Source organism: Paraburkholderia denitrificans (assembly GCF_042655705.1).
Lineage (GTDB): Bacteria > Pseudomonadota > Gammaproteobacteria > Burkholderiales > Burkholderiaceae > Paraburkholderia > Paraburkholderia denitrificans.
This window is the reverse complement of record NZ_JBHSMP010000030.1, coordinates 57672-114612: the sequence shown is the minus strand read 5'-3', so window position 1 is coordinate 114612 and position 56941 is coordinate 57672. Positions and strand designations below refer to the sequence as shown.

The 56941-nt window shown below is 63.6% G+C and carries 51 protein-coding genes, 1 tRNA gene, 2 pseudogenes and 1 riboswitch (1 of these 55 running past the window's edge); of the genes and pseudogenes, 39 read left to right on the top strand and 15 right to left on the bottom strand.

The features are described 5' to 3' along the window. Together ACFPTO_RS20955 and ACFPTO_RS20950 are read left to right on the top strand one after the other, a co-directional pair. Nucleotides 1-838, top strand: an 838-nt coding sequence (locus ACFPTO_RS20955; RefSeq protein ID WP_377714379.1) for an ABC transporter permease subunit, incomplete at its 5' end; no start/stop codon positions are given. Nucleotides 839-850: 12 nt separating this feature from the next. After that, complete coding sequence (locus ACFPTO_RS20950; RefSeq protein WP_377714377.1) at nucleotides 851-2197, top strand: ABC transporter ATP-binding protein; 1347 nt, start codon at nucleotides 851-853, stop codon at nucleotides 2195-2197. Nucleotides 2198-2590: 393 nt separating this feature from the next. Here ACFPTO_RS20950 and ACFPTO_RS20945 read toward each other — a convergent pair whose 3' ends face one another. From ACFPTO_RS20945 to ACFPTO_RS20930, 4 genes are all read right to left on the bottom strand, one after another. Further along, nucleotides 2591-5263, bottom strand: a complete 2673-nt coding sequence (locus ACFPTO_RS20945; protein WP_377714375.1) for a mechanosensitive ion channel family protein — start codon at nucleotides 5261-5263, stop codon at nucleotides 2591-2593. Nucleotides 5264-5691: 428 nt separating this feature from the next. Beyond that, the gene (locus ACFPTO_RS20940; RefSeq protein ID WP_377714373.1) at nucleotides 5692-6699 is read right to left on the bottom strand and encodes a 2-dehydropantoate 2-reductase; all 1008 of its coding nucleotides are present in this window, start codon (nucleotides 6697-6699) and stop codon (nucleotides 5692-5694) included. Nucleotides 6700-6842: 143 nt separating this feature from the next. Beyond that, complete coding sequence (locus ACFPTO_RS20935) at nucleotides 6843-7154, bottom strand: thioredoxin family protein (protein WP_377714371.1); 312 nt, start codon at nucleotides 7152-7154, stop codon at nucleotides 6843-6845. A 52-nt stretch (nucleotides 7155-7206) separates the two neighbouring features. After that, complete coding sequence (locus ACFPTO_RS20930) at nucleotides 7207-8007, bottom strand: class I SAM-dependent methyltransferase (protein WP_377714369.1); 801 nt, start codon at nucleotides 8005-8007, stop codon at nucleotides 7207-7209. Nucleotides 8008-8639: 632 nt separating this feature from the next. On the opposite strand from ACFPTO_RS20930, the gene ACFPTO_RS20925 reads away from it, so the two are divergent. Beyond that, nucleotides 8640-8900 (top strand): hypothetical protein, encoded by a 261-nt coding sequence (locus ACFPTO_RS20925; RefSeq protein WP_377714367.1) that lies wholly within the window; start codon nucleotides 8640-8642, stop codon nucleotides 8898-8900. A 280-nt stretch (nucleotides 8901-9180) separates the two neighbouring features. Here the strand turns inward: ACFPTO_RS20925 and ACFPTO_RS20920 are convergent, their stop codons facing one another. The 3 genes from ACFPTO_RS20920 to ACFPTO_RS20910 all read right to left on the bottom strand — a co-directional run bounded on the left by ACFPTO_RS20920 (nucleotide 9181) and on the right by ACFPTO_RS20910 (nucleotide 12744). Further along, nucleotides 9181-10884 (bottom strand): FAD-dependent oxidoreductase, encoded by a 1704-nt coding sequence (locus tag ACFPTO_RS20920; protein WP_377714365.1) that lies wholly within the window; start codon nucleotides 10882-10884, stop codon nucleotides 9181-9183. Between the two features lie 133 nt (nucleotides 10885-11017). Further along, a complete protein-coding gene (locus ACFPTO_RS20915) occupies nucleotides 11018-12007 on the bottom strand; it encodes a DedA family protein/thiosulfate sulfurtransferase GlpE (RefSeq protein ID WP_377714363.1) in 990 nt (329 codons plus the stop codon). 491 nt (nucleotides 12008-12498) lie between these two features. Continuing rightward, nucleotides 12499-12744 (bottom strand): hypothetical protein, encoded by a 246-nt coding sequence (locus ACFPTO_RS20910; RefSeq protein ID WP_377714361.1) that lies wholly within the window; start codon nucleotides 12742-12744, stop codon nucleotides 12499-12501. Nucleotides 12745-13878: 1134 nt separating this feature from the next. On the opposite strand from ACFPTO_RS20910, the gene ACFPTO_RS20905 reads away from it, so the two are divergent. Beyond that, the gene (locus ACFPTO_RS20905) at nucleotides 13879-14466 is read left to right on the top strand and encodes a LysE family translocator (protein WP_377714359.1); all 588 of its coding nucleotides are present in this window, start codon (nucleotides 13879-13881) and stop codon (nucleotides 14464-14466) included. A gap of 15 nt (nucleotides 14467-14481) precedes the next feature. On the opposite strand, the gene ACFPTO_RS20900 is transcribed toward ACFPTO_RS20905, so the two are convergent. Further along, nucleotides 14482-15318 (bottom strand): helix-turn-helix transcriptional regulator, encoded by an 837-nt coding sequence (locus tag ACFPTO_RS20900; protein WP_377714357.1) that lies wholly within the window; start codon nucleotides 15316-15318, stop codon nucleotides 14482-14484. 258 nt (nucleotides 15319-15576) lie between these two features. Between ACFPTO_RS20900 and ACFPTO_RS20895 the strand changes: the two genes are divergently transcribed. The 12 genes from ACFPTO_RS20895 (at nucleotide 15577) to ACFPTO_RS20840 (ending at nucleotide 29346) form a co-directional block, all read left to right on the top strand. Further along, a complete protein-coding gene (locus ACFPTO_RS20895; RefSeq protein WP_377714355.1) occupies nucleotides 15577-17937 on the top strand; it encodes an ATP-binding protein in 2361 nt (786 codons plus the stop codon). 36 nt (nucleotides 17938-17973) lie between these two features. Beyond that, nucleotides 17974-18702, top strand: a complete 729-nt coding sequence (locus ACFPTO_RS20890) for a methyl-accepting chemotaxis protein (RefSeq protein WP_377714391.1) — start codon at nucleotides 17974-17976, stop codon at nucleotides 18700-18702. Further along, entirely contained in the window at nucleotides 18699-19229 is a 531-nt protein-coding gene (locus ACFPTO_RS20885) for a hypothetical protein (protein WP_377714353.1), read from the top strand. The genes ACFPTO_RS20890 and ACFPTO_RS20885 overlap by 4 nt, the downstream gene beginning before the upstream one ends. Before the next feature lie 128 nt (nucleotides 19230-19357). After that, nucleotides 19358-20341 (top strand): chemotaxis protein CheX, encoded by a 984-nt coding sequence (locus tag ACFPTO_RS20880; protein WP_377714351.1) that lies wholly within the window; start codon nucleotides 19358-19360, stop codon nucleotides 20339-20341. A 37-nt stretch (nucleotides 20342-20378) separates the two neighbouring features. Continuing rightward, complete coding sequence (locus tag ACFPTO_RS20875) at nucleotides 20379-20744, top strand: response regulator (protein ID WP_293034638.1); 366 nt, start codon at nucleotides 20379-20381, stop codon at nucleotides 20742-20744. 256 nt (nucleotides 20745-21000) lie between these two features. Further along, a complete protein-coding gene (locus ACFPTO_RS20870; RefSeq protein WP_377714349.1) occupies nucleotides 21001-21936 on the top strand; it encodes a LysR family transcriptional regulator in 936 nt (311 codons plus the stop codon). 264 nt (nucleotides 21937-22200) lie between these two features. Beyond that, nucleotides 22201-23301: an HlyD family secretion protein gene (locus ACFPTO_RS20865; protein WP_377714347.1), complete on the top strand. Its 1101-nt coding sequence runs from the start codon at nucleotides 22201-22203 to the stop codon at nucleotides 23299-23301. Between the two features lie 104 nt (nucleotides 23302-23405). Further along, complete coding sequence (locus ACFPTO_RS20860) at nucleotides 23406-24911, top strand: DHA2 family efflux MFS transporter permease subunit (RefSeq protein ID WP_377714389.1); 1506 nt, start codon at nucleotides 23406-23408, stop codon at nucleotides 24909-24911. 16 nt (nucleotides 24912-24927) lie between these two features. Next, nucleotides 24928-26421: an efflux transporter outer membrane subunit gene (locus tag ACFPTO_RS20855; protein WP_377714345.1), complete on the top strand. Its 1494-nt coding sequence runs from the start codon at nucleotides 24928-24930 to the stop codon at nucleotides 26419-26421. Between the two features lie 114 nt (nucleotides 26422-26535). After that, complete coding sequence (locus tag ACFPTO_RS20850; protein WP_377714343.1) at nucleotides 26536-26967, top strand: MarR family winged helix-turn-helix transcriptional regulator; 432 nt, start codon at nucleotides 26536-26538, stop codon at nucleotides 26965-26967. A 121-nt stretch (nucleotides 26968-27088) separates the two neighbouring features. Next, the gene (locus tag ACFPTO_RS20845) at nucleotides 27089-28432 is read left to right on the top strand and encodes a TAXI family TRAP transporter solute-binding subunit (protein WP_377714341.1); all 1344 of its coding nucleotides are present in this window, start codon (nucleotides 27089-27091) and stop codon (nucleotides 28430-28432) included. Between the two features lie 326 nt (nucleotides 28433-28758). Next, nucleotides 28759-29346 (top strand): BPSL1445 family SYLF domain-containing lipoprotein, encoded by a 588-nt coding sequence (locus tag ACFPTO_RS20840; protein WP_377714339.1) that lies wholly within the window; start codon nucleotides 28759-28761, stop codon nucleotides 29344-29346. A 302-nt stretch (nucleotides 29347-29648) separates the two neighbouring features. Here the strand turns inward: ACFPTO_RS20840 and ACFPTO_RS20835 are convergent. Continuing rightward, nucleotides 29649-29725: transfer RNA gene (locus ACFPTO_RS20835), tRNA-Val, on the bottom strand. Between the two features lie 157 nt (nucleotides 29726-29882). Further along, nucleotides 29883-30800 carry an AraC family transcriptional regulator gene (locus tag ACFPTO_RS20830; protein WP_377714337.1) on the bottom strand — a complete coding sequence of 306 codons (918 nt, stop codon included), beginning with the start codon at nucleotides 30798-30800 and terminating at the stop codon, nucleotides 29883-29885. A gap of 160 nt (nucleotides 30801-30960) precedes the next feature. Here ACFPTO_RS20830 and ACFPTO_RS20825 point away from each other — a divergent pair, with 160 nt between their 5' ends. From ACFPTO_RS20825 to ACFPTO_RS20805, 5 genes and pseudogenes are all read left to right on the top strand, one after another. After that, the gene (locus ACFPTO_RS20825; protein ID WP_377714335.1) at nucleotides 30961-31857 is read left to right on the top strand and encodes a DMT family transporter; all 897 of its coding nucleotides are present in this window, start codon (nucleotides 30961-30963) and stop codon (nucleotides 31855-31857) included. A 61-nt stretch (nucleotides 31858-31918) separates the two neighbouring features. Then, a riboswitch (cobalamin riboswitch) is annotated at nucleotides 31919-32094 on the top strand. Beyond that, nucleotides 32053-32898 carry a 5,6-dimethylbenzimidazole synthase gene (bluB, locus tag ACFPTO_RS20820; protein WP_377714333.1) on the top strand — a complete coding sequence of 282 codons (846 nt, stop codon included), beginning with the start codon at nucleotides 32053-32055 and terminating at the stop codon, nucleotides 32896-32898. (Overlaps the previous riboswitch by 42 nt.) A 297-nt stretch (nucleotides 32899-33195) precedes the next feature. Continuing rightward, nucleotides 33196-33867 carry a SagB/ThcOx family dehydrogenase gene (locus ACFPTO_RS20815; RefSeq protein ID WP_377714331.1) on the top strand — a complete coding sequence of 224 codons (672 nt, stop codon included), beginning with the start codon at nucleotides 33196-33198 and terminating at the stop codon, nucleotides 33865-33867. A 2-nt stretch (nucleotides 33868-33869) separates the two neighbouring features. Beyond that, nucleotides 33870-34025: pseudogene (locus ACFPTO_RS20810) on the top strand (transcriptional regulator); the annotation flags it as partial. Further along, complete coding sequence (locus ACFPTO_RS20805) at nucleotides 33997-34482, top strand: SRPBCC family protein (protein WP_377714329.1); 486 nt, start codon at nucleotides 33997-33999, stop codon at nucleotides 34480-34482. The pseudogene ACFPTO_RS20810 and the gene ACFPTO_RS20805, both read left to right, overlap by 29 nt. 57 nt (nucleotides 34483-34539) lie before the next feature. On the opposite strand, the gene ACFPTO_RS20800 is transcribed toward ACFPTO_RS20805, so the two are convergent. The 3 genes from ACFPTO_RS20800 to ACFPTO_RS20790 form a co-directional block, all read right to left on the bottom strand. Continuing rightward, the gene (locus tag ACFPTO_RS20800) at nucleotides 34540-34992 is read right to left on the bottom strand and encodes a hypothetical protein (RefSeq protein WP_377714327.1); all 453 of its coding nucleotides are present in this window, start codon (nucleotides 34990-34992) and stop codon (nucleotides 34540-34542) included. Nucleotides 34993-35022: 30 nt separating this feature from the next. Beyond that, a complete protein-coding gene (locus ACFPTO_RS20795) occupies nucleotides 35023-36495 on the bottom strand; it encodes an alkaline phosphatase family protein (RefSeq protein WP_377714325.1) in 1473 nt (490 codons plus the stop codon). A gap of 313 nt (nucleotides 36496-36808) precedes the next feature. Beyond that, a complete protein-coding gene (locus tag ACFPTO_RS20790; RefSeq protein ID WP_377714323.1) occupies nucleotides 36809-38209 on the bottom strand; it encodes a GntP family permease in 1401 nt (466 codons plus the stop codon). An 87-nt stretch (nucleotides 38210-38296) separates the two neighbouring features. Between ACFPTO_RS20790 and ACFPTO_RS20785 the strand changes: the two genes are divergently transcribed. Together ACFPTO_RS20785 and ACFPTO_RS20780 are read left to right on the top strand one after the other, a co-directional pair. Then, complete coding sequence (locus tag ACFPTO_RS20785) at nucleotides 38297-38956, top strand: BON domain-containing protein (RefSeq protein ID WP_377714321.1); 660 nt, start codon at nucleotides 38297-38299, stop codon at nucleotides 38954-38956. 94 nt (nucleotides 38957-39050) lie between these two features. After that, the gene (locus ACFPTO_RS20780) at nucleotides 39051-39329 is read left to right on the top strand and encodes a hypothetical protein (protein ID WP_377714319.1); all 279 of its coding nucleotides are present in this window, start codon (nucleotides 39051-39053) and stop codon (nucleotides 39327-39329) included. 17 nt (nucleotides 39330-39346) lie between these two features. Here the strand turns inward: ACFPTO_RS20780 and ACFPTO_RS20775 are convergent, their stop codons facing one another. Continuing rightward, on the bottom strand, nucleotides 39347-40420 hold the full coding sequence (locus ACFPTO_RS20775) for a helix-turn-helix transcriptional regulator (RefSeq protein WP_377714317.1): 1074 nt from the start codon (nucleotides 40418-40420) through the stop codon (nucleotides 39347-39349). Between the two features lie 502 nt (nucleotides 40421-40922). Here ACFPTO_RS20775 and ACFPTO_RS20770 point away from each other — a divergent pair. The 3 genes from ACFPTO_RS20770 (at nucleotide 40923) to ACFPTO_RS20760 (ending at nucleotide 43547) form a co-directional block, all read left to right on the top strand. Next, on the top strand, nucleotides 40923-41150 hold the full coding sequence (locus ACFPTO_RS20770) for a hypothetical protein (RefSeq protein WP_377714315.1): 228 nt from the start codon (nucleotides 40923-40925) through the stop codon (nucleotides 41148-41150). A gap of 103 nt (nucleotides 41151-41253) precedes the next feature. Beyond that, nucleotides 41254-41544, top strand: a complete 291-nt coding sequence (locus ACFPTO_RS20765) for an H-NS histone family protein (RefSeq protein WP_377714313.1) — start codon at nucleotides 41254-41256, stop codon at nucleotides 41542-41544. A 401-nt stretch (nucleotides 41545-41945) separates the two neighbouring features. Beyond that, nucleotides 41946-43547, top strand: a complete 1602-nt coding sequence (locus ACFPTO_RS20760; protein WP_377714311.1) for a peptide chain release factor 3 — start codon at nucleotides 41946-41948, stop codon at nucleotides 43545-43547. A 1342-nt stretch (nucleotides 43548-44889) separates the two neighbouring features. Here the strand turns inward: ACFPTO_RS20760 and ACFPTO_RS20755 are convergent. Beyond that, nucleotides 44890-45378 carry an Rrf2 family transcriptional regulator gene (locus ACFPTO_RS20755; protein WP_377714309.1) on the bottom strand — a complete coding sequence of 163 codons (489 nt, stop codon included), beginning with the start codon at nucleotides 45376-45378 and terminating at the stop codon, nucleotides 44890-44892. Between the two features lie 669 nt (nucleotides 45379-46047). On the opposite strand from ACFPTO_RS20755, the gene ACFPTO_RS20750 reads away from it, so the two are divergent. From ACFPTO_RS20750 to ccmA, 13 genes and pseudogenes are all read left to right on the top strand, one after another. Further along, complete coding sequence (locus ACFPTO_RS20750) at nucleotides 46048-46407, top strand: c-type cytochrome (RefSeq protein ID WP_377714307.1); 360 nt, start codon at nucleotides 46048-46050, stop codon at nucleotides 46405-46407. Between the two features lie 131 nt (nucleotides 46408-46538). Next, nucleotides 46539-47516 carry a DmsE family decaheme c-type cytochrome gene (locus tag ACFPTO_RS20745; protein ID WP_377714305.1) on the top strand — a complete coding sequence of 326 codons (978 nt, stop codon included), beginning with the start codon at nucleotides 46539-46541 and terminating at the stop codon, nucleotides 47514-47516. Nucleotides 47517-47792: 276 nt separating this feature from the next. Next, complete coding sequence (locus ACFPTO_RS20740) at nucleotides 47793-50144, top strand: MtrB/PioB family decaheme-associated outer membrane protein (protein ID WP_377714303.1); 2352 nt, start codon at nucleotides 47793-47795, stop codon at nucleotides 50142-50144. Nucleotides 50145-50169: 25 nt separating this feature from the next. Next, entirely contained in the window at nucleotides 50170-50790 is a 621-nt protein-coding gene (locus ACFPTO_RS20735; protein ID WP_377714302.1) for a NapC/NirT family cytochrome c, read from the top strand. Between the two features lie 136 nt (nucleotides 50791-50926). Beyond that, nucleotides 50927-51283, top strand: a pseudogene (locus ACFPTO_RS20730) (helix-turn-helix domain-containing protein); the annotation flags it as partial. Nucleotides 51284-51626: 343 nt separating this feature from the next. Then, nucleotides 51627-52175 (top strand): hypothetical protein, encoded by a 549-nt coding sequence (locus tag ACFPTO_RS20725; protein WP_377714300.1) that lies wholly within the window; start codon nucleotides 51627-51629, stop codon nucleotides 52173-52175. A 165-nt stretch (nucleotides 52176-52340) separates the two neighbouring features. Beyond that, nucleotides 52341-52544 (top strand): heme exporter protein CcmD, encoded by a 204-nt coding sequence (locus ACFPTO_RS20720; protein WP_296650633.1) that lies wholly within the window; start codon nucleotides 52341-52343, stop codon nucleotides 52542-52544. Further along, complete coding sequence (gene ccmE, locus ACFPTO_RS20715; RefSeq protein ID WP_377714298.1) at nucleotides 52541-53011, top strand: cytochrome c maturation protein CcmE; 471 nt, start codon at nucleotides 52541-52543, stop codon at nucleotides 53009-53011. The genes ACFPTO_RS20720 and ccmE overlap by 4 nt, the downstream gene beginning before the upstream one ends. Further along, nucleotides 53008-54984 carry a heme lyase CcmF/NrfE family subunit gene (locus ACFPTO_RS20710; RefSeq protein WP_377714296.1) on the top strand — a complete coding sequence of 659 codons (1977 nt, stop codon included), beginning with the start codon at nucleotides 53008-53010 and terminating at the stop codon, nucleotides 54982-54984. Before ccmE ends, ACFPTO_RS20710 begins: the two co-directional genes overlap by 4 nt. A gap of 10 nt (nucleotides 54985-54994) precedes the next feature. Then, the gene (locus ACFPTO_RS20705) at nucleotides 54995-55567 is read left to right on the top strand and encodes a DsbE family thiol:disulfide interchange protein (protein WP_377714295.1); all 573 of its coding nucleotides are present in this window, start codon (nucleotides 54995-54997) and stop codon (nucleotides 55565-55567) included. After that, nucleotides 55564-56109: a cytochrome c-type biogenesis protein gene (locus ACFPTO_RS20700; protein WP_377714293.1), complete on the top strand. Its 546-nt coding sequence runs from the start codon at nucleotides 55564-55566 to the stop codon at nucleotides 56107-56109. Before ACFPTO_RS20705 ends, ACFPTO_RS20700 begins: the two co-directional genes overlap by 4 nt. Beyond that, the gene (locus tag ACFPTO_RS20695; protein ID WP_377714291.1) at nucleotides 56106-56801 is read left to right on the top strand and encodes a tetratricopeptide repeat protein; all 696 of its coding nucleotides are present in this window, start codon (nucleotides 56106-56108) and stop codon (nucleotides 56799-56801) included. The genes ACFPTO_RS20700 and ACFPTO_RS20695 overlap by 4 nt, the downstream gene beginning before the upstream one ends. A 35-nt stretch (nucleotides 56802-56836) precedes the next feature. Then, nucleotides 56837-56941 carry the 5' end (the start) of a heme ABC exporter ATP-binding protein CcmA gene (gene ccmA, locus ACFPTO_RS20690; RefSeq protein ID WP_377714290.1) on the top strand. 522 nt of this gene lie beyond the right edge of the window, so only the first 105 of its 627 coding nucleotides appear in the window; the start codon lies at nucleotides 56837-56839; the stop codon falls past the right edge of the window.

Here is a 56941-nt window from a genome sequence, read left to right as displayed (position 1 = left end):
GGGCATGCTGCTCGCGGCGCTCGCGCGCATTCCGATCCGCGTGCAGCTGCCGCGGGCGATGCCGGCGGTCAGTGCGGCGCGCAGCCGGCGCTCGCGCGCGGGCGACATCGTGTGGGCCGCGTTCGTGATCGCGCTCACGGTGTACGTGGTGTGGCGCGTGGTGGCCTACGTGCGCACGGGCGTCACGCTCGACGAGGTGGAGCACGTGCTGGTGCTCGGCCTGATCACGCTGCTGCGCGTGCTGGTGCTGATCGTGATCGCCTCGGTGATCTGGGTGCCGATTGGCGTGCTGATCGGCCTGCGCCCGGCGCTCGCGGAGAAGGTGCAGCCGCTCGCGCAGTTTCTCGCGGCGTTCCCGGCGAACCTGCTGTTTCCGGTGTTCGTGATCGTGATCGTGCGCTTTCACCTGAATCCGGACATCTGGCTCTCGCCGCTGATCGTGCTGGGCACGCAGTGGTACATCCTGTTCAATGTGATTGCGGGCGCAAGCGCCTATCCGAACGATTACAAGGAAGCGGCGACGAACTTCCGCATCCGCGGCTGGCAGTGGTGGCGCCAGGCGATGCTGCCGGGCATTTTTCCGTACTACATCACCGGCGCGATCACGGCGTCGGGCGGCGCGTGGAACGCGAGCATCGTCTCGGAGTTCGTGCAGTGGGGCGACACGAAGGTCGCCGCGCACGGGCTGGGCGCGTATATCGCGCAGACGACCGCCGCAGGCGACTTTCCGAAAATCATCCTGGGCATCGCTGTGATGTCCCTGTTCGTCACGCTGTTCAACCGCGTGCTCTGGCGTCCGTTGTACACGTACGCCGAGTCCCGGCTGCGGCTCGATTGAGAGTAGACCGCGATGCTGAATCCTAAATTCGTTTCTCCCGACCTGATCGCACCGACCGCCCCGACGCGTCCCACGAGCGGCGCGGAGGTTCTTTCCGTGCGCAACGTTTCGCGCGGCTTCGCCAAGACCGGAGACGAACGGCTCGTGCTCGAAGACGTGAACCTCTCGCTGCGCGAAGGCGAGATCGTCGGGCTGCTCGGCCGTTCGGGCTCGGGCAAATCGACGCTCCTGCGCATCATCGCCGGTCTCATCAAGGCGGGCAGCGGCGAAGTGGACTGGCTCGGCAAGCCGCTCGACGGCCCGGCCGAAGGCGTGTCGATGGTGTTCCAGACCTTCGCGCTGTTTCCGTGGCTGACCGTGCTGCAAAACGTGGAAGCGGGCCTCGAAGCGCAGGGCGTGGGCGCACGCGAGCGCCGCGAGCGCGCGCTGGCGGCCATCGACCTGATCGGTCTCGACGGCTTCGAGAACGCCTATCCGCGCGAGCTTTCGGGCGGCATGCGCCAGCGCGTGGGTTTTGCGCGCGCGCTCGTTGTCGATCCGATGCTGATGCTGATGGACGAGCCGTTTTCCGCGCTCGACGTGCTGACCGCCGAAACGCTGCGTACCGACCTGCTCGATCTGTGGACACAGGGGCGTCTGCCGATCAAGTCGGTGCTGATCGTCACGCACAACATCGAAGAAGCGGTGTTCATGTGCGACCGCATTCTCGTGCTGTCGTCGAATCCGGGCCGCGTCGTCGCCGAAATCAAGGTGCCGTTCAAGCATCCGCGCAATCGCCTCGATCCGGCGTTCCGCAAGCTCGTCGACGAGATTTACGCGAGGATGACCGCGCGTGAAGCGACTGCCGCGTCGCACGGCGCGCTCGAAGTGGGCAGCCGTTTGCCGAACGTTTCGACCAACCTGATGGCCGGTCTGATCGAAACGCTCGCGGCCGCGCCGTATCACGGCCGCGCCGACATGCCGGAAATCGCGCGCTCGCTGCATCTCGAAGTCGACGATCTGTTCCCGATCGCCGAAATGCTCCAGTTGCTCGGGTTTGCGGACGTGCGCGAAGGCGACCTGCTGCTCACGCCGCCCGCGCGCGTGTTCGTCGAGATGGGCACGCAGGCGCGCAAGATGATGTTCGCGGAGCATCTGCTGCGCAACGTGCCGCTCGCGGCGAACATCAAGAAGGTGCTGAACGAACGTCCCGGACATCGTGCGCCGCGCGTGCGCTTCGAGCAGGAACTCGAAGACTTCCTCTCCGATGTCGCCGCCGAGCAAACGCTCGATACGGTGATCGACTGGGGCCGTTACGGCGAGATTTTTTCGTACAACGACCAGTCGGAAATCTTCAGTCTCGAAGACGTCGAGGCATAAGCGGCAACGTGCCGCCGCCGCTGGTTCGCCAGCGTGTTTTTTCTGAGGCGCCCGCTGGGGCGCCTTTTTATTTGTCGAGCGGCGTTCGACATCGCAGACGCCATGGGTCACGTCGATGAAGGCGCGAAACGGGCTGCGGTGCGTCACGCCGCAAGCTCACGCCCCGGCGCGATGCCAATGGTGAGCTTCTTCGGGAGCGGTCGCGAGGCTTGTGCAGCGCACGGCATTGCTGCGCGTAGGTTGTTGATTGGACGGGAAAGTCCGAAACGCCGAAGGATCGGCGCAGCAGACTTCAGCGGCTTGAGGTGAGTGTTTTCGGGAGTGAAAACGCTCAGCGGAATGCTGCAACAGCGGTTGCAGCGGCAGTCACCGCAGCGGCTTTCACGATGGCTTTCACGACGGCTTGCGGCCCGCACCCGGCGATCCGTGTCCGTCGCCGGAGCGTCCGTTGTGCGGCTTGCTGTCTTGCGCAGTGCGCCGTGTCGTGCGCGCTTCATCGTCGGACGTGCCGTCGTTGTCGGCCTGACCTTCCACATCCGTGGCGCCAGGCAGGCCCACCACGAAATTGCGCTGCGGATTCGCGAGCGCAATGCCGAGCGCCGTGAAGCGCTCGAGCAGCCGCCGGTTGAATTCGCGCTGCACCGGCCAGCGCGATGCATCCGTGCACTGAATCTGCCCGACGAGCGTGACGCTCGCGCCGTCCACCTGATCGATGCCCCAGTACGCGAAATCGCTACGGATGCCGGCCTTGAACTTGTCGTCGGTGCGCAGTTCGGCGCCGATTTCCTTCATCGTATCGATCGCGCGCTGCACATCCGCGCCGTAGGCGATCGCCACTTTCACCGCCGCATTGCCGATGCCGCGATTGGTGTTGTTGACCGTCGTCACCGAACTGAACGGCACCGTATAGAGCGAGCCGTCGCCGCCGCGCAGGCGCACGGTGCGGATCGACAGAAATTCGACCGTGCCCGACACGCCCGCGAGCGTCACCCAGTCGCCCACCTGCATGGCGTTTTCGGTGAGCAGGAAAATTCCAGTAATGAAATCCTGCACGAGCTTTTGCGAGCCGAAGCCGAGCGCCACGCCGAAGATGCTTGCGCCCGCAATGAGCGGCGCCGTGTTGATGCCGAGTTGCGACAGCGCGGTCAGGCCGACGACGACGAAGATCGCGACGGCGAGCGTGGTGCGGAACATCGGCAGCAGCGTGCGCAGGCGTGCTGCGCGCACGTAATCGCCGGCGTTGCTCCAGGCTTCGAGACGCCGTTCGGCGGCTCCGTTTGCGGCCTCCCAGATCGCGACGGCGACGAGGACCGCGACGACGATGGTCGCGAGCGCGGAGCCGAGCAGATGGCCGATCGGCGCGTTCACGAGCATGCGGCCCGGATGCAGGCCCCAGACGTGCAGCAGCACGTCGAGCGTGACGAGCCAGACCGCAGCCGTCGCGACGTGCCGCAGCAACGGGTAGTAGCGGTAGGTGCGGCGCTGCGCGATGGTTGCGTCGTCGCGATTGCCGAGCGGATCGAATACGCGGCCGAGCGCGCCGAGCGCGACGATGGCGACCACACGCGCGAGAAGCAGCACGACGAGCGACACGCCGCCTGCGCGCATCAGCTCACGATAGCCGCCGCGCAGATCGAGTGCCCAGACGAGCCACAGCGCCATTACGGCAAAAATCGCGACACCGGCCCAGATGTCGGCGAACCAGTGCGCGAGGTAAGCAAGCGTGCCGCGGCCGGAGCCCGAGCGGCGCATGGCATCGGCCACCGGACGGCGGCACTGCAGGATCATGACGGCGAGCGCGAGGTGGCCGATCAGCGTGATGACCTTGATGAAGGCGAGATGCGCGTCCTCGGTCATGCCGAGCGGCACCGCCGCGGTCAGCGCGCCGCCTGCGCCGCCGATCGCGACGATGCGCACGGTCCAGCGCTGCGCGAACGCCGCTGCGCCGCCGGAGAGCCGCAGCAGGCGCAGGGCGTCGGCGTCGGGTGCGAAGAGCAGCGCGCCGACAGCGATCACGATGCGGCAGATCACATACGTATCGACAAGCTGGCCGACCGCCGCCGCAAGCGCCGTGTCGTTCGAGCCGAACAGCGAGAGCACGCCCGCGGCGCACAGGCCGAATGCGAGAACCGGCAGGAGTTCGAGCGAGGCGAGCAGCAGCGCGGCGGGCAGGCGTTGCAGCCGCTTCCAGTGGTGCGCGGCGCGCGCGCGCAGGCGTGTCGCGGCACTCGGCGCTTGTTTCGTTGTGGCGGATTCGGCCACGCTCGCTTGCGCGTGGGTGCCGGGTCCGGCATTCGAATTGTCAACAGTAGCGGCGGACGGCTCGGCAGGCTTCATGCCTGCCGCGGCGCGCAGGGCTTCGTCTTGCGCCACGCGCGCGGCGTCGTCTTGCACGGACGGGTTCGCGGCGGGTGTCGTGTCGGCGAGCGTGGCCGTGGCGTACGCAACGATCGCGCGATGCGGCCGGGCGATGAAGCGGCGCGTGAGCGCCTCGGCGATCAGTGCGGGTGCGAGCGTGAGCAGCAGTACACGTAGCAGACCGAGCAGCATCGCATGGCCAGCAGGCGTGTGCAGCCGCTCGGCCCACCAGGCGCGCGCGGACGGCAGATCGAAGAGCGCCGCGCGTGTGTGCAGCAGACGCGCACCGAGGATCCGAGCGCTGTGCGCGGCGTGATCGGCGATCTGCAACACAAGGCCGTTCGAGCGCAATGCCTCCTTGATCGGCGCGGAGGCGGGCGCTGCCGCCGCAGCCTCCGCAGCCGATGCGGCCGCGCTCGCGGCTGAGGGCGTGCTGGCGGGCGTAGAGAGCGCGCCTGCGGCGGCGATGGCGCGCAGCGTGTCTTCGACTCGGCCGCGCTGGACCGGATCGTCGAGCACTTGCAGCGCGGCGTGCGCCTGCGCGGGTGTCAGTACGACCGGAGAGGCGGGATTGGCCGGGGGCGCGGCGTGAGCGCCGACCATGAACAGCGCGCACGCGAAGGCAGTGAGGGTGGCAAGGGCCGCACGGGTTGTGAGATGCGGCGAGCCGTGCGAGCGAAATGCGAAAAAGCGGAAGAACCTTTGCATGAGAACGGGTCGGATATCGATGACTTCAGTGGCGGCGGCATCGGGCGGCATTCGGCGGCATAAGCGCAGCCTGATCCGCGCGGACATTCGGCATGTACTTGCAAATTTCGTGCCCCGTGTTGCGCCTCATTTTGTGCGGACCGGAGCGTAGCTGGTGAAAGACACGCGGGCGGGGACGCAGAACGCGCAGTATGCGCCGCCAGGCACGCAGGCCGTGGTCACGCGGGTTCAGGCAGGTTGGTTGCGGGCGCGCTATCGGGTGCCGGATGAAGCGGCGCGGGCTGCGTCTGCCGCGCGCCATGACAGGCAGTTTTTTCCCGCCTTGTAGAAATGAGGTTCGCCCGTCACTCGCGCCAGCTTGCGGTCATCGCGAGTGCGTTACGCAAATCAGTGGCGCTGAAGATGAATCAAACGCATCACCACAGGATCTAGCCCTTCGTGGCGCGTCGCGCTGCCTCCAGATTCGCGTCGAGCTGACGCGCCATGCCGTAGAGCATGCCGAGCGACGGCGCCGCCACGCCCGTGCGTTGCGCGAGTTCGTAGGGCGCGCCGAGCAGCGCTTCGACTTCGAGCGAGCGTCCTGCTTCCACGTCCTGCAACATCGAGGTCTTGAACGCACCGAGCTTGCGCGTGATGGCGTTGCGCTCTTCGATCGTCATCGCGATGTCGATGCCCAGTGCCTCGCCGATCGCGCGCGCTTCCGCCATGATGGCGGCGACGAGATGCGCCGTGAGCGGATCGTCGAGGATGACGTCGGCGGTCGAGCGCGTGAGCGCGCTGATCGGGTTCATCGTCATGTTGCCCCAGAGCTTTGCCCAGATTTCGCCCTGGATCGATGCGGGCGCAACCACGTCGAAGCCTGCGCGTGCGAGCAGCGCGCGCGCCTCTTCGGCGCGGTCGGCTAGTTGCGGCGCCGATGCGCCGACGATCAGCCGATTGCCGTTTCCCTTGCGGATCTCGCCGGGCGCGGCGATGGATGACGAGAGATGCACGACGCAGCCCGACGCCTGGGCGGGCGGCAGCGCCGCCGAGACGCCGCCGCCAGGATCGACCGCATCGAGGCGTCCATTGGCGTGCGCGCCGCCGAATGCGTTGAGAAACCACCACGGCACGCCGTTCATCGCCGACACGATATGCGTTCGCGGGCCGACGAGCGGCGCGAGCGATGCCGCCGCCTGCACGAGCGCCTGACCCTTCAGGCAGATGAAGAGCAGGTCTTGCGGGCCGAGCGCTGCGGCGTCCGCAGTGGCGTTGACGTGCACCGTGTAGCGCGTGTCGCCTTCGGCGATCGTCAGCCCGTTGCGGCGGATGGCATCGAGCTGCGCGCCGCGTGCGAGCACGTTGACGGGAACGCCAGCGTGCGCAAGTCGCGCCGCGATGAGTCCGCCAATCGCGCCTGCGCCGACGACCGTGATGTCTGGATTCCGGGTAGCCAAGACTTACTCCTGATACAGGGGATCGCGCTGCCCGTCGCCGCGTGCGGGCGAGAGCGGGCGCACGCGATGTATGACGTGCATGTCGTGCATGTCGTGCATGTCGTGCAACGGTGAGGATTTTCGGGAGCCGTGCACGGCGCGTGTCAGCCGAGTGCGGCGAATGCTTCGTCGACTTCGGGCTGCCGCGTTGGCCGCACCACGCGCGCCACTTCCACGCCGTCGCGCAGGAAGATCAGTGTGGGCCACAGCTTGACGCGAAACGACCGGCCGAGCGCGCGGCCGGGGCCATCTTCGACTTTGAAATGCCGCACTTCGGGGTGCCGTGCGAACGCGGCGCCGATCAGCGGTTGCGCGCCCTGGCAATGACTGCACCAGTCGGTGCCGAATTCGAGCACGGCAGGGCCCGTCAACGCGTCGATTTCGTTGCGCGCGGGCGCATTCGTGGCATAGCTCATGGTGTTTTCCGTTGATGGCACGTGCGTACGATACCGCAACGCGCAGCCGTATTCAGGCGAGTGCGCGCGTGGCGATGATCGCCGTCGATTCGATGCGCTCGACGAGCCAGCCGTCGGCGGCGTGCCCGGCGACGAGCGCGTCGATTCCCTCGAGCAGCGTGTCGAGCTTCTCGCCCAGACGCTCGCGCGAAAGGCTCGACATGGAAAGCGGCCGCGCTTTCAGCTGCTCGGCACTCACGCGCCGGTATTCGACGATCGAAACGCGTTCGAGCACCGGAAACGCCGAGCGCGCCAGCACGTCGAGATGGCTTTCCCAGTCGGTCGATTGACGCAGCTTGCGCGTGGGATCGAGGTTCGCGTACTGGTCGAGCAGCCCGCGATACTGCGCGGCCCATGGGCGCAGCGGATCGTCGAGATGCACGGTGTTGAAGAGCGCGAGTGCGCCGCGTTGCGTGAGCAGGGTGTCGAGACGCGCGAGCGTATCGGCGCGATCCATCCAGTGGAAAGCGCGGCCGATCACGGCGAGATCGATCGGGCCGGCACTCGCGTCGAGATCGTACGAACTGCCTTGCCGGTATTCGATGTTCGGCGCGATGCCCGCGCCAAGTTGCGACGCGACGCCGAGCATTGCCGGTTCCGGATCCATCGCGATGGCCTTCGCGACCCAGCTGGCGAACGCGAGCGAAAGCTGGCCGGGGCCGCAGCCGAGGTCGAGCAGGCGCTGCGTGCCGTCGAGCCCGACGATTTGTGCGACACGTCGAATCAGCGCGGGCGAGTACGCGGGGCGGCCAATCAGATAGTGCGGGGCGGCATTGCGGAAACGGTCGGGGACGAAAGGCGTGATTGAACTCATGGCGTATCGGGCTGGCGAATGCGTGTTCGGGAGCATGGCCTGAACAGTCTGGAGATGCCGCGCACTTACGTCAAGGCGCGCCAAGGCACGTCAAGGCACGCCAGGACGCATCAAAACGGCCCGTGCCGGTAAAGGTGAGTCTTTTCGGGAGTGAGCGGGCCGCGCGTGAAAATTGCACCGCTGCGTGCGCAGCAGGCGTTCGGCTACGCACGGCATGCGCAAAAAAGTGCCTTGAAACAAGGACTAAAGCGCGATCGGCTTCGTTTATGGCCGCGCACGGAACGCAAGCGATGCACCGGTTGCGAAGGCGTCAACTAGTCAAAGGTGAGCGTTTGCGGGAGGCGAAGGTGGAGGGCTGCGCAAGACGCCGGTTTGGGCTTGAGAAGGTGTAAGCCGTGTGTCGAAATGTGTGCTTGAGCCTTGTTTTTCAGGGTGATTCGTTGCGCGTGAGCAAGCGCGCGACAAGCGCTCATGCGCATCGCGGTTTCGCGGATGCTCACAAAGGTGAGGAGATTCGGGAGCCGAATGCGTGGCCCGTGGACGGCGACGTGCGATCGGTATATAACAGACACACGAGATTCATTCGATTTCGTGTCATTCAGGAGAAACCGTTCATCATGACGAGCGACGACATGCATAAGCAAGACGCTCAAACGCCAGGCGGCGAACCGGCACAACCCGATCTGGAACATCTGAGCGCGGCGTTCACCCACGTCGACGAGGGCGTGAAGTCCGGCAAGATCGCGGCGGGCGCGGCCAGGGGGCTCGTCTATAGCCTGATCGAAACGCTCGGCGCGCTCGTGGGCGATCCGGATTTGCCCGAGCATGCGCGCTCGGGCTACCAGGGCCTGCTGGAAGCCGCGCGCGAACTGCGCGTCAAGCTGGAACGTTAAGCGCGGCGCGGGCGGCGCGCAGTGCGCCGCCGCCCGCGTTTTCATCGCTCATCGCGAGCCGTGCCGCGTTCAGCCAACAGTGAACCCGCAGTGAACCCGCAGTGAACCCGAAATGCATCTCGCAGTGCACCAGTTCCGCCTCCCCCGCTTCGCCCGTCCAATACACCTTCGCAGTCAATCTCCCGATCGATCGTCGCGGAGTTAAAATTCGCGATCCAAAATAAAAGCTTGCTCGATTTGCGCCGCGCAAACGGCCTTCAATGGCGTTGTCGAAATTAAGCTACGCCGTCGTGCGCACGGGCAGAGCGGCAAGCAGTTGATGGATCTGCGCGACAACCGCCGCCCCCTCGCCCACCGCCGCCGCGACGCGCTTCGTCGATCCTGCGCGCGCATCTCCAATCGCGTACACGCCTTCCACCGAAGTCGCCAGACTGCACGACGCATCGCCGTCGCCGGTCACGACAAAGCCGTGCGCATCGAGCGTCACGCCGCAGGCATGCAGCCATTCGGTGTTGGGGTCCGCGCCGGTGAACAGGAACAGATGGCGCGCGTCGAAATGATCGATGCCGTCCGCGCACGGCGATTTCAGGCCAATCGAAGCGAGCCCGCCATCGTCCTCGTAGAGCGCGCCGATCTCGCTGCCCGGATGCACGTCCACGTTCGGCAGCGACGCGATGCGGTCGATGAGGTAGCGCGACATCGTCGATTCGAAACCGGGCTTGCGAATCAGCACGTCGATGTGATGCGCGTGCGTGGAGAGATAGACGATGGCCTGGCCCGCCGAATTGCCGCCGCCCACGAGCACGACATTCTCGTGCTTGCAGAGCTTTGCCTCGACCGGCGATGCCCAGTAATAGACGCCGTGCCCTTCGAAGCGATCGAGTCCTTCGATGCCGGGCCGCCGGTACACCGCGCCGCTCGCAATCACCACAGTATGCGCGCGCACGTCGCCGCTGCACGTTTCGAGCCGCTTCGGTTGTTCGTCGCAGTGCAGCGTGCGAACTTTCACGGGAATCGCCATGTGCGCGCCGAATTTCTGCGCCTGCACGAACGCGCGCCCGGCCAGCGCCTGGCCCGAAATGCCGGTGGGAAAGCCGAGATAGTTTTCGATGCGTGAACTCGCGCCTGCCTGGCCGCCAGGCGCACGCGCATCGAGCACGATGACCGAGAGCCCTTCGGATGCCGCATAGACAGCCGTTGCGAGCCCCGCGGGACCGGCGCCGACGATTGCCACGTCGTAGACGCGGTTGCCGTCGAGTTCGGGCAACAAGCCGAGGCACGTCGCGAGTTCGGGCGGCGAGGGATGGCGCAGCACCGAGCCGTCGGGGCAAATCACGAGCGGCAGGTCGTCGCTACGCGCCGCGTACTGTTCGATGACGCGCAGCGTGCTCTCGTCGCTTTCATCGAGCAGCTTGTACGGGTGACCGTTGCGCGAGAGGAAGCCCTGCAGCGCGAGCATCGACGGGTCGTTGTGCTTGCCGACGAGTATTGGACCGCCCGCGCCCTTTTCGATGAGCGCGACGCGGCGCAGGATCAGCGCGCGCACGATCCGCTCGCCGAGTTCGGCTTCGGCGATGATCGCCGCGCGCAGGCGCTCCGGCGGAATCAGCAGCGCCTCGACGGGTTCGAGCGCCATGCCGTCGACGAGCGCCCGCCCGCCCGAGAGCTGGCCGACCTCGGCGAGAAACGAACCCTGATGCTGCTCGACGACATGCATCTCGCGTCCGAGCCCGTCGCGCTGATACACCTTCACGGCGCCGCAAAGCAGCACGAACATGCCTGGGCCGGTTTCGCCCGTGTGGAACAGCAACTCGCCCGGCGCCCAGCGACGCACCTCGCCAAAGCGGCGCAGGCGGTCGATTTCTTCGCCGGTCAGTTCGGGGAACATCTGGTGGCGCCGCGTGGCGAGCGTCGAAAACGGCGCATCGGCCGGTTGCGACTGCGAGTCGGCGTGATGAACCTCGGCTTCGATGAGGGTGCCCATCTGGCGGTTCTCCTCGAACGGTGCGCCCGGGTGAGGCCGGGCTCACGGATGCGCATGTCCTGCGGGTCGCGCGGGACGCGTGTCATGGTGCGGCGGCGCGACCTGGCACCACTGGTCGCGCGCGTCGCCCGGATCAGACGGCTTTCGGTGTGATGTGGGGCGGCACCTCGGTGCTGGGCTTAACCGACAGCGATTCCGTCTGGCGGCCCGAGTCGCGCCACGCGTCGAGGCCGCCGAGCAGCGGCAGCACGTCGATGAAGCCGGCCTCGGCGAGCTGCTTCGCCATCCAGGCTGCGGAAATTTCATTGGGGCACGAGCAATAGATCACGAGCTTCTGATCGTGCGGGTATTTCTCGAGAATGTCGCTGAGCTGCCGCTCGTCGGCAAACAGCGCACCCGGGATGATGAACGGATCGAGCTTGCGCTTTTCGTCCGAGCGGATATCGAACACGACGGGCGGCGGCGTGTTGTTCATCGCGCGATGCAGGTCGTCGACGGTAATGCGCGCCTTGGCGAGCTTCTTGATCAGCTGGCGGCGGCGCTGCCAGCGATAGAGCGCGTAGAGCACCAGCAATGTGGCGACGACGACCGCAGAGAGGCGCCCGAGGCGGTTTGCGCCTGCGAACAGCATGTCGATTTGCGGTGCGAACATCACGCCGATCAACAGACCCGTGCCGGACCACAGCGTTGCGCCGATGCCGTCGAAGCTCAGGAACTGGCGGTACGTCGTGCCCATCGCGCCGGCCATCGGCACGGAGACGATCGAAAGACCCGGGATGAACTTCGCGACGGCAAGCACGCGCACGCCCCAACGCCCGAAGAAGCGTTCGGTCTTCTTTACGCAGGTGTCGCGCGAGAGCGACAGCTTGCACAGCGTCTTGAGCGTATTGCCGCCATAGAGCCGCCCGGCGAGGAACCAGGCGCTGTCGCCGATCAGCGTTGCGAACACCGCGAGCACGAGCACGGGTGCGACCTGCGTGCCGATCGAGCCGGGATGCATGGCGGCCATCGCGCCGAACAGCACGAGCGCCGGCATCGCGGGCACCGGCAGGCCCAGCGAGGCGGCGAGCACGTTCACGAACACAAGAGCAGGCCCGTATTGCTCGACGAGATCATGTAGCATCTGCTTACTTCCGTCGCGGTGAGTAGTACAAACAGCAGATCAACCTAACGATTATGGATGCAATTCCCGGGCGTTCAAGTGGGGCGAATATCGACCCAGGCGTGAGTTTTCCGGAAATACATCGCGCCGATTTTATGTACCGGAGAAGATGGTTTTATTGCGTTGCGGCGCAATCAGGCAATGATTCTCGCAGACTTTCCGCGAATTCGCAGGCGCCTGAACACGGGACTGATCAGCGGCGGCGCACGTTCGCAGCGCACTCACAATTGGGTCTGAATGGCGTGCTGAATCGTGCTCTGAATGGTGCAATTACCTGGTTGTTCTGATCGTATTGTTCGCGCACGATTGGCCGGAACGTACGCGTTCGATGCGGACGAGCTTGTCGCGCGCCGGTCGTTGCGTGCGCAATGGCAAGAGAAGGCAATCGAACTGGCGCGCATGCGCAACCCGGCACCGCGCGATTACGGTGCCGGGTCGTACAACCGGGTGTATTACCGGCTGTGCGATTCCCCTGGCAGCTCAACGCCTTGCGCGCGGATAGCCGCAATCAACTCCGCGGGCGTGATTTCATAACGCACTTCGCGGTGGATGCCCGGCTTGCGCTCGTCGACCTCGATCAGCAGCAGACTCTTGCCGTCGGCCGTCGATTCGAGCCGCAGCGAGCGCAGGTCGCGCCCGCTCTCGACGTCATGCTCGGTGAGCAGGGTCATGGTTCCGGAAGACCCAGTCGTGCGCATTGATATTGTCCTTATGCGTTGGTTGTTCGAGCTATTGTACGGGGTCGGTCGCGCGGTGTGTCGGTGCGAGTGCGCGCGGGCGCACATTGCAACACTGGCGCCCATCCCCGGCGAATCAGTTTAACGCGACTCGCCAGATTTTCGCGCCTTTTTTGCGTGCGCTGCGATGGTGCACGCGGCGAATCAAGCTGTCGAATGTAGTTGTCCAACCAAGCTGTCGATTCAAACTGTCATTAGCCTGACGCAATCCGATCGCGGTGTGAAGCGGCCAGGACGCCCAAATGCGTTACCGTCCGCAAAAGAAAAAAGCTCACCCGGCATAGCCGGGTGAGCTGCTTAAACGCCGTTGTTACTCGGGTCAGCAGATCCACGCAGGAGGTGCTGACGAGTGAGATCGTGAACGGGGCGGGTCGCGGCGTCGAGATGGGACTAACGCCGATCTTTCAGACCAATCGGATCCGGTCTGGCGATTGGTGCGGCGCGGGTTTGGCCGGGGTTGGCTCGGGTTTGCCTGGTTGCGCCTCCGTCGCATGCACAGGGTTGCGCCGTTCACGGTGAAGCGCCGCACCGCTTGCGCTCACCCCGGTAAAAGGCGCGGTTGTGGTGGCGATTCTTGAAGCGCGTAGTCGAGCCGTGTCTTTTGACGATCGTGCCCTGCATGCGAAGCGAAGGCAAATTTCCTTCTGGTTCAAGGCGATGGCGTATATCTCCTGAGGATATTCACAGGCTTCTCCACGTTTTCTGTGGACAACCCGGCGCCTGTTGAGCGGATGTTTCCATACGCGGCCCGATTTGCTGGCGACGTGCGGAGTTCTTTTGCGTTCAAGGACTTGGCGTGTTTCCCCGAAAGATACTCACAGGCTTCTCCACGTTTTCTGTGGGTAACTTGAACCGAGGCGACGCGAGCGGCGTGCGAGCGATGCCCGGATGGTGGAAATGCATGAATCAATTTCCCCGTTTTAGCCTCGATTTAATCAGGACCATGAAGCGTATATCAGCGGCTGACGACGGAACTGCAACGCGTACCTGATGGCCCCCGATTCCCGCGCGGGGCAATTTTCTTCAATACATGCCTCGGCGGTCCCCCTATGCTGCGCCGGTGTTTCATCGCCGCCGGGCGTAACGAGGATAACCGTGAGCATTGCGCTTTCCATGGCCGCATTCGCGCTGGCCACGTCGATCACCCCTGGGCCCGTCAACATCGTCGCGCTGAGCGCGGGCGCGCGCTACGGCCTGCGCGCAAGCCTGCGCCACGTGACCGGCGCGACGGTCGGGTTCGCATTGCTGCTCCTGCTGATTGGCCTCGGGCTGCGCGAACTGCTTGTGCAATGGCCCGTGCTCACGCGTGCGATTCGCTGGGCGGGCGTGGCCTTTCTGCTCTATGTCGCCTGGCGGCTCGCCGCCGACGACGGCCATATCGACGACGCAAACAGCGCACGCGGACCATCGCTCATGATCGGTGCGACGATGCAGTGGCTCAATCCGAAGGCATGGCTCGCTTCGGTGGCGGGGATGGGCGTGTATGCGGTGGCGGGCGAGCCGGTGCTCGTGTGGCAATTCGCGGCCATTTATTTTGTCGTCTGCTATTTGTCCATTGCCTGCTGGGCGTGGGCGGGCGCATCGCTGCGCCATGCGTTACGCGAGCGTGCGCGGGTGCGGTTCGTCAACCGCTGCATGGCTGCGCTGCTCGCCGCTTCGGCGCTCTATCTGCTGATGACGTAACGACGTGGGCCGCACTCACGCGTTGCCGCGATATTGCCCCGGCGTCGCGGCGACGAATTGCCGGAATGCGCGCTGCAAATGCGCCTGATCGGCGAAACCGGCTTCGATCGCGACGTCGGCAATCGCATGGCCGCGCCGCAGTTGCGCGCGGCTGAATTCGATGCGCCGGTTCACGACATACGCGTGCGGCGTCATGCCGTACTGCTGCCTGAACGCGCGGATCAGATACGAGGGAGAAAGATCCGCCGCCGCGCAGATCTCTTCGAGCTTGAGCGTGCGCGTGTAGTTGTCTTCGATGAACTCGGCGGCGCGCGCGAGCCGGTGGTTCGGCTCGCGCTGCGCGACGGGCGCGGGATTAAGCGTCTGCTGTAGCGCCGAAAAGTACGCCGTAATCGCGCTTTCCTTGTGCAGCGCATCTTCGTGCACATCGGTGAGCAGATCGTAGAGCCGGTTCAGACCGGCGAAGAGATCGGGCCGCGCGCTCAAGGTTTGCGCGAACTCGCGAAAGCCCTGATTCGCGCCGAAGCCGAGATCCTGCTGAAGCTGCGTGAGCCAGCTCACGTCGACATAGAACATGCGGTAGGCCCACGGCGCGTGCTCGGCCGGATTGCATGCGTGTACAACTTCCGGATTGACGACCACTACCGCACCTGCGCCGATGCGCTCCATCGTGTTCGCGTTCAGATAGGTGCTGTGCCCGCCCGTTACCGCGCCGATCGAAAAGGTGCGGTGCGCGTGCCGGCCGTAGCGCACCTTGCGGCCATCGGCGATTGCGCGCGCTTCGATGAACGGCAGCGCAGGGTCGCGCCAGAACTGCGGCAGGGCGTCGGCGGGAATCGGCGTTGCGGACACGGGGCGTCTCTCGAACAAAGGTTTGCCGATCATGTTATCGCAATGCCCGTGCGCCTGCGCATACCGCTTTTTGCACCCCGCTGTTGCACAACAATCGACGAACCTTGCGCGATCTCAGCAATCGAACGTGCATCATTATGAACGTCACATGCATGTCACATGCTCGCCGCGATAATCCACGCTCGAATGTTTGGCCGCCGTGTCATGAGTTGCGCAACCATAGCGTGACCGATACGGCAACGCCCGGGGATTTCGACCATGACCATACGTCACCGTATCACCCTGCTTATCGTGCTGATGTTCGTTGCGTTGTCCGCTATCGGCGGCTTCGCGGTCTATCAGACACGTCGCAGCGCCGCCGATGTCCGCCAGGTTACGCAAGGCGTCGTGCCGAGCGCACTGGCTTCCTCCGATCTCGTTTCACTCGTGAAAGACGTCCAGCTCGCGACGATGACGCTTGTCTATGCGCCGGACGCGAACATGGTTACGCAGGCGCAAGACGAGCTTAAAACGAAGGAAGCCGCGCTGCGCACCGCACTCGATGTGCAACGCAAGGCCGCGGCGAGCCACGCCCAGGACGGCCTCGTCGCGCAGGGGCAAGAGAGCCTGACGAATTATTTCGGCGCGATCGACGACACCGCAAAGATGAAGGCCGCGGGCAAGAACGAACTCGCGCAGGCGTATCTCTTCGCGAACGTCGCGGAATACCGCGACGAACTGGAGGGCATCGTCACGACGATGCGCGTCGAGAAGAACCGCCAGAAAGACGACGCCATCCGCGCGCTGAACAGCACGCTCGATACGACGACGAGCGCCATTGCCGGCGTGACGGGCGGCGCCGTGCTGCTCCTCACGGTGATTGGCCTCCTGCTGTATCGCCAGATCACGCGCCCGCTCTCGCGCATGCAGGAGATGATGAGCGAGATCGCGTCGAATCAGGACTTCACGCGGCGCGTGCCGGTGGGCCGCATGGATGAAATCGGTCATTCGATCGTCGCGTTTAACGGCATGATCGAAAAGATCCAGCAGAGTTCCGCGCAGCTCAAGCGCAAGACCGCCGACATTCAGGCGATGCTGCAGAACATGCAGCAGGGCATTCTCACCGTTGTGGAAGGCGCAACCATTCACAACGAGTACTCGGCGTATCTGGAAGCGATTTTCGAAACCGACGAGATCGCCGGGCGCGGGCTCATGGATCTCGTGTTCACGCACACGAGTCTCGATGCCGACACGATCGCGCAAGTCAGTGCCGCCGTCGATGCGTGCCTCGGCGAGGACAGCGTGAACTTCGGGTTCAACCAGCATCTGCTCGTGAACGAAATTACGCGCAGCATGCCCGATGGCCGCGAGAAAGTACTCGACCTGAGCTGGTCGGCGATCACGGACGAGAACGACGTGGTCGTGCGCCTGATGCTGTGCGTGCGCGACGTGACCGAACTGCGCGAACTCGCCGCCGAAGCGGGCGAACAGAAGCGCCGCCTGCAGATGATCGGCGAAATTCTCGCGGTGAGCGAAGAGAAGTTCCATCAGTTCGTGCAAAGCTCGAAGGGCTTCATCCACGAAAACGAGCGCATCATTCGCCAGCACGACTGCGCCGACATGGCCGCCATTGCGGCGCTGTTCCGCAACATGCACACGGTGAAGGGCAATGCGCGCACGTACAGCCTGCAGCATCTCACCGGCGTCGTGCACGAGGTCGAACAGCGCTACGACGCGCTGCGCCGCGAAGACACCGATCATGAGTGGGACCAGCAGGCGCTCATCGACGACCTCGAACGCGTGAAGGCATCGCTCGAACACTACGCGACGATCAATGAAGTGAGCCTTGGCCGCGGCACGCGCATCACGGGGGGCGACGGTAACGTGAGCGTGGCGCGCGGGCAGATCGAAACGGCGCTGCGCACGCTCGACGCCGCCAACGAAGACGATCTCGTTTCGCTGCGCGCAATGCGCGAGACGCTGCGCGGCATGCTCGGCAGCATCGGCACCGAGACAATGGCCGATGCGCTCGCGGGCGTGCTCGGCTCGCTGCCGTCGCTGGCAGCGGAACTCGGCAAGGCTGCACCGGTCGTGCGTGTCGACGACAACGGCTTGCGCCTGCGCAGCGAAATTACCTCGACCGTGAAGGACGTGTTCACGCATCTGCTGCGCAACTCGCTCGACCACGGCATTGAAATACCGGCGCAGCGCCGCGAGCAAGGCAAGACCGACGCAGGTCACATCGCCATCGAAGTCGACGTGACGGGCGGCGCGCTGCAGATGACCCTCGCCGACGATGGCCGCGGTCTTGCGCTCGCGCGCATTCGCGGCATCGCGGTGGAGCGCGGCTGGCTGGCCGATGGCGAAGCCGCGACCGACGAGACGATTGCAGGCTTCATCTTCCGCGTGGGCTTTTCGACTGCCCACAGCGTGACTTCCGTGTCGGGGCGCGGCGTGGGCATGGATGCGGTGCGCGCTTTCCTCGAACGTGCGGGCGGGCGCATCGAGTTGCGCTTCACGGATAGCAACGACGGCGCGGACTATCGGCACTTCGAGACGATCGTGTATGTGCCGCAGGAGTGGGCGGTGGCCGCTGCCGGAGCGGATCGGGCAGTGCGCGCGCAGGCGCTGGCGGACTAGCGCATTTCGGGGGTTGCAGTGGTTCTGCCGATTCTGATGGGAGGCGCGGCGCTCGCCGTGCTCATGGCGCTCGCCGTCCTCGGCGTGCACTGGCGCGCGCGCGCACGCTGGCGGCGCGAGGGCGAGGCGCAGGACGCCGCGCACGCGGCCGCGCTCGCCAAGGCCGAGGCGCAAGCGAACGAGCGGCTCGGAGCATGTGCGCACGAAATCGACACGCTTGCGGCGCAGAACGACGCGCTGCGCGCCGAACTGGCGCAGCGCAAGTCGGCGGCAGACGCGCTCGACGCAGCACTTTACGCCGAGCGCGCGCGGTGCGAGGCTGCGCAGCAGCGCGCGGCGGGCATTGCTGACGAAGCCGCGCGTCTGCGGCACATGTCGGCGACATTCGAGCGCTGGCACGAGCAGATGATCTCGCTGATGGCGCAGAACCACGACATGCATCAGAAGAACCAGGAGCTGTCGTCGATCGTGAGCCACGTGCTGATCGTGTCGCTCAACGCATCCATCGAAGCTGCGCGCGCGGGCGCGGCGGGCCGCGGCTTCTCGATCGTCGCGGGCGAGGTGCGCACGCTGGCGACGCGCTCGCAGGAACTCTCCAAGAGCTATCGCGACAGCCTGCACCGCAACGATCTCGTCACGGCCGCGACATTCCAGGACATTCAGGCGGGCGGCAAGATGATCGCGGCGTCGCTCGCGAGCGTCGAATCGCTGTCGACCCAGTTGCGCACGCAACTTGCGCAAGCGCATGCCGAGGCGCTGGCATGATCGGCGAGCGCGCAAAGGACAGCATCGACCGCATTTTTTTCGCGGCGGCGCGCACGCGCCTCGTGGCCGACGCGCAGCACGCCTGCGAGATCGTGCCTCACGCGGGCGAGGCCGTGCGGGGCGAGCAGGTGGTCGCACTGACGATCTCGTCGATGCAGTTTCGTTTGCTGTTGCTGCTGCACTTCAACGACGACGAAGCAACGCGCCGGTACTACGTGGGCGACGCGCAGCGCGCGCTGGCGGAAACGTTCATGGAGTTCGGCAATCTCTGCTGCGGGGCAATGAACCAGCAATTGGTGGAGCATTTTCCGGATCTCGGCATGTCGACGCCCTATGTGCTGAGCGGCGGGTGTCTGCCGTATCTGCAGGAGCTGAAGCCCAACTATCTCTCGTCGCACGCGCTGACGCTCGACGCGAGCGTGCGGCTGGGCGCGACGCTGTGCGTCTGTTCGAAGACGCCGCTCGATTTCGTCGCGGCGGACCAGGAAGCGGCCTGCGAAAGTTCGGGCGAACTCGAAATGTTTTAAAGCCGCGAGCGAATGCGGCCATTACGAAATAGCAACGAAGCAGCAACGAAACGTCATTCAGGCAATCACACGGCAACGGGCAAGGCGCAATACGCAACGCGCAGTTGCAGGACGCGGGAAGAACACGCATGGACTCGAACAAACCGGTCAGCAAGGTGTTGCTGCTGGAAAGCGATACGGATTGCGCGGATGCGCTGGGCCGCTTTTGCGAAGACCACAATCTCGTGGGCGTGCGGGTGCGCCGCGACGCGCTGGCTGGTGCGCTGCGCGCCCACAGCGATCTGGGCGGCGTGCTGCTCAGTGAAGACTTCGGCGGGTCGCTCGAAGCGAGCGCGGCCATAGCCGCGAGCCTCGACGCCGCGCGTCCCGAGCTGCCGATCATCGTGCGCCGGGCGTCGCAGCCGACGCTCGACGGCTTGCCCGACGCGTTGCAGCGCGCATCGCGCGCCGCGTGGGCACACAGCGATCCCGCGTCGCTGCGCGCGGCGCTCGATGCATGCGTATTCACGCAGGACTACCCGGATGCGCTCGTGCGCGGCATCACGGAGATGACGGTGGAGCGCCTGCACCATGTGTTCGGCGATGTCGACGTGAGCTGGGACGCGCCGAGCATCGTGCGCGACCGCATCATCTTCGGCGAGGTGTTCAGCCTGATTCCGCTGGAGACGGCGTGGTGCCGCGGCTATTTGCTGATGCAGGCGGAGGAGGCGCCGCTCCTCGGCTTGCTGCCGCCGCGCGCGGGCCGCGAAGCGGTGACGGATTTTCGCGAGATGAACAGCGTGCTCGGCGAATTGACGAACCTGATCTGGGGCGCGTTTCGCAATCGCTATCTGGGCGACGTGCAGGCGCTCGCCGCCGTGGGGACGCAGGTGCAGGTGCCGCTGCTCATCAATCACCGGCGGCGCTACCTGTCGTTCGGTTCGGATAACCCGCAGCTGTGCATCAAGTACCGGCTCGCCGGGCGTAGCACAGGGCAGGAAGTGACGATCGACCAGCGTTTCGTGTTCAGCCTCGGGTGGTCGCCCGAGGCGTTCGACGAGACGCTTCAAAGGGCAGAGATGGCCAGCGCCGATCCGTGCGCACAGGACGCAGGCGAGCTGGAATTGTTTTGATGAAGGAAGCGTCGGGCACGACGCAGAGGAAAACAAAATGGCGAAAATTCTGGTGGTGGACGATTCGAGCACGGTGCGCGACGAAGTGGCAGGTTTTCTGCGCAAGAACGGACTCGACGTGGACACCGCGGTGGACGGCAAGGACGGCCTCGCGAAGGTGCGCGCAAATCCGGGCGTGAAGCTCGTGGTGAGCGACGTGAACATGCCGAACATGGATGGCCTCACGATGGTCGAGAAAATCCGCAGCGAGCTCGCGAACACGGCGGTCAACGTGGTGATGCTCACGACGGAGAGCAGCCCGGCGATGAAGGAGCGCGGCAAGGCGGCAGGCGTGCGCGGCTGGATCGTGAAGCCGTTCAAGGGCGACGCCGTGCTGGAGACGTTCCGCAAGCTCGCGGGCTGATTTGCGGGCTGTTTCGGGCGGCCGCCCGCGCAGTACAGGCGCGTGGGTGGCCGTGCCGATGAGACGGTTGTGCAGGCAAGGGTAGGAGAATGAGGGCGTGGTTCCCGGCGGCGGTCGACGAGGGCTTTCCCTGGCGTGTTCGCCCCAGGACAAGTGGGCCCGGGTGGGGCTAAGCTAGGGCTTGTTCGCATGTGGACGAGACATGCGGGCGCCCGATTCCGGCTCTTTTGGCCGGATTTCCACTTGCCATCACGCCATGGACTATATCGACAGCCTGCGTATTTTCCGCTCCGTCGTCGAGGCGCGCAGCTTTACGCGTGCCGCCGACATGCACGGGGTCACGACGCCGGTCGTGTCGCGTACGATTGCGCGGCTCGAAAAACGCCTCGGCAGCCGCCTCTTTCACCGCACGACCCGGGCCATCTCGCTTACCGAAGCCGCTGAGCGCTTCTACGACGGCTGCTGCCGCGTGCTGGACGACCTCGATGCGCTGGAGGCGGTCGCCTCCGAGCAGACGCGCGAGGCGGAAGGCGTGCTGCGGCTCGTTGCGCACACCACGGCCATGGTGAGCCGGCTCGTGCCGCTCGTCTCCAGCTTCAAGCGCGCGCATCCGAAGGTGAGTCTCGACGTGACGCTGACCGAACGTCCCGTCGATCTCGTCGCGGACGGCTTCGATCTCGGCCTCGTGCTGCCGTTCATGCTTAACAACGATACGACCGTGACGCGCCTGCTCGAACGCATTCCGCTCGCGCTCGTGACGACGCCCGGCTATCTGGCCACGCGCAAAGTCCCCACGCATCCGTCCGATCTTGAGCAGCACATATTCGTGACGATGCCGCCCTCGCTGCGCAAACCGGCGATCACGTTTCGCGCGGGCAACGAGGATGTGGTCGTGCAGCTCAAGCACGAAGTCGCGTCGAACAACCCGGCGTTCAACCGCGAGATGGTGCTGGAGGGGTTCGGCATCGGCGTGCTGCCGCTCGGGCTCGTCAGCGCCGAGCTTGAATCCGGCCGGCTCGTGACGGTGCTCGACGACTTTCCCATCGTCGACGCGCAGATCGAAATTCGCCTCGCCTACACGACGCGCACGCTGCTGCCTGCGAAGGTGCGCGCGTTCATCGACCACGTCACCGCGTTCTTCGACGATGTCGGGCACGCTGAATCCGCGCCAGTCGAGTTGAAAGACAATTGAAGGCTTGAGGGCCATTATTGCCGGCGCGTTCACACTGTGATGCCGCGCCTGGCGATTGTGGCGGCGCGCCGTGCCCGCTAATCTGTGCGTATGCACACTAGCGCATTTCCACGGCTTCCCGAACACGGTGACTGCTTCGCCGAACGCCCGCGCGACCGCCATCGGAGCCATGCAGTTTCATCGCGCGGCAATGTGCAGCCATCGCGTCCGGTCGTCTAGCGGCGTTTTTTTGTCTCCAGTAGTGCATATACACATGTGAGCGTCATGTCGAGTCCTTCCACTTCCGTTGCAGACCAACCGGTCGCCGTGCGCGTCCAGCCGGGCCGGGTGCCCTGGATGGCGCTGGCGCTCGGCGCGGTTGCGCTGGTGCTCGCGGCAGCGCTTGGCTACTGGTTGTTCGTGCTGCGTTTCGTGCAGACGACCGACGACGCCTACGTCGGCGGCAACGTCACGGTGATGGCGCCGCGCGTGAGCGGCTTCGTGAATGAAATCCTCGTACAGGACAACGAGCGCGTGCACGCGGGCCAGGTGCTGATCCGCCTCGATTCGCGCGACTACGACGCGAAGCTCGCGCAGGCGAACGCAGAAGTGGACAGCGCCCACGCGGCCGTCGCCGAACTGGAGGCGCGCCGCACGCTGCAGGAAGCTGTCATCAACCAGCAGCAGGCGCAAGTGCGCGCATCGAATGCGGAGCTTACGCGCAGTGCGCAGGATGAGACGCGCTATCGCGAACTCGTGAAGGACGACGCCGTGTCGAATCAGCTGGTCGAGCGGGCTAATGCCGATTACGCGAAGGCGCAGGCCTCGGTGGCGAGCAGCGGGGCGGCTGTGCAGGCCGCGCAGCGCCAACTCGATGTGCTGGCCGCGCAGATCACCGACGCGAAGGCGCGCGTCGCGACCGCCGTCGCGGCCCAGCGGCTGGCGGCGCTGAACGTCGGTTACACGACGATTTACGCCCCCGTCGATGGCTATATCGGCAATCGCACGGCGCGCACGGGCATGCTCGCGAACGTCGGCGCGCCGCTCCTGACCGTCGTGCCCGCCGCCGATCTGTGGGTGGACGCGAACTTCAAGGAAGACCAGTTGAAAAAGATGCAGGTGGGCGACCGCGCCGACGTCGAACTCGACGCGGCCAGCGGCACGCTGCACGGCCACGTTGAAAGCCTCGCGCCCGCGACCGGTGCGACCTTCAGCGTGCTGCCGCCGGAGAACGCCACGGGCAACTTCACGAAGATCGTGCAACGCGTTCCCGTGCGTATCCGCCTCGATGTGCCGAAGGGCACGGAACGCGTGCTGCGTCCCGGTCTCTCGGCGACGGTGAAGGTGCATCTGGGCCACGCTGCCCAGAGTGCGTTGGCGCAATGACACGGGCCGCAGACATTACCACGACGCAGACAGCGACCTCGCATGCGGCACCGCTCGCACCGCATCTTCAGCCGCTCGGGCAGCGCGCATTCGCCTTCGCGCTGATGTGCATCGGCTTCTTCATGGCGACACTCGATATCCAGATCGTCGCGTCCTCGCTGCGCGACATCGGCGGCGGGCTTTCCGCGAGCCAGGACGAGCTCTCGTGGGTGCAGACCGCGTATCTGATCGCCGAAATCATGGTGATTCCGATGTCGGGCTGGCTCTCGCGGGTGTTTTCCACGCGCTGGCTGTTTGTCGGCTCGGCGGTGGGTTTCACCATTACGAGCATGCTGTGCGGGCTCGCATGGGATATCGACTCGATGATTCTCTTTCGCGGCCTGCAAGGCGCGCTGGGCGCGGCGATGATTCCGACTGTGTTTACGACCGCATTCATGCTGTTTCCGGGCAAGCAGCGACTCGTTGCGTCCACGACGATCAGCGCGCTCGCCTCGCTTGCGCCGACCATCGGCCCCGTGATCGGCGGCTGGATAACCGGCCAGTGGTCGTGGCACTGGCTCTTCTATCTGAACCTCGTGCCGGGCGTCGCCGTGGCAATGCTGGTGCCGCGCTACGTGCACGTCGACGAACCCGATCTCTCGCTGCTCAAGCGCGGCGATTATGTTGGCATTCTGCTGTTGTGCGGCTTTCTCGGCTGCCTCGAATACATGCTCGAAGAAGGTCCGCGCAAGAACTGGTTCGGCGACGACACGATCATTGCGTGCGCATGGATCGCGGCGATCTGCGGGTTCCTGTTCATCGTGCATGGGCTCACGGCCAAAGACCCCATCGTCGACTTGCGCGCGCTCGCCGTGCGCAATTTCGGCATCGGCAGTCTGCTGTCGTTCGTGACCGGCATCGGCATCTTCGTGGCCGTGTTTCTCACGCCGCTCTTTCTCGCCGAAGTGCGCGGTTTCAGTTCGCTGCAGATCGGCTTCGCGCTGCTCTCGGTCGGTATCTTCCAGTTGCTCGCACTCGGCGTGTATGCGGTCGCCACGCGCTTTTTCAGCATGCGCACGCTCATGGTGTTCGGTCTGCTGCTGTTCGGACTCGGCTGCTATTTCTACGTGCCGCTTACGCACGACTGGGGCTGCGAGCAGTTGCTGCTGCCGCAGGCGTTGCGCGGCATCGGCCAGCAATTTGCGATTCCGCCCATCGTGACGATGGCGCTCGGCTCGCTGCCGCCCGCGCGGCTCAAGTCGGCGAGCGGACTGTTCAACCTGATGCGCAACCTCGGCGGCGCCATCGGTATCGCTGTGAGCGCAACGATGCTCAATGACCGCCTCAATTTCCACTATCTGCGCCTGAACGAGAGCGTGACGCACGGCCAGCCGCAGGTGGAATCGCTGCTCGCGGGGCAGGCGTCGTACTGGTCGTCCGTCGCGGGCAATGTGCTCGACGCGGGCACGGCCGGACTCCTGCGATTGCACGCGCTCGTCATGCGCGAAGCGCTTGTGCTCACGTTCTCAGACACCTTCTTCGTGCTGTCGCTGTGCTTCGTCGTGGCACTGGCGAGCGTGCTGTTTTCGCGGCCGATCACGCCAGGCGGCCCGCCCACCGATGCTCACTGAGCCACCGAGGTCCATCATGCAAGCCTCTTCGCATTTCACGCCGCTGCGCGTTGCGCGCACGTTCGTTGCGTCAGTCGTGACCGCCGTGCTCGCGGCGTGCGCCGTGCAGCCCGCCCAGCACGCCGATTTACCGGCAACGGTTCACGAAACCGCGCCCGCCGCCTGGCGCATCGACGCGCCGCAGGACGCCGTCGATGCGCAAACCTGGTGGGCGCAGTTCGGCGACGCGACGTTGAACGCGCTGCTCGCTACCGTGCTGCAAGGCAATCTCGATCTTCAGGCCGCGGCCGAACGCGTGAAGCAGGCGCAGTCGATCACGACGCAAAAGCACGCGGCGCTGCTGCCGCAACTCGATTTCACGGCGCACGGCGCGTATGCGCGGCAGAACACGCCGCCGCCGCTCGGCTACGTGAAGCAGGCGCGCGCGGGCTTCACGCTGGGCTGGTCGCCGGATGTGTTCGGCGGCGAGCGGCTCGATCTGCTTGCCGCGCAGGCGAATCTCGTTGGCCAGAAGCACGCGCTTGACGCGCTACGGCTCGCGCTGGCGGCCGATACGGCATCGGCCTACGTCGATTTGCGCTGGGCACAGGCCGAACTGAATATTCTCCAGGACAACGTTTCGATCCGGCAGCGCGCGCTCACGCTCACGCAGGACCGGCTGAAATACGGCCTGTCGACACAGCTCGACGTGACGCGCGCACAGTCGCAGTTGAGCGAACTGCAGGCGCGCATTCCACGCGCGCGGGCGAGCGTCGAACATCAATTGAACCTGATCGCGATCTACACGGGCCGCACGCCGGAATCCGTCGCGCAGCTTGCACTGGCGGCGCCCGCGCCTATTCCGGCTGCGCCCGTGGGTGCGCCGCAACTGCTGCCCTCGGAAGCGCTGCTGCGTCGACCGGATGTGCAGGCGGCCTACGCGAGCGTGGAGCAGCGTGCGGCCGAAGTGGGCGTTGCGCGCGCCGAGCGCTATCCGAAGTTTTCGCTGAATCTCACGGACGGCGTGCTGGCTGCGTCGTATCTCGGCCTGCCGACGCTGACCGACAATCTCTTTAGCGCGGCAATTGGCGCGACGAGCCCGATCTTCAACGCGGGCCGCATCACGGCGGAAATCGACCAGAGCGAGAGCCGCATGCGCGAGTCGCAACTGAACCTTCGGCAGACGATGCTGCAGGCGCTGCGCGAAGTGGAGGACAGCCGCACGGACCTCGTGAGCACGGCGGATCAGGCACAGCAGTTGAACGACGCTGTGGCGGCGTCGTCGCAGGCGCTCAAGCTCGCAAATCAGCTTTACAAGGGCGGCGCGGCGGACTTCCTCGACGTGCTCACGGCGCAGCAGAGCTATCTCGCCGATGCCGACTTGTTCAACGAGGCGCAACGGGATCGCGCGCTCGCGGCGGTTGCACTGTACCGTTCGCTCGGCGGCGGCTGGAGCCAGGGCGGCGAGGTGATCGCGCAGGCCGTCGATTTACCTCGCACCGAAACGACGCTCGACGTGCGCGTGAAATAGTGTCGAACGTTGGTCCGTGACGTTTTGCGGCGGCGGTGTCCGGGTATCGCGCTCGTGCCGGGGAAAGTATGATGACCGTGCGCCGTGTGGCGCGGGACTGAAGAGGTGAAGGTCATGACGAAGCAGGTAACTCGCGACGAATGCAACTGTTTTGCGCTGCGGCAGGCCGCGCGTTTCGTCACGCAACTCTACGAGCGTCATCTTTCGCAGGCGGGTGTTACGGCTGCGCAGTTCACGATCCTTTCGCGCCTCGCGAGGCATCCCGACACGACCGCCGCCGAACTATCCGACGACCTCGTCATGGACCGCACGACGCTCGTGCGCGCGCTCAAGCCGTTGCAGCGCGATGCGCTCGTGGTCGCGTCGGCGTCGCAGCAGGATACGCGCATGCTCGTCTATCGCCTTTCGACTGGCGGCCGGCGGCGCTACGAGCGCGCGCGCGTGCTGTGGCAGGACGCGCAGACCGAGTTCGAGCAGCATATGAAGCGCGATCGTGCGAAGGCATTACGCGCCGAACTTTTTGCGCTGACAAAGGCGAGCACCTGAATCGCCGCCCGCGCGCGGCCCCATCAGTGAAGCGCACGCTTCGCGCCGGTAACGATCCGATCTGGCGCGAAAATGGCATCATGAGGTTTCCAGGAGTCTGACGCGTTGCCGCCGGGTTCTCATGAAACGATATCGACCGCCGCTACATTTTCTGCGCGAACACGCTCAGCCCGACTGGCGCGATCTCGCGCTATCCGCGTTGCCCGTTGCAATCATTTGCGGTGTTATCGTCGCGCTCATGGTGTGGCTCGTCGATCCCGCGCCGCCGCGCAGCATCACGATCAGCGCCGGTCCGAAGGACAGCTCGTTCATGCTGTTGGCCGAGTCGTACCGTACGATCCTCGCGCGCAATGGCGTGACGCTCAACGTGCTCGAATCGGATGGCTCGGTGCAGAACCTGGACCGGCTGCTCGACCCGAAATTGCACGTCGATGTCGCGCTCGTGCAGGGCGGCGTGGCCGGCGACCGGGATGTGAGTTCGCTGATGTCGCTCGGCAGCGTCGCGTATCTGCCGATGGTGGTGTTCTATCGCGGCTCGGGTCTCACGCAGCTTTCGCAGCTTGAAGGCAAACGCATTGCCATCGGCCGCGAAGGCAGCGGCACGCGGAAGCTGTCGCTCAAGCTGCTCGACGCGAACGGTATCGATCCTGGCGGCGATACCGCGCTGCTGCCGCTCGACGGCTTGCAGGCCGCCACGCAACTCGTGTCCGGAAACGTCGATGCCGCCATGTTGAGCGGCGACTCCACGACGCGCGAACTGATGCTGCGCGTGCTGACGATTCCAGGCATCTCCGTGATGAGCCTCGACGAAACGGGCGCTTACACGCGGCTCTTTCCGTACCTCGAAAACATCGATTTGCCGCCGGGCGTGCTCGATCTGCGCCACCGCGTTCCGCCCGATACCGTGCACCTGATTGGCCCGACCGTTGAAATCGTCGCGCGCAGCACGCTGCATCCTGCGATTTCCGATCTGCTGATCGAAGCCGCAAGCGAGGTGAACAGCGCACCGGGCCTGTTACAACGCGCGGGCGAGTTTCCCAACACGTCGGTGCACGACTTCCGGATCAGCGAAGACGCGACGCGCTATTACCGCTCGGGCAAGAGCTTTCTCTATCGCACGCTGCCGTTCTGGCTCGCGAGCGTGGCAGACCGGCTCATCGTTCTGCTGCTGCCGCTTGCCGTACTCGTATTCCCGGCCCTGCGCGCCATTCCCGCACTGTATAGCTGGCGCGTGCGCTCGCGCATCTATCGCCATTACGGCGCGCTCATCGCAATCGAGCGCGATGCGCTCAAGCATACGAGCGAAGAAGAGCGGCGCCAGTTGATCGGCGAACTCAACGAAATCGAGCGGTCGCTCAACACGCTGCGCATGCCGCTTGCTTATGCCGATGCGTTTTACGTGCTGCGGGAGCATATCGGCTTCGTGCGCTCGCATCTGGCTGCGAACGAGCCTGTCACACACTGATACACACCAGTAAGCACTGATCTGGCCATGCCGTGTGAGTTGTGCGAACCCTTCGGATCGGCGTACGCCGTTTAAAAATTACCTGGATTCCAGGGCATGTTCCAGGATGCATGGTGAAAAGGGCGCGTGCCCGCAATGGCACAAGATCCGGAAAGAAGCGCGCAACCGGCATGCATCGAAGCGGCAACCGCGCGGCAACCAGGCCATAACGCGGGGCAATTGCGGAGTGATCACTGCGCGGACACCTCTCATCGTTTTCGTGCAAACTGGGGTGGGAACGTGGCTTGCGCTCACGTTTCCACATTCCCATTCGTGTGGAGATAACGATGCAACGACGAAACTTCATCCTCACGGCCGCCGCCGCGCTCGCCTCGGGCGCATTTGCGCTCGAGGGCTGTACCACCACGCCGGGCACGAATCCGAGCGCGGCGGATAACGCCTCGCGGCGCCAGTCGATTGACGCAGGTATCGACGGCGCCTTGAACAAGCTCTTTACGACCGTGCCGGGCTCGCACGAACTCGTCGCGAAGGCACGTGGCGTGCTCGTGTTCCCATCCGTGCTGCAGGCCGGTTTCATCGTCGGCGGGCAGTATGGCGAAGGCGCGCTGCGCGTGGGCGGTGCAACGGTGGGCTACTACAGCACCGTGTCGGGATCGTTTGGCCTGCAGGCGGGCGCGCAGTCGAAGGCGGTCATCTTCTGCTTCATGACCCAGGATTCGCTCAACCGCTTCCGCGCGTCGGAGGGCTGGTCGGCGGGGGCGGATGCGTCGGTGGCGCTCGTGAAGATGGGCGCGAACGGTGCGGTCGATACGACCACCGCGACGGCGCCGGTTCAGGTGTTCATCGTGACGAACGCGGGCCTGATGGGCGATGTGTCGCTCGCGGGCACGAAGGTCACGCGGTTGAAGATCTAGACGCGCAGGAAACAAGGCAAGGCGCAATCGCCTTGCCTTGCTTTCCCTCGATAGCGGACGTGCGGCGCGACGCCGTGGCGTCCGCACAATATGCTTTGGATAACTACGTATCCATGCCGTGGCGCAAACGATCTGCGGTTCAGGCAGCCCGTCGATAAAACGGTTGTGAAGATACGACCCCGGGCGAGATACGAAAGGGAAAAACCAACAGCCTGAAATTAACAGCCAAAAACGAAAATGACGCATTCCCGCGAGGGACTGCGTCATTGCCGGGTGTTGCAACAAGGTACTGCAATATTCGTTGGTAGGCTCGATTGGACTCGAACCAACGACCCCCACCATGTCAAGGTGGTGCTCTAACCAGCTGAGCTACGAGCCTGTCGAGGCGCGAATTATAGAGAGACTCGTGCACGCTTGCAAGCGCTTTTGTTGCGGTTTCTCTTTCCTGATGCGAGATCGTCGCTGCCGCCTACGTGGTCACCGACGTGGTCACCGACGCGGTCACCGACGCGGTCACCGACGCGGTCACCTACCGGCTACTTCTGGACTGCTTGCCGGAATGTATTGGGCGCGGCGCCGAATGCATCGCGGAAGCGATGGCTGAAGTGGCTCGCGTTCGCATAGCCGCACTCGGCTGCAATCTGCACGAGCGGTTGCGCGGTCGAGCGCAACAGGGCGCGGGCCCGTTCAAGACGCTGGGCCGCGATCCATGCGTGCGGCGGCTGACCGAACGACGTGCGGAACATGCGCGCGAGATGGTATTCGGACAGGCACGCGATTTCGGCGAGTGCGCCGAGCGTCAGCGGCTCGCCCAGATGGGCGTCGATATAGTCGCGCAGGCGCCGCCGCGTCGCCACCGAAAGGCCGCCCTTGAGCACCGCGCCCGGGCGGCGCACGCTCTGGCTGCGCAGCAGCAGGCTCAGCGCTTCGTGGGCCGTTTCGTTGCTGCGCAAAAGCCCTTGCGGATCGGTCCAGTCTTCGTGGGCAAGCGTCTGGCAAAGCATCGCGATCCGCTCGTCTTCGAAATACGTGCGGTCTGCCAGCGTGAGTTCGCGCGGCTCCAGATCGAGTTCGCTGACGGCACGTTGCGTAAAGTGCTCCGGCAGGAAATAAAGGTGCATGAAATGCATGTGGCCCCGTACCCACCAGCGCGATTCGTGATCGCCCGGCAGCGCGCAGAGCCGGCTCGGCGCGCCGTAGATCCCCGGCAGCTTTTGCCGCTCCGTCCGGTAGCCGCCGTCGATGTAGCACGACAGCGTGTGATGGCCGGGCCGCTCGTAGACGGTCTCTGTCTCGCGCGTCTCGCGCACCCAGACGGCTGCCGCAAGCCGGTCGCCGAGCCAGGCAAACCGCTCGAGCGTCGCGTCGGCTTCGCTCAGCGTGCGGCACACCGAATGCAGCCCGAATGGGGTGTCGGCGAGATCGGGCACGGAGGGAGTCGGCTGGGCGTTCATGGTTCGCAACAGGCCGCTGCGCGACCGGTGGAGGGATCGTGAAAGTATACGCGCGCCCGGCCCGGAGCAGGCCGCTGCCAAAAAAAGCGCAATCCTGGACAAGTGCGGCTCGCGGCTGCGCGCGATAGTGAGGACTTTCAGTATCGAACTGGTTCCGGCAATGAATCTCTTGCTCTATGCGCTTACCGTCGTGATCTGGGGAACCACCTGGATCGCCATCAAATGGCAGCTTGGCGTCGTGCCGGCGCCGGTTTCCATCGCCTGGCGCTTCGGGCTCGCGGCGCTCGTGATGTTTGCGCTGCTGCGCGTGATGCGCCGCCCGATCTGGCCGCCGCGCGCGGCGTGGCGATATCTGGTGGGCCAGGGGCTGGCGCTCTTCTGCCTTAACTTCCTGTGCTTCTACTATGCCGAGGGCATCGTGCCGAGCGGTCTCGTCGCCGTGGTGTTCTCGACCGCACCGCTGCTCAATTCCATCAACGGCCGTCTGTTCATGGGGCGGCCGCTGCAGCCTTCTGCGGTCGGTGGGGCCGTGCTCGGCCTGATCGGGATTGTTTGCCTGTTCATGCAACAGATGGCGGGCCATATCGACGATCACACCGCCTGGCTCGGGCTCGCCGTCGCGTTTCTCGGCACGCAATGTTTTTCGGCGGGCAATCTCTTGTCGAGCCGCATGCAATCCATGGGGCTGGATCCGTTTGTCACGAACGGTTGGGCCATGCTGATCGGCACCGCGGTGCTGGTGACCGGCAGTGCGTTCGCCGGTTTGCCGTTCCGGCCCGAACTGGATGCGCGCTACCTCGGTGCGCTTGCCTATCTCGTGATTGCAGGGTCGGTGATTGGATTTACCGCGTATCTGACGCTGGTTGGACGGATCGGGCCCGAGCGCGCAGCCTATTGCACGGTTTTGTTTCCGATCGTCGCGCTCGCGATTTCGACCGTATTCGAAGGCTACCGTTGGTCATTGCTGGCCGTGGTTGGACTGATGCTGATTCTGGCCGGCAATCTCGTCGCATTCGATCTGACCCGCCGTATCTTCGCCCGGCGCGCGCCAGCCTGACTGGCGCGGTTGCCCGCATTGCATGGGTGTAATAGGATTCGGGCCGCCGCAACGATTTTGTTGCGGCAACTTTTCTTCAGGTGCCCGCAAGGGAGAATCGGGAAGGCGGTGCGATTCCGCCACGTGCCCAACGCTGTATGGAGGACGGGTAGAGCAACATGCCACTGGCGCGAGCCGGGAAGGCGCTCTGCACGGATGAATCCAAGTCAGAAGACCGGCCTGAAGAGCGAAAAAAAGCTGCCAGGCCCGGCAGCCGAATCTTTTCCAAAAGGGGAATCCATGGAAAACCAAGCTGTCCGGCCCGATCACCAGTTTTCCGAAGCGGAGCGCGCCGCCGTCTACCGGACCATTTTCAGCCGCCGTGACGTGCGCGGACAATTCCTGCCCGACGCTATCCCCGACGAGGTGTTAAGCCGGGTGCTGATGGCCGCGCACCATGCGCCTTCGGTGGGCTTCATGCAGCCCTGGAATTTTCTGGTGGTTCGCTCGCAGGACGTCAAGCAGCGCGTCCATGACCTGTTCAAAAAGGCCAACGCAGAAGCTGCGCAGATGTTCGATGGCGAAAAGCGCGAAGTCTACAGCCGCCTCAAACTCGAAGGCATCCTGGAGTCGCCCGTCAACCTGTGCATTACCTGCGATCGCAAACGTACCGGACCAGTCGTTGTGGGGCGCACCCATATTCGGACGATGGATCTCTATAGCAGCGTCTGCGCGGTGCAAAATCTGTGGCTGGCTGCACGCGCCGAAGGACTCGGAGTGGGTTGGGTGAGCATCTTCAATCAGGGCGATGTGCAGGACGCCCTCCAGATCCCCCGCAATATCGTGCCGGTGGCCTACCTTTGTCTGGGATACGTCAGCCACTTCTACGACAAGCCGGAGCTGGAAAGCGCAGGCTGGTTGCCCAGGCTGCCGATCGACCAGCTGGTGTATATCGACCAGTGGGAACAACAGCCTAAAGCGGACGATCCGCTCGTCGACTGCTTGCGTCAGCAACAGACAACCATTCAGGAGAATGGTCTGAACGGGGCGCTGTTTAGATAACTTTCCCATGCGGGCCACTCGCGCAAAACGGGTGGCCGCTTTCAGGATTGGCCATTGACTATTCCAGGCCGGTCGTTCGACATACCGGCGCCAATCTCCAAACTCGATCCAGCGCCTGCCGAAACGCGCTCGAAACACCTTCGTGCACGAGATAAAACGCAGAACTATCAGGTGCTTGCCTCTCGGCGGGATTGCGCGCATACAAAATAAGACAAGACCGGAAACGTGAAATACTGAGCTTCGCGCAGGGTGCAGGATCTGCCTGCTGGCCTGCTCCTTCGCTCATGGAGGCGCCCGATGAAACGCCGTGAAGTGTTGGCAGTGCTGGCCGCAAGCGCGATGACCGAGGTTGCCGGGTGCGAGGCGCAGGAAAGCCCGGCCAGGTACGTGAAGGACATCGCGCTGCCCAAGCCCAATGTCACCGGCTCGGTCTCTTTCGAGGAAGCCATCACGCGGCGCAGATCGGTGCGCACCTTCGGGGCAGCCCAGTTGCCGATCGAGACCATCGGCCAGTTGCTGTGGGCGGGGCAGGGCATCACCAGCCAGGATGGCAAGCGCGCGGCTCCGTCGGCAGGCGCCTTGTACGCGCTGGAGCTCTACGCCGTGACGCCCACGGAGGTGATCCACTACCTGCCTCACGGCCACCGCGCCGAGACGCGGGCCACGCCCGACCTGCGCCCCGAGCTGAGAGAACTTGCACTCGGGCAAGCGTCAGTCGGCGGCGCTCCGCTCGTGATCGCCGTGGCCGCTGACCCCAGCCGGCTCGCCCCGAGGTACGGCGCGCGAGCCAACAGATATACCGACCTCGAGGTCGGGCACGCCGCCCAGAACATGCTGCTCCAGGCCGCCGTGCTCGGGCTTGTCGCCGTGCCGGTCGGCTCTTTCGACGCGGCTCGCGCGGCGCGGACACTCGCCCTGCCTCCCGGCCAGACCCCCGGCTATCTCATCCCGGTCGGCTTTCCGGCCTGATTTGCGAGCTGATTCCGGCAACGCTTTCGCAGGCGGAGCAAGGGATCGCCGAGCAGCGCGCCGTGTGGGAAGCACGGTCCGACCGCAAGGCTAATTTTGTCGAACGACTTCATCAAGAGGAGCAAACCCATGACACAGCCCGCAGCCGAAAACGCTGATTCCCGCGACCTCGTCATCACCCGCGTGCTGCGCGCGCCCCGGGCCGCGCTGTGGCGCGCCTGGTCGGAGCCGGACCTGCTCAGGCAGTGGTGGTGCCCCAAGCCGTGGACGACCGAAGTGAGCGCCTTCGATCTGCAACCGGGCGGGGCTTTCCATACCGTCATGCGGGGGCCGGATGGCGGCACCAGCGATAACCCCGGCAGCTTCCTCGAGGTCGTGCCGCAATCGCGCATCGTGTTCACGTCGATGCTCACGGCGGGCTGGCGTCCGGCCAAGCCGTGGCTCGGCTTCACGGCAATCATCACGATGGCCGACGAAGGCGAAGGAAGCCGCTACGTTGCCCGGGTCATGCATCAGGACGATGCGGCGCGCGAGCAGCACGAAAAGCTGGGTTTTTTCGACGGCTGGAATACCGTGATCACTCAGCTCGACGAGTTCGCGAGCGCGCTGCGTTAGCCTGCCTGACTCATCGGCGGATTGCTCCGCCGCATGCTCAAGAGGCTATCCACGACGTCATTTACTTGCGAGCGCACTGATTCGCTCGACGCGTTCGTAGAAGGTGGGCTCGTCGCGCTGGCGGAGGTCTGCGAGGTCGGCTAGCACCTTGTCGAAGCGCGCGGCCTGAGCCTTGTCCTTGATCTCGTCGATTTGCGCCTTCATGCCGAGAAACGCCTCGATGGCCTTGTTCTTCTTTTCGTGTTCGGCAAGCGTGTCGATCAGGCACGCGAGCGCGTCGGAGATGCGTCCCAGTTGACGGCCATAACTGTCCTTGCCGACGACGGCGTGTTCGGTGGCCGGATCGCTCGAATTGTTCTCGTTGACCACAAGACCCGCGAAGGTCCACGGCAGGATCGACTGATCGAGCGATCCTGGTGCGGCGTACAGCGCAAAGAACGGCCGCAGCGCCGCGTACCAGTAATTCATGGGCTGCGCGAGCCAGGTGCCGGTATCGGAGGGTAAGGGCATCGCATTCTCCTGGAAAACCAGATGAAAACGTCATTGACCGCGATAAATCGAGTCTTGCGGCGCTGCCTGCGGCGCGGCTTGCGGCATCTTCGGAGCCGCGAAACGCGCGAGTATCTTCTGCATGACGCTGCGCGCAATGGCTCCGGCTGCTCCGGCGGTCGTCGGCACGGCCGGTGTCTGGGCATTGGCTGCGCCAGCCGGGGCATTCTTCGACTGGATGAGGTCCTGAATGTGCTGGGCGACGGTCGTGCTGCCGCCCAGTGGCGCGAGGCTCTTTGCGACCAGCGCGAACAGACCCTGCATGTGCGTCACGTCGCGCCCGTTCGCGGCCTGTAGTGTGGCGTCGTCGACGATGGGTGCGGGCACATCGATCGATAGCGGCCCGCGATTCGCGTCGAAGGGCGCATTGAGCGCGGCGGACAGATCGGGTGCGGCGGCCTCGCGCGCGGAGAGCGGCCCGGCAATGCCGAAGCAGTTGCGCACGGTCTTGAGGATCGACGTGTGGTCGTACGGCACGGGACCGTCCGCGCGCAACACGGTGCCCGCGGTGGTGTACGGCGAGACGACGATGGCCGGTACGCGCACGCCGAAGCGGTCGAACGTGAAGCGCTGCATCGGCCGTGGCGGTTCGGGCTGCGTCGCGGCGGGTGGGGGAACGTGATCGAAACAGCCGCCGTGTTCGTCGAACGTGACGATCAGCAGCGTGTTATCCCAGTTGGGCGACGCACGCACCGCGTTATAGACGCGAGCGACGAGCGCATCGGCGAACGGCACGTGATGCGGCGGATGCATATCGTTCGGCAATTGCACTACATCCGGGTAATACCGCGGCTCGATGAAGGCGTAGGCCGGCAACTGGCCTGCCGCAGCGTCGCTGATGAATTCGTCGATCAGCCGGAAATTCGCGAAATACGGCCACAGGCGCGAGAGCAGCGCGGTCTGCGGAAAATCGTGGAAATAGATCTTCCAGGGCACGACGCCTTGCAGTTCGTTGAAGATCGTCTGCATCGGAAACGGGAAGCCGTCGAGTGTGTTGTTCTCATACCCGTTGGCGGTGCCCGCATGCACGAAAAACCGGTTGGGCCAGGTCTGGCACGGCGCCGACGCGAACCAGCGATCCGAGACGGCGAAGCTGCTCGCCAGTTCGCTCAGGACAGGCAGATCGTTGCGCGTGAAGCAGTGCATGACCTCGGCGCCGTTGCCGCCGAGGTGCTTGTAATTGGCGACGAAGCCGCTCATCGACGGCACGCCGGTGATCGGCCCGTTGAAGAGTTGCGCGTTGATGTCGTCGAACGTTTCGCCCGGATCGGGGTTGGGGACCGTCGAACAGTCGGTGCCCTCGGGCGTGGGCCACGGTGCGATGCCGTCGTTGCCCGCGCAACCGGCTCCGTCGAGCCCGTCGAAATCGGGGCCTGCCGGGCGCAAGAAACCGAAGATGTTATCGAACGAACGGTTCTCCAGCATCAGGACAACGACATGCCGTATGGCGGACCAGTCAGTCATCTTGCCTCCTGCGGATTGCACGAGTCTTGCGATGCTGCGGCCCCGCTCATTGGCTCACGCCCGCGAAGCAGCTTCACGGATTATCCGCGCGAAGCCGTGTGCCGCCAATCGGCGTGTTGCCCGGCTGGAAAATCAGGTGCTATTGCGCGCGGGTTGGGCTGCATTGTGCCCGGATGCGGCGCTGCCCGGCGCGTGGCCGGGCAGCGTCGGGCATGCGTCGGAAAAGCGCGCGCCTTCAGCGCCGCCGCTGCATGAACGGTCGAGCGTTCATGCGGTCGAGCGGTCGAGTGCGGTCAAACTCCGCCAAACGCGCTCAAACGAGTCCGGTCGCGTAGTACACGGCGATCACGAAGAACACCGCGAGCGTTTTGATAACCGTGACCGCGAAGATATCGCGATACGACTCGCGGTGCGTGAGGCCCGTCACGGCGAGCAGCGTGATGACGGCGCCGTTGTGCGGAAGCGTGTCCATGCCGCCGCTCGCCATCGCGACCACGCGGTGCAGCACTTCCATCGGAATGTGCGCGGCCTGCGCGCTCTTGATGAACTGATCGGACATGGCCGCGAGCGCGATGCTCATGCCGCCCGATGCCGAGCCCGTGATACCCGCGAGCGAACTCACGGAAACCGCCGCATTGACGAGCGGATTCGGAATGCTCTTGAGCGCGTCGCTCACGACGATGAAACCTGGCAGCGCGGCGATCACGCCGCCGAAGCCGTATTCGGATGCGGTATTCATCGAAGCGAGCAGGGCGCCCGCCACGGCGGCCTTCGTGCCGGTCGCGAAGCGCGATTGCACGCGGCGCAATGCCGTGACGAGCACGAGTGCGATGCCGAGCAGCAGCGCGCCTTCGACGGACCAGATGCCGACGACCTGCTTGATGGTGGTCGTGACGGGCGCGTGAATGCCGGGCAGCACGTCGGGCGCGACGGTGAAGCTTTCGCCGTACCACACCGGAATCCAGCGCGTGAGCAGGAAATTCGCGACGCCGACAAGCACGAGCGGCGCGATGGCGAGCAACGGATTCGGCAGGCTCTTCGTTTCCATGCGATCGGGTTCGTTCACGAGCGACGTGCCGTAGCCTTCGCCCTTCGCCATCGCGGTGCGGCGGCGCCATTCGAGGTACGTGAGACCCACGACGATGATAAAGAGCGAGCCGATGATGCCGAGCACGGGCGCGGCCCACGTGGTCGTCTTGAAGAAGCTCGTCGGAATGATGTTCTGGATCTGCGGCGTGCCGGGCAGCGAGTCCATCGTGAACGAGAACGCGCCGAGCGCGATGGCGCCGGGCATCAACCGCTTCGGAATGTTGCTCTGGCGATAGAGTTCGGCGGCGAACGGATACACGGCGAACACCACGACGAAGAGCGACACGCCGCCATACGTGAGCAGCGCGCATACCGCGACGATCACGGCATTCGCGCGCGAGCGGCCAATGTAGCGAATGGCGGCGTGGACGATCGACTCGGAAAAGCCCGCAAGTTCGATAACCTTACCGAATACGGCGCCGAGCAGGAACACCGGAAAGTACAGCTTCACGAAGCCGACCATCTTGTCCATGAAAATGCCGGAGAACACAGGCGCGACGGCGGACGGATCGGTGAGCAGGACGGCCGCGAGCGCGGCGATGGGGGCGAAGAGGATCACGCTGTAGCCGCGATAGGCAGCGAGCATGAGGAACGCCAGGGCGGCGAGAACGATGACAAACGACATTGAGTCTCCTTCAATGGTGATCGTGGTTCGGCAATCCTTGAGGCGTCGCGGCAATTCTACAGAATCGTCTGATGATTGCCGCGCTGCTTGAGCGGCGCTATCGTTGCCGGTGCTGGGGCGTGCCAGGGCGTGCTGGCGGTGGGGAGGGCGGCGGCGATGAAGTGGTTCGAATCGATTCAGGCGTTGCGTCGGGTGAAGCCACCGCGCATGACATGGATTGCGCGTGGCGCACGCGCGGCCGGTCTTGTGGCTGTTTACGTGGCTGGTTTTGCGACGTGCGCCGCCGTGCATGCGCAGACGGCAGCCGACGCGCAGACGCAGTTCAAGAACTGGTACAACGATCCGTTTTTCGCGCTGTCGAGCGCGGTGAGCGCATGTCCGGTGCCGCTCGGGCCGTTGATGACCCGGGCCGAGGCCGAAGACGATGCGCATTATCGTGTTGAGCGCGGCACGACGTGCTGGCTTGCGCACAAGTGCTTGAAGCCGAACTCATACCTTTACGACGCGGACATCGCGGCGGCGGTTCGCCGGCAGTTCCAGGGCGACGCGTCGCTCGCGAACACGAGCCTCTGGATCACCGTGCAGCGGCGTTTTGTCTATGCGGAAGGATGTGCGCCCGCCTCATTCGATCGGGCCGCGCTGCAGCGCCGCCTCGAAGCGATCCCGGATGTCGAGCAGGTGTTTGTGCGCGTGGTCGCCGATCCGCACGGCGCGCTGCCTTACAAGACGCTGCCGCCGCCGAACTGAGCGCACCCGCGCGCGCAGGGCGCATGCCGTGCCGCGGGTGCGCGGCATGGCACAATCGCACATCGAAGAATGAGAAAGTCCATTGGGGTGCTACATGAATCGTCCAGGTTTGTCGCTGTCTTTCCGCTTGTGCAGGCTGCCGTTCGCGGCGCTCGCCTGCGCGCTGCTTGCCGCCTTGTCCGCGTGCAGCAGCAGCCCGCCGCTGTTTCTCTCCGATGGCCGCCCAACGGTCCAGGTGCAATGCCCGTCCGCCGGTGATCGCGACTCCTGCTCGCAGCAGGCGCACGCGCAGTGCGGCGGCGCCTACGACACCATCGATACGTCCACGAGCGGCCCCACCTTCAACCTCGTGTTCGCCTGCCGGGCCAAATAAGCTCGCGTCCCCGGCGGCTAGCCTGCGTGTGTCCGGTGCATCTGCTGCGTCTGGTGTACCGGCAGATTCAGCAGCAGGCGCAGCAGATCGGGCTGGCGGCGCGTCGCAGTCTTCTGGAACACCGACTGTAGTTGCTTGCGCACGGTATCGTGCTGCACGCCGACACGCGCCGCGATTTCCTTTTGTGTGAGCCCTTCCGCGAGCAGATGGGCAATGCGGCATTCCGCGGGCGATAGATCGAATGCGTCGGCAAGGACCTGCTCGTCAACCGGCGGCGCGGAACGCGGATGGTAGAACGTGAGCGCGGCAACGGCGCACAGTTCGGCCACCGCCGCGTCGCCGGATGTCTGCACGTTATAGAACGCGTAGAGCACGTCCGGGCCGTTCGTATCGCTGGGCGCGACGATGCGCAGTGCGCGAAACCGTGCGGCTGCCTCCCGGGCACCGTTTGTCTCGCTGCGCAGCCGCGCTTCGGCGATGGCGATGTCTTCCAGCAAGCGCGCCTGCCAGGGGGCTGGGAGGCGCAGCTGGTGCGCGCGCACGCGCACGAGCGACGTCGTGTTCAGAAGCTGCTGCGCGCGTTCGTTGCTGTACAGCACTTCACCATGCGCATCGACGAGCATCGCGGGCGGACTCGCGCGATGCACGAACGCGGATGCGCCCAGCGTGCTGCGTTGCGCGTGAAGACGCAGCGCGCGTATGAGGTGGGGCGTGAGCCGATCGAGCAGCGCACGCGCGGCATCGGACAGCGGACCTTGTGCCGCAGCGCACCGGCAGGCGAGCATGACGGTCAGCGATGAGCTGTCGATCAGCTTGCAAAGCGAAACATGCCGATGTTCCGCGGCGAGAATGCGCGGCTCGAATACGGGAAGTCCGGTGGCGCGATCGCTTTCGGCGGTGTCGCTGTAATGCAGCCATTTGCCGGGCGCAAATGCGCGCAGCCATTCAAGCCGCGGATCGTCGCGATAGAGCGGCCGGATCAGTTCGAGCGGCTCGCTCCGGGCGACATCGAAACCGTCACCATACGAAAAAATATTGCGGTGCCGGTCGAATGCAAACAAATGAACCGATGCGGTTTCGGTTGATTTCAATAATCTTGTGCAAAATTCCTTCCAGAACGCAGAGTTGTCGATTGTTTCATAAATGGCGTTCAGCAAACTGTCATATTGTGATTCGTTCGATTCCACTGCGGACTCATCGCTGAATATCGGCACCGCCTGATGCCCGCAAAAATGCGCGGAGCATATTCTTCCACAAATGAGGAATGTACAGGCTCAATAGCCGTCGTTACTCTCGATTGCGTTTGTTGTCGATGCATCGTCAGGCTCGCAGACGTGGCGCCCCGCTTCAGTGCGGTAGCCAACGGACAACCACGGCCGGTCAGCGGATAAGCAGAATCACGGGATTATTTTTCTCAGGCATGCGCGACAGATTTTTGCCATGCGTGCGTGCCATTATCCGTGACGAATCCGGCATAAACACCAATCGGGAAAAATGCCCGAACATCGCTTAAAAGAAGCAGCGCAAACCGAAAATACGCCGATGCGCCCGCAGGCGTGTCATTAAATGGCTTGTCATAACCCGGGGGCAACAGTGAACCACCATCAACTGGAAAGGGATATCGAGCATCTGGAACATATCATTGCACGACTTTCAGGGCAGGACCGCATTCCGCTTTCGTATTGGCGCGGGCGGCTCGAATCGGTGCTGTGCGCGAATCTGACGCCTTCGCAGACGGAGCGTGTGAAGCGGCTGCGCGATGCGCTCCACGCGCTTGAGAATCGCGTGCGCGAAAGCATGCGCCGCCAGACGCTGCGATAGCGCAATGGATTGCCATACGGAGGAAAAAAAGACGCAATTCGGCACTCTTTGACGCCAGAATGGTCACAATGCTGTCGTGTGACCACTCTGGAGATCACTTCTCATGCCGAGCTACAAGCAATTGACCGCCCAACTGGAAAAGCTCCACAAGGAAGTTGCGGTGGCACGCGAAAAAGAAATTGCGCAGGCAATCGCCGAGATCAAGGAAAAAATTGCCGAGTACGACATCACGGCCGAAGAACTCGGCTTCTCGAGTCGTGCGGCTGCGCCGCGCAAAAAGCCGCTGCCGGCCCGTTACCGGAATCCGAAAACCGGCGAAACGTGGAGCGGCCGCGGCCGCGCGCCGGGCTGGCTCGCAGGCAAGAACCGCAACCGCTTCCTGATCCAGGATTAACCGGCAGACCGCCACGAACGATTGCGGGCCGGCAGCGGCTTTTTGCGCGGCACGGGCCGCACGCTCCCGCAAAAGCTCACCACGGGTCGCGCACGCCGCGTCACACGGCGTTGGCGTGCACGCGTCGCATGCAGGATGCCGCCTTGGCGCCCATACACGCGTATCGAACTCTTCATCGCGCGCCGTAATGCCGTGTATCATTCGTCCGCGGCGCCGCTTTGCGCCGGTGTGAGCCATGATTCCCTGACCGTTCGTGCTATTCGTCGCGGCGCTGGATCCCACGCCGGCCCTGCGATGCCGTCCGGTAACCGGACCCGGGTGGCCGCCCACGCCGCCACCTTTGCAGCAACCCATGCCCGCGCGGCCCGGTTGCCCGAATTTCATCTGTGATACCCAGCTCGATGTCAGTTTCCGAACTCAAACGCCGCCGCACGTTCGCGGTCATTTCTCACCCGGACGCGGGTAAAACCACGCTCACCGAAAAGCTGCTGCTGTTTTCGGGCGCGATTCAGATCGCGGGCACGGTGAAAGGCCGCAAGAGCAATCGCTATGCGACGTCCGACTGGATGGAGATCGAAAAGCAACGCGGCATTTCGGTCGCGAGTTCGGTCATGCAGTTCGAGTACGGCGATGCCGTCATCAATCTGCTCGACACGCCGGGCCACGAGGACTTTTCGGAAGACACGTACCGCGTGCTGACCGCGGTGGACGCCGCCGTGATGGTGATCGACGGCGCGAACGGCGTGGAAGCGCAGACGCTCAAGCTGCTCGAAGTCTGCCGCAGCCGCAAGACGCCGATTCTCACGTTCATCAACAAACTCGACCGCGAAGTGCGCGAGCCGCTCGACCTGCTCGACGAAATCGAGCAGCACCTCGGCGTGGCCGCCGTGCCGTTCACCTGGCCCATCGGTATGGGCAAGGAGTTCCAGGGCGTCTACGACATTCAGCGCGACCAGGTGCGCGTGTTCCGCGCGGGCGAGGAAACGCTCGGCGGTGCTGTCGAAACGCTGCAGGCTCTCGACTTCGAAGAGGGCGAGCGCCGCTTCGGCTATCACTGGAAACGCGCCAAGGAAGAGGTCGAACTGATTACGGGTGCCACGCCCACGTTCGATCGCGACGCGTTCCTCGCAGGCGAGCAGTCGCCGGTGCTGTTCGGTTCGGCGATCAACAACTTCGGCGTGAAAGAGATTCTCGATGCGCTCGTCGATCTCGCACCGCCGCCGTCCGCTCGCATGACCGTGCAGCGCCCGGTCGAACCCGACGAGCCGAAGTTCACGGGCGTCGTGTTCAAGGTGCAGGCAAACATGGACCTTGCGCACCGCGACCGCGTGGCGTTTATCCGCGTGTGCTCGGGCCGCTTCGAGCGCGGCATGCAACTGAAGATCACGCGCAACAACAAGACGTTCCGCGCGAACAACGTCGTGAGCTTCCTGTCGCAGCGCCGCGAAACCGTGGCTGAAGCGTACCCTGGCGACATCATCGGTATTCCTAATCACGGCGCGCTGAGCCTCGGCGATACGCTGACCGAAGGCGAGGATCTTCAGTTCACGGGTCTTCCGTTCTTCGCGCCGGAAATTTTCCAGACCATCGAAGTGGTCGATCCGATGCGTGCAAAGCAATTGGGCGAAGCGCTCAAGCAGCTCGGCGAAGAAGGCGCGATCCAGGTGTTCCGCCCGTTGCATGGGGGCTCGATGATTCTGGGCGCCGTCGGCCAGCTGCAGTTCGAAGTGGTGTCGCACCGCCTGTCCGCCGAATACAAGGTGGACGTGCGCATCATGCCGGCACGCTACCGTCTCTCGCGCTGGGTCACCTGCGACGACTCCGCCGAGCTGCGCCGCTTTACCGATTCCTACGCGGCCCGTATGGCCTACGACGCATCGAATGCGCCGACTTACCTTGCTTCGCACGTTTCCGAAATCGAAGTCGCGCAGAAGGCCTGGCCGAAGATCGTGTTCAACGAGTTGCGCGAGCACTCGGGCGCACCGTTCCGCAAGGGTTTGTGATCGCCCGTTTTCGCCTCACGAATGAGGTTTTCATTCTTGAGGCGAAGTCGTTTTGAATTCGGATCGGGTTGACGCCGCTCGATCCGGATTTACTGAATAGAAATGATGAGCCAGGGGAACCTGGCTTTTTTCTTGCCTGTTCCAGGCATCTGCTGATACTCCGTAGAACTGATTCGGAAGAACGCTGTGAGGTGCACCATGTCCGGCATGACACGCATCATCTGTGCGTGCTCCGTCAATGATCTGTGTGCCGCCAGGTGTCGATTCGCCACGCGACACGGCGGAATACTCCAGGCACAACCGTAGCGGTCAGGACAGTGACCGGCAGCCGCATAGAAGGCCGCCAAGAGCACCGCCAACATCCCGAAGCATCGCGGCACCTGAATCGCGCGCCAAGCCGCACCACGCCTCCGGGATCCGCTCCAGCCAGTCTTCCTGTTGCCGCATACACGCGTGGCCGTCCTGACGCTCGCCGCCGCGATTGGTGTGTTCGCAACCGATCAATTCCAGATGCAGTTCGCCAGTTTCGGGTGGAAGATCCCGGGCAATGGCGGCACTCGACAGTAACGCAATTGAAAGAAAACAGGGCTGTACATTGCAATTTCCAAACAGTCATTGGCCCAAATTCACCGGGCAAACTGTCGCATCCAGGGCGTACGAGAAAACCTCTCAACGGTAAGTCGTGCGTCACCTCATGGGGCTAATACTATTGAAAATATGAAGATTTTGTGGCGTCGGTCCAATATGGCCGGATTGAATAAAAGCGATTCGTGTGAGCGCTTTACGCAGCTTTTTTGAGGCATAAAGCCGCAGGCTAGACCGGGTATGTCGATAACCTGATGGGGAGGCGGATTGAAACCGAACATCCGTGCTTAAGAATCGGCCAAATTGCGTTGGACAGCATTCAGTTGCGCAAGTGGATCAAATAGGAGTAGAGGCTACCCGCGATTATTACTTAAGATTTCTTAAGGCGTATCGAGTGTCTACCGATTTAGCTTAAGGTTTCTTAAGAATTAGCGTGTACTGCGAGAAAACTGACAGCGGCGCCATTTTCGGGCGACCGGGCTTCAAGATGGCAATAGCGTCATTTGCCAGAAACCGGGCTACGCTGAAGTTGCTGTGCGGAAATTACCCCGAGAAGAGCCAGCCGTGTAACGCACCGTAATATTTTGCTCAAACGCTCCATATGTGGAGTTGCCTATGCAACCCCTTTCGTCTTCGTGCGCCTGATTTGGCGTCATTCGTTAGCGCCATCGGAGTGCCATCTGGTTTTCAAATCCGGTGGATATGAAACCTTCTGCCATGCCACGCGATATCCGAAGATTTTTTTCGTTCGGCGCGATCAATTCTCGATGACGGTCAACTCGTGAACGCAATGTACTAGTGGGCGAACCGGCGGCGCGCAGGCAATAAGACGTGCCAGTGTGCCTTGTTCAATCGATATATCCGCCAAAGAATATCGGTCGAGAACGTCCATGTACACGTGCAAAGCCCGCTCCAGCACGCCTCGCAGGCCGCAGGCCGCCGTGATCGCGCATTTGTTGTCGCCCGCGTTGAAGCATTCGACGATGCAGAAATCCGGCTCGGTCGTGCGAACGACGGCGCCAATGGTTATTTCGTTTGCCGGCCGGCCCAGACGCAGTCCGCCCATCCTGCCTCTGGTCGTGCTCAGATAACCGGCGCGCGCAAGCGTGTGAACGATCTTTCCGACGTGCCCTCGTGCAATGGAAAGCGCGTCGGATATCTCTTGAATGGTGGTGAGTTCGTCGTTGCGCTCTGCAACATAGATCAGGACCCGCAGGCTGTAATCGGTAAAATCAGTAAGTCTCATAAGTCACCATATGACTGTGTGATAGCCGCAACCGCTTTTGAATTTTCTAACAAATAGTGAGCTGAATCTACCGTTTTGCCCTCATCTATTTGCCTTGATTGACGTTATACATTACAACGGCTTTCAGGAATCATCGAATCCGCGTGACGAGACGCCACACCCAATTGCGACACGGGTCCACATCGTTCATTCTGTAACAAACATATAGAACCTATATCGACCGAGTCTTAAAGACGGACCTCCCGTTCGCTTAATGTGCCTGTCGCGATGCCCGTCTACAGCAATATAAAAACATGCATCCTGTGAGAGTGTTATTTCTATCACGATTTGATGTTTATTCTCTGCTGATGGGTAATTGGGGAAACCAACAAATGATGACTTTTCGCGATGTCATTTCCAGCCAACACCTCTCCGATTCACCATTGATAGAGCGCAACCAGGAGTGAACTTGGTGTAACGAACGTAAGGATAAATATTGTTAGCTACGTTGCAGGTGTGGATCATTGCAAGCGTTCGTTGAGTTGCGGTTTGCATCGAAACTTACTTCATAAGCGTAAGTTAATTGAAAGGCGTCTTGAGGCGTATTCGCGGGATCAATAAAGACAAACCTGTGGATAGCAACATGACATCAACGAGGGTGTTGGTTCGTATCAATCGAAGGAGCAAGTCGTGAGAGCAATTTCTACCGTTTCAGTCGCTGTCGCCGCACTGGCCGCAGGAATGTTGTTTGTATCGAGTTCGGCATCGGCAGCCGATGCCGACGCCGCCAAGGCACTCGCCCGCCAGAACAACTGCTTCCGTTGCCATGCCATTCAGAAGGACAAGGATGGTCCGGCATGGGCGAAGGTCGCGCAGAAGTACAAGGGCAATCCCGATGCCGAGGCCAAGCTGATTCACCACGTCACGTCCGGTGAAAAGGCGAAGTTCGCCGATGGTCACGAAGAGAACCACAAGATCATCGAAACGGATCCGCCGAAGGACATGGCACAAATCAAGAATCTGATCGACTGGATCCTCTCGCTTCAATAGCGGCTGGAGTACCCGGCGTGTCCGGGTAGCTTCCCTATAAAAATTCTTGAAACTGTCCTCCGCGCTGCATCCGCACTTAGTGGTGCTAAGCGCAGATGAAGCACGGCGGACACGTGGGATGACGTGCAGACATGAAATCAAAAAAATTGTGGAAAGGGGTATTTTGCGGCGTGATGCTGGCCTTGGGGCTGGTGTCCGCTAGCCATGCGGAGGACTCCCCATCGGGGAGTCTCACGCGTCAGCAGCGCGACGCGGTCTGCACGAAATGCCACGACGAATCTGAAAGGAAACCGATCCTCTCGATCTACCAGACGCCCCACGGCGCAATTGGCGATTCGCGGACCCCGGCTTGCCAGGACTGCCACGGCGAAAGCCAGAACCACTTGAGCGGCAAGACCGAAGGCGGTCATCGCCTGCCGCCCGATCGCGTGTTCGGCAGCAAGCACTCGCCTGCCGGCTATACGCCGATCAGCCCGCAGGCGCAGTCCGAAGCGTGCCTCGTCTGCCACAAGGCAGGTCTGCGCATGCATTGGCCGGGCAGCCAGCACCAGGCCAACGACGTCGCCTGTACCAGCTGCCACGTGGTTCACAACCCGACTGACCCTGTGCGCATCAAGGAAGAGCAGCCCACCGTCTGCTTCAAGTGCCACCGTGAAAAGCGTGCTGAAATCAACAAGATTTCCGCGCACCCGATCGCCGTGGGCAAGATGGCCTGTTCCGACTGCCATAACCCGCACGGCTCGTCCGGCCCGCATCTGCTCAAGCAGAACACCGTGAACGAAACCTGCTGGCAATGCCACGCCGACAAGCGCGGTCCGTTCCTGTGGGAACACCAGCCGGCGACCGAGGACTGCACCAACTGCCATAACCCGCACGGTTCGAACATCACGCCGCTGCTCAAGTCGCGTCCGCCGTTCCTGTGCCAGAAGTGCCACGACGGTCCGCACGTCAGCCCGAGCCCGACCGGTTCCGCGGTGGCGGGGATTCAGGGTGGCGGTTTGGCGCCGAATACCGCGCCGAACAACAACGTGGTTGGCCGCGCCTGTATGAACTGTCACGTCATGGTGCACGGGTCGAATTCTCCGGCCGGCGCATTCCTGCACCGCTAACCAAAAAGGCACTGTCGCTAATTCGTGTTGCTGCTGTAGACGCTACCGCCGGAGGTCTTGCCTGACAAGACTTCCGGCGGGAAGGGGCGAGCTTTGTCTGAAAAGCTGCCAAACGCTCGTCAGACCGTGCTCGCCGCGTGTTGGCCGCTCATCTGCCAACGCGATTAGTGACGAAGCCAAACACAAAAGAAATGGTGAATGATGAAAACGCGCAAAACTGATTTGCCTGGGGAAATTCTGGCAAACCCTGTACGGCTGGCTGTGCTTGCACTGTTCATGCTGGCGGTACCGGGCCTGGCTGCCGCACAGGCCGCTGCGAAAGCATCGGCGGACGACATGGATAGCGACGTCAAGGCACTTGTGTGCCCGACCAACTATCTCGAAGCCGGCATCCTGAACGCGTCGGACTCGTCGAACAAGTTCGGCGAGTACAACGGCATCAACAAGTCCGGCCTTTACGGCCTCGGCGCTCTGAACATACAAGGCGGCAGCGGCTTCTGCCAGAAGGGTGGCAACCTGCGCTGGCAGGTCACCGGCAAGGATCTCGGCACCACCTCGCGCTCTGCCGGCGCCAGCATTGAACAACAGGGCAAGTGGTCGTTCGGGGTGAACTTCGACCAGCTGCGCCACTACACCACGACGGGTTACGAAAGCCCGTTCCTGGGTTCGCAGGGCGACAATGTGTTCACGCTCCCGTCGAACTTCGGCATTATCAACAAGACGGCCATCGCGAACCAGCCCGCGGGGCGCCAGGGCGGTACCCAGGGATTGACGGCCACGCAACTGGGGGCTTTCAACGAACATGACGTCTATAACCAGCGCCTGAACACCAGCGTTACCTCCAGCTACCAGATCGACGATAACTGGAGCGTCAAGTTCGATTACAACCATCTGGACATGTCCGGCGCGAAGCTGATCGGCGCGGCTACCGATCCGTTGAACCTGACCGCTCTGGGCGGATTCAATTACGGCGGCGAAGGTGTCGCCATTCTGATGAATCCGACCGAGTCGACCACCGACAACCTCAACGTTGCGTTGAACTGGGTTGGGCAGAAGGCCTACGCGAGCGCGGAGTACTACGTTTCGCTGTATCACGACGACTACAGCGGTGTGTCGTGGACGAATCCGTACGTCAGCACGGGTGTGAACGGCACTGCGCCGCTGCTCGCGACCGGCAAGACCGGTTACCCGGTTAGCACCATGAGCACGCCGCCGAGCAACCAGTTCCAGCAACTGAAGTTCACGGGTGGCTACATCGTCAGCGATAAAACCAAGGTGGTGGGTAGCGCCTCGGTCGCACTGAACACGCAGGACGACAGTTATGCCGGCACGTACTCGCCGAACAGCATTACCGGTGGTAGTGGTGGTCTTGCGACCCTGCCGGGTCTGCCGGTGCAGTCGCTCGACGGCGAGGTCATCATCTGGCACGCCGACGGCCGTGTGACGCATCAGGTCACCAACAAGCTTGGCCTGAACGTGGGCTTCACGTACGACGAGCGCGACAACAATACGTCCTCCAATACGTATTCGTTCTATGACCTCGGCGGCAAGAACCGGATCGTTGTCAACACACCGATGAGCCTGCGCAAGGCGGACGTCGATGCAGGACTCGACTACCGCTTCGACAACGCGCAGCATCTGCACCTGGGCTACGAGTTCGAGGAGATCAACCGCTGGTGCAAGAACGCGCTCGCCAACAATGCGACGGGTTCCTCGGCGCCTGCTGGCTACTACGTCGATTCCTCGTGCGTGCAGTCGCCCGACTCGGCTGAAAACCGGCTCGTCGCGAAGTACAACCTGAATCTTCTTGATTCGGTCAGCTTCAACGCGGGCTACACCTACGCCGATCGCAGGTCGACCATCAATCAGGCGTTCTACAACCCGATTGAAGCGGCCGGTATGGAAGACTTCGGTTTCGTCGCCTTCTATCAGGCATCGCGTCGCGAGAACCTGTTTAAAGCCGGCGTGAACTGGCAGGTGACCAACGCCTTCAGCGTCGGCGTCGACGGCCGGTATACGCGTGACGACTACTACGACCACACGTTCGGCGTGCAGAGCGGCAATTCGAGCAGCATCAACATCGACGCTCAGTACGATATCTCCGATAACTACTCGTTTGGCGCTTACGCGAGCTGGCAGAACAACTCGTACAACATGCTGAACACCAAGGGTGGCACGAATGCCTCTCTGCCGAGCGGTCTCCCGGGGAATCTGGCTGCCGAGTGGGGCAATTCGCTGTCTGACCACGACGTCTCGTTTGGCGTCGACGGCAAGCAGAAGCTGCTCAACGGCAAGCTCCGGTTCAACGAAGACGTTTCTTACTCGCTGGGCCGGTCCACCTACACCACGACGAATGTGAATCTGCCGACGCAGGCGGCGGGTACGTTCGGTTCGCCGCCGGACATCACGAGCAACATGCTTCAGATTCGCTTTGTTGGCGCCTATCAGTTGAACAAGGCCTCGACGATCAGCGCCGGATACATTTATCAGCGTCTCAGTTCGAACGACTACTTCTACAACGCATACGCGCTCGGCTTCACGCCGGTGTCGACCATGCCGTCGAATCAAGTGTCGCCGACCTATACGCAAAATATTGTGTTCGTGACGTACCGGTATTCTTTCCTTTAAGCCCTGGCACTACTCAGGAAGTATCATGAATGAGAAGACTCCAGGATCCGGGAAATCGCCCGGATTCCTGTGCAGGATGTGGCGCGTATTACGGCGCCCATCGGCGAAATGGTCCGCGCTAACACTGCTCCTGGTTGGCGTCGTCGCTGGCATCGTGTTTTGGAATGGGTTTGAAACAGCCCTGGATAAAACCGATCAGCTTGAATTCTGTATCAGCTGTCACGAAATGCGTGACGGTCCGTATCCAGAGTACAAGAAGACGATTCACTACCAGAACAAGTACGGTGTTCGTGCAGCATGTCCGGATTGCCACGTTCCTCATGCGCTTATGCCGTTGCTGTGGCGTAAGGTGCAAGCCAGCCAGGAAGTTTGGGGCAAGCTGACGGGCAAGATCGATACGCACGAGAAGTTCGAAACCAACCGTATGGAACTTGCCACCAAGGAGTGGGCACGCATGAAGGCGAACGGTTCTGCCGAATGCCAACGGTGCCACAACTGGGACGCGATGGACAAGGATGCGCAGGGCCAGACTCGCTACAACAAGCACATGCAGGCGAGGGCATCGGGTCAGACTTGTATCGATTGCCACAAGGGCATTGCGCACCACCTGCCCAAGGAGTATCACGACCCGGACGAGGACGAGTAATACAACCGGGTTTCAAACGCGATCTGGCGGCGATTTGTCGCTCAAACCTGAAGAGCGTTGTGATGATCGACGCACACGTTCTGAATAGCATGATGCGCTGGGGCAGGAAATCGCCGTTAGATTGCATTAGGTGACGATGTATCGCGAGACCGGCAATGCCGGTCTCGTTTGTACAGAATGCGGTATCTCGCGGCCGACACTGCGCAAGTGGCTGCGCCGTTATGACGAAGCCGGCGAGGATGGTCTCAAATCGCAAAACCGTCGCCCTCTCAACAGTCCAAAACGAAAAATTTCTGAAGCCGTTCGCACGGAAATTCTGCGATTGCGTGCCGAGCATAAAGGCGCACGGCGGATCCAGAATGAGCTGCGGTTTCACGATCATCAGAAGTTATCCCTTGCGACCATTCACAAGGTTCTACTTGAAGCGCGCATAAAGCCTTTGGTCCGGCCCCGTCGCCGTGCAAGGCCAAAGCGCTATAGCCGTCCATTTCCGGTCCGGTGCATACAAACCGGCCACGGTGCGGAATTCTTCGTTGAAACGGTGCTGCTCGCAAATGATATGGATAAAGCGTACGACCGGTTCAAAACACGAATTGGACGCGGCGAGGGCGACGCGAATGGTGCGTCGAAAAGACCATGCAAAACATTACTTTTTCGCACCTAAAATAGCATCGTTTACCTGAGCCGCGATTTCGAACCTGTCGTGCAAATGGCTCTTGAAAAAGCGAAGCGATGTGTGTGAATCGTGTGAATCAAGCACTCGTGAGCAGGATCAATTCTGCGGTATGGAGTGCCATCAAATGCATGGTAAGCTTTAAACGAATAGATAGCGCTTAATGATTGATGTCGAGTTAAATAACCTGCTGTATATGTCTGAATATTTTCTGGCAATTGATAGAGCAGGCTCGCATCAAGAAACTTTCGTGGCTGTCGGCACGATGTTCGAAGCAAATACGAAGACGGCGAAAGTTGTGGGGCGCGAAGTGAGTTTGTTCGACAATCCGGCGAAATCTGCTCAGGCCATTACCGTGATCGGTGCGGTGCCTTGCAATGTGGCAGACGCTCGAGTGCGTCGATATCACGCTGACCGGCACGCTGCTGGCGCTGCGGGTATTAGCAGACGTGGTGTGCTTCGAAGCGGGTCGCGCGCGTGCGCGACATTTGTACGCGCCTTGCACTTCAGACTTCCTGAAAGCCCGCGCGTCTTTCACGTTTTTCAGCCCCATTCAACACAGCGTTACCCGTCCACATGCCGTGCATTTAACTCGTGCATCGCAAGTGCCGGACACCGCGCGAAACAGGCCTCGGCGCAAGGCTGGCAAGGGTCTGGAAGCTGGGGGCAATTCACGCTTTTTGCACCTTGTTTTACAGGCATTTTGAAATGATGTGTCTAAATCGCGCACCCCTCTGCGGCACCCCTGATGAGGTCTCGAATTTGATCGTAATCATGGTAAGCTTCGGCCCAATCTCAATAAAACCGCGTGTTTAACGATGCCTGCAGGTTGCCATTACAACGGTGCGGCAGACATGCATCACATGGAAGGTCGGTGATGTCTGAATTTTTCCATCTGTGGTGGAGCGACTGGGCGTCGTTCCTCCGAATGGGACGCTACGGCGTTCATGTGTGGGGCAGCGTGGCGTCGGTGGTCGTTGCGCTCGCAGCAGAGCAACTGGCGTTGAAGCTTCGCGCGCGGCGCGCACAGCTCGGGGCGCACAACGCGGCCCTGGCCGCAACACAAGGAGAGTCGCCATGAGCGCGACCGTACTGACCCCGCGTCGCAAGCGCCTGCTGCTGATCCTGGTGGCCGCGGCGCTGCTGGTGGCCGCGGGCGTGTTCGTCAAGCAGGCCTTCCGCAGCAACCTCATGTTTTACGTGACGCCGAGCGACATCGCCTCGGGCAGCGCACACGCGAGCGAAACGCTGCGCGTGGGCGGCATGGTGCAGAAGGGCTCGCTGCAGCGCTCGTCGGGCGACGCGCTGGATGTGCGCTTCACGCTCATGGACGGCAAGAACAGCGTGCCGGTGATCTATCACGGCGTGCTGCCCGACCTGTTCGCCGAGGGCAAGGGCGCAATCGCGCAGGGCCGTCTCGACGGCAAGGGCGCGCTGGTGGCCACCGAGGTGCTGGCCAAGCACGACGAGAACTACACGCCGCCGAAGACGCACGTGGCGATGCAGGCCGCGCAGTCTACGCAGTCAGCAACGGGAGCCGCGCAATGACCGGTGAACTTGGACAGCTGCTGCTGATCCTCGCGGTGGTCGCGGCGGCGGTGCAGGCGTGGGGCGGTCTCGGCCCGCAGGCGCAGCCGCGGCTCGCGACGGTGGCCGCGCTGTGGCAGATCGGCGGCATTCTCGGCGCGATCGTGCTGCTCGCGGTGGCGTTCGTGAACGACGATTTCTCGATTCTCTATGTGGCGCAGAACAGCCACACCAGCCTGCCGGTGATCTACCGCATCGCGGCGGTGTGGGGCGGGCACGAGGGCTCGATGCTGCTGTGGATGGCGGCGCTCTCGCTCTGGAGCCTGGCGTCCATGTGGGGCCTGCGCCGGCATGACGCCAGCTACGCGTCGCGCGTGCTGGGCATGCTCGGGCTGGTGAGCCTGTGCATCGGCGCGTTCGTGCTGTTCACCTCGAACCCGTTCACCCGCCTGCTGCCCGCGCCCGATGAGGGCCAGAGTCTGAACCCGCTGCTGCAGGATCCGGGCATGGCGATGCATCCGCCGCTGCTGTACCTGGGCTATGTGGGCACCACCGTGCCGTTCGCGATGACGATGGCCGCGCTCTGGCGCGGCGCGCCCGCACTCTGGGTGCGCTGGGCACGTCCCTACACGGCGGCGGCGCTGGTGTTCCTGTCGCTGGGCATCGCGCTCGGTTCGTGGTGGGCGTACTACGTGCTGGGCTGGGGCGGCTGGTGGTTCTGGGATCCGGTGGAGAACGCCTCGCTGATGCCCTGGCTCGTGCTCGCGGCGCTGCTGCACGTGCAGGTCGCACGCGACCAGCACGGCCACTTCGCGTACTGGACGGCGGCGCTGGCCATCGGCGCGTTCGTGCTCTCGCTGCTGGGCACCTTCCTCGTGCGCTCGGGCGTGCTGATCTCGGTGCACGCGTTCACGACCGATCCGCGCCGCGGCATCGCGATGCTCGCGCTGATCGCGTTCGCGCTGCTGGGCAGCCTGGCGCTCGTGGCGCGCTACCGCGAGCGGCTGCAGCCGGTGCGCGTGCCGCGTGCGCCGGGCCTCGCCTCGCGCGAGACGGCGCTGGCGCTCAATAACCTGCTGCTGGTGGTGGCATGCGGGGTGGTGCTGCTGGGCACGCTGTATCCGCTGGTCATGGATGCGCTGCAGCTGGGCAAGATCTCGGTGGGCGTGCCGTATTTCGACGCGGTCATGATGCCGGTGCTGATGCCCGCGCTGCTGCTGCTGATCGTGTCGATCTGGCTGCGCTGGGGCAGGAATTCGGGCGGCGAGCTGCTGCGCCGGATGATGCCCACGCTGGTGGCGCTCGTGACTGGCGCGGTGGTGCTGCCGCTGCTGCTCGCGCGTGCGTACGGCATGGTGCACGTGCTGGTGGTGGTAGCGCTGCTGGGCGCGCTCGGCGTGGCGGTGAGCACGCTGCAGTGGGCGGTGCAGCGCGTGCGCGGCGGCGGCCTCGGGGCGTCGGGCCTGGGCATGGTGGTGTCGCACCTGGGCGTGGCGATCTTCGTGGTGGGCGTGGCGATGGTCAAGGGCTACGGCGTGGAGCACGACGTGAGCATGGCGCCGGGCGACACGCGCGCGCTGGCCGGCTGCACGGTGAGCTTCGACGGCATGGGCCAGGGACGCGGCCCGGACTACGACGCGCAGGTGGGACGCTTTACGCTGCGCTGTCCGTCGCAGGCGCCGCGCGCGCTCGTGAGCGAGAAGCGCACCTACATCGGCTCGCAGATGCCGCTGAGCCACAGCGCGATCGACTGGACCCTGACGCGCGACGTGTACGTGGCGCTGAGCACGCCGGTGGATGAGACCAGCGGCGCGTGGAGCGTGCGCGTGCAGTACAAGCCGTTCATGCGCTGGGTGTGGCTCGGTGTGCTGTGCATGGGCGCGGGTGCGCTCAGTGCGGCGCTGGCGCGCCGGCTACGCCGCACGGCGCCGCAGGGTGCGGCTGCTACCGCCGCTGCTGCTGCCCCGGTGCCGGAAACCCTTTCTTCTCTGTGAAGTTGCACGCATGAATATCCTGACCTCGCTGCGCCGCCACTGGATCCTGACGCTATCGGCGGTGGCGGCACTCGCGCTGCTGCTGCTGCTGGCCGTGGGGATGACGCGCGATCCGCGCGAACTGCCCTCGATGCTGATCGGCAAGCCGTGGCCGGACATGGCGCTGCCGCAGCTGGGCAGCACGGCCGCCGGTGGCGGCGCGATCGGCCCGGCGCAGCTGCGCGGCAAGCCGCGGCTGGTGAACCTGTGGGCGTCGTGGTGCAACGTGTGCGCCGACGAGCAGCCGGTGGTCATGGCGCTGGGCGACACGCTGCGCGCGCAGGGCCGCGGCGATCAGCTGATCGGGCTGAACTACAAGGACAGCGCGAAGGACGCGACGGCGTGGCTGCAGCAGCAGGGCAACCCGTTCGGGATGACGCTGGTGGATGCGGACGGGCGCATGGGCATCGAGCTGGGCGTGTACGGCGCGCCGGAGACGTTCCTGATCGACGCGAAGGGCGTGATCGTGTGGAAGCACGTGGGTGCGCTGACGCCGGACGTGATCGCCAACGAGGTGCTGCCGCGCCTGGGAGCGCACTCATGAAGCGCGCCGCCTGGATCCTGACTCTGGCGCTGCTCGCGCCGCTGGCGCAGGGCGCGCAGGCGCAGACTGCACAGACTGTTGCGCCTGCAACGGCCACGCAGACTGTTGCGCCTGCACAGGTCACGCAGGCTGCACCGGCCACGCAAACTGCACGGGCATTGCAGCCGGTAGATCCGGACCGCCTGTACCGGCTGACCAGCCAGTTGCGCTGCCTGGTGTGCCAGAACGAGTCGCTGGCCGATTCGGACGCCTCGCTGGCGGTGGACCTGAGGAATCTCGTGCGCGACCACATGGCCGCGGGCGAGAGCGATGCACAGATCAAGCAGTTTCTGGTGGCGCGCTACGGCAATTTCGTCATCTACCGTCCGCCCGTGACCGGCAGCACGCTGCTGCTGTGGCTGGGGCCGCTGCTGCTCGTGGGCATCGGCATCCTCGCGCTGTGGCGGGGCATGCGCGGCGGTGCGGTGGGTAGTGAGGCAGGCAGTGAAGCGGGTGAAGTGGATGACGCGGGGCAAAACAAACATAAGGAGTCAAGACAATGAACGGCAGCACCGGTATGTGGATCTTTGTGGTCCTGGCAGTGGTGATCGTGGGTGCGTTCGGTGCGAGCCTGTACTGGGCGGGCGGACGTCGTGGCGCGTCGCGCCGCCAGTCGGTGGTGCTGGCGATGTCGGTGCCGCTGGTGGTGGGCGGACTGTATGCGGTGCGTGGCGAGACGGCTGCGCTGGAGCAGGCCTCGCCGCATTCGCAGATGGGCGCGTCGGGGGCTTCGCAGCAGATGCATGACGGTGTCGACATGAACGCGGAGATCCAGCATCTGGCCGACCACCTGAAGCAGCATCCCGAAGACATGGACGGCTGGGTGCTGCTGGCGCGCTCGTACACGATGCTGGGCCGCTACCCGGATGCGGCAGCAGCCTACGAGCATGCGCAGCCGCGCGTGATGAAGGACAGCTCGCTGCTGACCGGCTGGATCGAGGCGCGCCTGATGAGCAACGACCACAGGTTCGATGCGCACACGCTCGATCTGGTCGACAGCGCAGCGAAGCTCGCGCCGGATGACACCAACGTGTTGCTGCTGCGCGCGCTGGCTGCAAACGAGCGGGGCGACAGGGCGGGCGCGAACAAGCTGGTGGACGAACTGCACAAGCGCTATCCGGCCGGCTCGCCGGACCGCCAGGACCTGGATGCGGCGCTCGCGAGGTGGATGCCGCAGGGCGCGGCCAAACAGTAATCACCTTCAAACCAAACCATCTTCAGACAGCAATCATGTTCAGCGTGACGGGCCTGGTAGGCGAGCGTAACGGCCTGCGGCTGTGGGGGCCGCTGGAGTTTGCGGTGGGCGCGGGCGAAGCGGTGCATCTGCGCGGCCCC

Coding starts and splice junctions, on each gene's coding strand:
- ACFPTO_RS20885 (WP_377714353.1), top strand. CDS start 18,699: ATGATCGGCGAGCGCGCAAAGGACAGCATCGACCGCATTTTTTTCGCG.
- ACFPTO_RS20850 (WP_377714343.1), top strand. CDS start 26,536: ATGACGAAGCAGGTAACTCGCGACGAATGCAACTGTTTTGCGCTGCGG.
- ACFPTO_RS20855 (WP_377714345.1), top strand. CDS start 24,928: ATGCAAGCCTCTTCGCATTTCACGCCGCTGCGCGTTGCGCGCACGTTC.
- ACFPTO_RS20710 (WP_377714296.1), top strand. CDS start 53,008: ATGACCGGTGAACTTGGACAGCTGCTGCTGATCCTCGCGGTGGTCGCG.
- ACFPTO_RS20805 (WP_377714329.1), top strand. CDS start 33,997: ATGACACAGCCCGCAGCCGAAAACGCTGATTCCCGCGACCTCGTCATC.
- ACFPTO_RS20725 (WP_377714300.1), top strand. CDS start 51,627: ATGATTGATGTCGAGTTAAATAACCTGCTGTATATGTCTGAATATTTT.
- ACFPTO_RS20935 (WP_377714371.1), bottom strand. CDS start 7,154: ATGAGCTATGCCACGAATGCGCCCGCGCGCAACGAAATCGACGCGTTG.
- ccmE (WP_377714298.1), top strand. CDS start 52,541: ATGAGCGCGACCGTACTGACCCCGCGTCGCAAGCGCCTGCTGCTGATC.
- ACFPTO_RS20875 (WP_293034638.1), top strand. CDS start 20,379: ATGGCGAAAATTCTGGTGGTGGACGATTCGAGCACGGTGCGCGACGAA.
- ACFPTO_RS20705 (WP_377714295.1), top strand. CDS start 54,995: ATGAATATCCTGACCTCGCTGCGCCGCCACTGGATCCTGACGCTATCG.
- ACFPTO_RS20925 (WP_377714367.1), top strand. CDS start 8,640: ATGCATAAGCAAGACGCTCAAACGCCAGGCGGCGAACCGGCACAACCC.
- ACFPTO_RS20700 (WP_377714293.1), top strand. CDS start 55,564: ATGAAGCGCGCCGCCTGGATCCTGACTCTGGCGCTGCTCGCGCCGCTG.
- ACFPTO_RS20765 (WP_377714313.1), top strand. CDS start 41,254: ATGCCGAGCTACAAGCAATTGACCGCCCAACTGGAAAAGCTCCACAAG.
- ACFPTO_RS20745 (WP_377714305.1), top strand. CDS start 46,539: ATGAAATCAAAAAAATTGTGGAAAGGGGTATTTTGCGGCGTGATGCTG.
- ACFPTO_RS20910 (WP_377714361.1), bottom strand. CDS start 12,744: ATGCGCACGACTGGGTCTTCCGGAACCATGACCCTGCTCACCGAGCAT.
- ACFPTO_RS20870 (WP_377714349.1), top strand. CDS start 21,001: ATGGACTATATCGACAGCCTGCGTATTTTCCGCTCCGTCGTCGAGGCG.
- ACFPTO_RS20755 (WP_377714309.1), bottom strand. CDS start 45,378: ATGAGACTTACTGATTTTACCGATTACAGCCTGCGGGTCCTGATCTAT.
- bluB (WP_377714333.1), top strand. CDS start 32,053: ATGAATCCAAGTCAGAAGACCGGCCTGAAGAGCGAAAAAAAGCTGCCA.
- ACFPTO_RS20895 (WP_377714355.1), top strand. CDS start 15,577: ATGACCATACGTCACCGTATCACCCTGCTTATCGTGCTGATGTTCGTT.
- ACFPTO_RS20930 (WP_377714369.1), bottom strand. CDS start 8,007: ATGAGTTCAATCACGCCTTTCGTCCCCGACCGTTTCCGCAATGCCGCC.
- ACFPTO_RS20865 (WP_377714347.1), top strand. CDS start 22,201: ATGTCGAGTCCTTCCACTTCCGTTGCAGACCAACCGGTCGCCGTGCGC.
- ACFPTO_RS20815 (WP_377714331.1), top strand. CDS start 33,196: ATGAAACGCCGTGAAGTGTTGGCAGTGCTGGCCGCAAGCGCGATGACC.
- ACFPTO_RS20920 (WP_377714365.1), bottom strand. CDS start 10,884: ATGGGCACCCTCATCGAAGCCGAGGTTCATCACGCCGACTCGCAGTCG.
- ACFPTO_RS20780 (WP_377714319.1), top strand. CDS start 39,051: ATGAATCGTCCAGGTTTGTCGCTGTCTTTCCGCTTGTGCAGGCTGCCG.
- ACFPTO_RS20720 (WP_296650633.1), top strand. CDS start 52,341: ATGTCTGAATTTTTCCATCTGTGGTGGAGCGACTGGGCGTCGTTCCTC.
- ACFPTO_RS20830 (WP_377714337.1), bottom strand. CDS start 30,800: ATGAACGCCCAGCCGACTCCCTCCGTGCCCGATCTCGCCGACACCCCA.
- ACFPTO_RS20845 (WP_377714341.1), top strand. CDS start 27,089: ATGAAACGATATCGACCGCCGCTACATTTTCTGCGCGAACACGCTCAG.
- ACFPTO_RS20860 (WP_377714389.1), top strand. CDS start 23,406: ATGTGCATCGGCTTCTTCATGGCGACACTCGATATCCAGATCGTCGCG.
- ACFPTO_RS20760 (WP_377714311.1), top strand. CDS start 41,946: ATGTCAGTTTCCGAACTCAAACGCCGCCGCACGTTCGCGGTCATTTCT.
- ACFPTO_RS20950 (WP_377714377.1), top strand. CDS start 851: ATGCTGAATCCTAAATTCGTTTCTCCCGACCTGATCGCACCGACCGCC.
- ACFPTO_RS20890 (WP_377714391.1), top strand. CDS start 17,974: ATGGGAGGCGCGGCGCTCGCCGTGCTCATGGCGCTCGCCGTCCTCGGC.
- ACFPTO_RS20945 (WP_377714375.1), bottom strand. CDS start 5,263: ATGCAAAGGTTCTTCCGCTTTTTCGCATTTCGCTCGCACGGCTCGCCG.
- ACFPTO_RS20695 (WP_377714291.1), top strand. CDS start 56,106: ATGAACGGCAGCACCGGTATGTGGATCTTTGTGGTCCTGGCAGTGGTG.
- ACFPTO_RS20825 (WP_377714335.1), top strand. CDS start 30,961: ATGAATCTCTTGCTCTATGCGCTTACCGTCGTGATCTGGGGAACCACC.
- ACFPTO_RS20800 (WP_377714327.1), bottom strand. CDS start 34,992: ATGCCCTTACCCTCCGATACCGGCACCTGGCTCGCGCAGCCCATGAAT.
- ACFPTO_RS20915 (WP_377714363.1), bottom strand. CDS start 12,007: ATGCTACATGATCTCGTCGAGCAATACGGGCCTGCTCTTGTGTTCGTG.
- ACFPTO_RS20790 (WP_377714323.1), bottom strand. CDS start 38,209: ATGTCGTTTGTCATCGTTCTCGCCGCCCTGGCGTTCCTCATGCTCGCT.
- ACFPTO_RS20735 (WP_377714302.1), top strand. CDS start 50,170: ATGAATGAGAAGACTCCAGGATCCGGGAAATCGCCCGGATTCCTGTGC.
- ACFPTO_RS20840 (WP_377714339.1), top strand. CDS start 28,759: ATGCAACGACGAAACTTCATCCTCACGGCCGCCGCCGCGCTCGCCTCG.
- ACFPTO_RS20880 (WP_377714351.1), top strand. CDS start 19,358: ATGGACTCGAACAAACCGGTCAGCAAGGTGTTGCTGCTGGAAAGCGAT.
- ACFPTO_RS20740 (WP_377714303.1), top strand. CDS start 47,793: ATGCTGGCGGTACCGGGCCTGGCTGCCGCACAGGCCGCTGCGAAAGCA.
- ACFPTO_RS20795 (WP_377714325.1), bottom strand. CDS start 36,495: ATGACTGACTGGTCCGCCATACGGCATGTCGTTGTCCTGATGCTGGAG.